Origin of the sequence: Paenibacillus sp. 1001270B_150601_E10, from assembly GCF_015558675.1 — a bacterium.
Taxonomy (GTDB): domain Bacteria; phylum Bacillota; class Bacilli; order Paenibacillales; family Paenibacillaceae; genus Paenibacillus_B.
In genome coordinates this window covers 352,813-410,483 of the sequence record NZ_JADMOL010000003.1, presented here as the reverse complement: position 1 = coordinate 410,483, position 57,671 = coordinate 352,813, and the positions used below count along the sequence as shown (strand labels likewise).

The following is a 57,671-nucleotide window of genomic DNA, read 5'->3' as shown; positions in this document are numbered from 1 at the left end:
GCTGGCGCTGGTCGGGACCTACGTTGGGTACAACAAGCGAGATTTGAAGGTGTAGAGCAGGAGGATGAATTTGCATTCCGTTTATTAAGACGGCAGCTATTCTTTCGCATAGGCTGCATGGGGTTAATAAAGGGTAATGGAGAGATGTGCTGGAGGCAACGCCTTACATGGTAGCGGGCTCGCAAGAGCGATGCAGCGGGTAAGTCGAAGCCTCTTCTTTTATTTGTTCAGGGTAAAAAGAAAGTTATACTTGGATGCGTGCTTCAACTCATCCGTTATAATCTCAAACAACATATCCCGATACTTCCCTTCAGGCAAGCACTGCCAAATGACACGGTATCGTTCAACAGCCTTCAGTTCCCCAAACAGCGCCTGTTGAATGCCTTTGATATAGCTCTCTGGCTTAGTGAAGGTCTCTCCATTGGATGGCTGTAGTTCTTGTCCTGTAAAGTCGCGGTATATCTGGCGAAACATTTGATTATGCTTGCGCTCATCGTCTCGAATCGAAGCGATGATGTCTTTCTGCTCCTGTGTTGGGGCAACGGAGATCAGGTATTGGTAGAACAATTCATCCTCCCGTTCACCTTGTACGGCCTCTGCTGTGTGCTGAATGGCGGTTTGCAAGCATGAACTAGCGGGGTCACGATGGGGGATTGGTACGGGGTGACTTGGAACATAAGGCATGTAGAAAGATGGATATCCATATGGGCAATGCATGCTGCTGCTCCTTTCCATGTGAAAGTCATAATGACAATGTATGATGCTATGGTACAGTAGGTGATTGCCCGGATTGAATGGCTTGGTTAGATATAAAAAAAGTACGCCTGGGCAATATTGCATCAAGCGTACTTTGAGCGATGAATGGTAACAGTGGAGCTTAGCCTTGATTCTTGAAGAAATTAAGCACCCAATGGATGTTGTACTTATCTTGAATCTGACCATGCAGGGCGCCGAAGAAGGTATCCTGCAGCTCAACAACCGTAGTGCCTTCCTTCGCCAGCGCTTCATATACGGCGCGAATCTCTTCTTCCTTCGTAAATTGCACCATGACACGAGTAGAATCCCCTACGGTAACTTGGTGGCCGAAAGGATCGGAGAAGTGGAGCGTTCCACCATTGGTTAAGAACAGTTCAGCGTGCAGAACACGTCCTTCATGGGCGTTGAGAATTTTGGTCTTGCCTCCAAAGACCTCGGTGTAAAAATCAAGGGCTCCTTGTACATCTTCAACAATGACATAAGGATACAATTGGTTCATGAAGAATTCCTCCTGCTTTACTCTAATGAACATCTCTTCTATTCATTATGGAACGAAGAAGATATGTTATACTATAAAGAACAAACGTTCCCTAGTAAAGGAGAAACCTTCAAGTGATGAACGAGCCAACCTCTGTCGTGCAGATTGCGGTCAAAGCCCTGGTGCAGCATGTCTTTCTTAGCGGCAGCATTGATACGGGATTCAGTACCGCGAGTCCTTTGATAGAAGGCACGAGGGCGCATCAGAAGCTGCAGCAGCAATACGGTGAGCAGGATGAGAAGGAAGTCTACGTGAGCTGTGAGATTCCGTATGGGGATCTTGTATATAAAATAGATGGTCGCTGCGACGGCGTATTGGTTCAGGAGGAGGGACTTACCATTGATGAGATTAAGTCCACCTCATTGGACCTTGAGCTTTTGACGAAGGAATCGTATCCGGTGTATTGGGCGCAGGCTAGATGCTATGCCTATATCCTGGCCAAGGAGCGGGAACTTGAACGTATTCGCGTTCAGCTTACTTACATTCACACAATATCGGAAGAGACCCGTGTGTTTCAGGAAGAGCAGACGCTGCGTGAGCTGGAGGCCTTTGTCTACGGGGTGGTCGAACAATATGCTCCGTTTGCAGAAATGCTGGTGCAGCAGCGGAAGGAGCGGGATGATAGCATTCAGGCGCTTTCGTTTCCATTCGAGCGATATCGCCCGGGTCAGCGCAAGCTTGCAGGCGCGGTGTACCGAACGATAGATGAAGGTGTTCGCCTCTTCGCAAAGGCGCCGACAGGCATCGGCAAGACGATATCGACGTTGTTCCCTGCAGTGAAAGCGATGGGGCAGGGGATGCTGAAGCGCATCTACTATTTAACCGCGAAGACGATTACCCGTACAACCGCTGAGGAAGCATTTCTCAGGATGGAAGGACGAGGCTTGAAGCTGCATAGCGTAACGTTAACGGCTAAAGAGAAGGTATGCTTTCAAGACAAGATGAGCTGCCGCAAGGATGACTGCCCTTATGCGAATGGCTATTATGACCGCTTGAATGAAGGGCTGCTTGACCTGCTCACGCATGAGACGAGGATCACTCGTCCCGTTATCGAGGCCTATGCTAGAAAGCATACCCTATGCCCGTTCGAATTTGGCTTGGACGCTTCCTATGCTGCGGATGTAGTCATTTGCGATTATAACTATATCTTCGATCCTCGCATTTCCTTAAAGCGTCTGATGGGGGAAGTGCGAAGCCGGACTGCGCTGCTCGTCGATGAGGCGCATAACTTGGTTGATCGTGCGCGGGAGATGTATTCGAGCACGCTTGTAAAGTCTGAGGCGCTTGAGATTCAGAGAGCCTTCAAAGGCGTAGATGATGGCGTCGTCCAAGCGGCTAAGGCGATCAATCAATATTTTATTGATCTTAGAAAGTCAACGGAAGAGAAGGAGTGGGTGCAGCAGGAAGCGCCTGAGGAGTTGCTGGCGCTTGCTGAAGCCTTCTCGCTTCAGGCAGAGCGTTATCTCATGTCGGCTTCAACAAGCTATGAAGGAGATGAACGGCTGCTGGATGTGTATTACCAGGTCCAGAACTTTATCCGTACAGGCAAGCTGTATGGCGAGCAGCATGTGACTTATGTGGAGCAGAGCAGAAGTGAGGTTCGGCTGAAGCTGTTCTGTCTCGATCCTTCTGACATCCTCAGGCAGATGGGCAAGGGCTTTCGCAGCCATATTTACTTTTCTGCGACGTTATCTCCTTTGTCCTATTACCGAGATATGCTGGGAGCTAACGAGGAGGATTATTCTTTATCCGTTCCGACGCCGTTCTATCAGGAGCAGCTTGATGTGGTTGTGCAGCCGCTGTCGACTCGATACCATGACCGGGAGCGCACGCAGGGAACGCTGATTCGGCACCTTACGCAGCTTGTCGAGAATCGCCAAGGCAATTACTTGTTCTTCTTCCCGTCCTACGCCTATATGCAAATGATACAAGAAGCTTTTTGGTCAGAGGCAGAGACAAGCCAGTATGATATCTTGATTCAAGAGAGCGTGATGGATGAGGAGGCGCGCGAGCAGTTTCTTGCTCGATTCGACGCCGACAACAATCGTACGTTGATTGGATTCGCCGTGCTTGGCGGGATCTTTTCAGAAGGAATCGATCTCGTTGGAGATCGACTAACGGGCGTCGTCGTTGTTGGAGTGGGACTGCCGCAGCTAAGCTTTGAACGCAATATTATTCGAGACTACTTCAATCAAACTGGGCGCAATGGCTTTGACTACGCCTATATCTATCCGGGGATGAATAAGGTCCTTCAGGCAGGAGGCCGGCTTATTCGATCGGAGGAGGATGAAGGCGTTCTTGTGCTCGTAGACGACCGATATCTTAGTCCCCAGTATCAACGGCTGCTGCCAGAGGAGTGGGCACATTACCGGGTAACCAGCAACCATGATTCGATGCTTTAGTTGAATCGATACACGTAAAGCCAGGATGAGCATGAACGGAATTCAAGTGACTTTATTTATTCAGATTCCTCCATGCCGTTCACTCTCGTAAGTTGAATGATGCTTTAGCTTTGACACAGATACAGCAGCAAAGAATGTTTAATTGCTGCTGTATCCTTTACTCACCTCATCATGTTCCACCCCCATGCAAGACACGGCCTTTCCGCTGGCAGTAGACTGTCAATTGCTCGCTTCCCTTTTTTATCTCATGATCCTTTCTTCTGCGCATCCTGTTTACTAGCTAAGGCGGTTTGCCTGTCTTTAGTCACCAAATCTTCAAGGAGCTGCCGTTCTAAGAAGATGCATTCTTTTTCGAATTACGTTACTCTTATAGAAACAGCATGCATATTAAGATTGATTGTGGATCTGATGTGGAGAATCTACTTCTACTGTGATGGGAGCTGGAATGATGGAATTCAGAGTCAAGGATTTGTTTCAAATTGATACCCTGCAGCAGGCTTTTGTCGTGAGCGGCAAGCAGGGGCTCGACAATCCCATTCGAGGAGTCACCATTATAGAGGCGCCTGATATCGCAGAATGGATTAGCGGCGGGGAACTGCTGTTAAGCAGCCTGTATCCGCTGCAATCGTATAATGATCAGGAACAGCGGGCGTTTATGAAGCAGCTGTCCGACAAAAATGTAAGCGCTTTAGTCGTTAAGACGGGTCGCTTCGTTCAAGATATCCCACAAGGCATTATCGAGGCATCTGATGAGCACCATCTGCCTGTCATCCAGATACCAAAGCAGGTTCCTTACCGTGAAATTATGTATCCGGTGATGGAATCTTTATTTAACAACCAGGTCACCAAGCTCAAATATTTTAAAGAAGCGCATGATCGATTTATTGCACTTACCCTTTCCAATAAAGGCTCGGAGCAGATTATTCACTCGCTTGCCAAGCTGATTGGGAATCCCGTAACCTTGTATGATCGTAATTTCTTTCCGATGTCTTCGACCGATGCGCAGCTCAATCAGTTTAAGATTCTACAGAAGGAGATCGACGCTTTGCCTATCGATACGGAATTTCCTTGCTATAAACAGCGTGCGAGTTATCCTGATTGGGGAGGCAAGACTTGCAACCAGTACGTCATTCCGATTGAGACTGTCAATCATATTAAGATTCACCTTGTGATTCATGAAACGTATAAGCTTATCGAGGCGCTCGACTTTATTGCCATAGAGAATGCAGCAACCTCCATGTCGCTGGATCTGGTCAAGCAGTATGCAGTGGCAGAGGTAGAAATGAAATATAAGGATGACCTCATTGACGATCTGCTTCACGCAAAGATCGATTCCTTGCAAAGCGTCTATCAGCGTGCGAATCTGATCGGCTGGGACTTGAACAAAACCTATGTTATCGTGCTATTCCGTCTTCAACATTCCGGAAGCAGTGATGAGAATGACATAGATCTGTACGGCCTGCACCACCCTTATCAGCGTATGCTGTATGAGATGATCCAGCAGCGAATTCCAGAGGGGCCAATTCGGATAAGGAGCGATCAGCTTGTCGTTCTGTGGGGAGTTGAGCATGCTCAGGGGGATAAGACCGCCTGCATTCAGAACATTAAGGAGGCGGCTAAGGATATTCAGCAAGCTTTTTACAAGCGTATTCAGCATCTTGATATTCAGGTTGGCATCGGCAATGCTGCGCACGCGATATCAGAGCTGCCAAGAAGCTATAAGGAGGCACAGGATGCTCTGCAGCTTGGCACGACGATAAAGGGAAGATCAGCAGTAGCAGCCTTCTCCGATCTGGGCATCTATCGTCTGCTTTGTCTGATTGAAGATACAGGATCGCTTACGAATTTCATACCGCCTTCCCTAAAAAAATTGATCGATTACAAACAGCCCAATCGGGATGACCTTATTAAGACGCTGCGCGTGTTTTTGCAGCAGCATCAAAATGCAGCCAAGACCGCTGAGGAATTGTACTGTCACTATAAGACGGTGACGTATCGGATGGAGCGGATTAAGGAGATTACAGGTCTTAATCTGGATGATTCAGATGAAATGCTATCGATCCAAGTTGGGCTCAAGATTGTGACGCTGCTTGGAGATGAACCTGCCGAAGCGGCAGTACAAGCGTAATGTGGTGCAGGAAGTTGGTCCGGCCTTACTCTATCTCATCTCTTATACCGTTCATGAGAATGATGACATTCTCGTGAGCGGTTTTTTTGTTTTCATAGAGTGGATCAATACGCTTCATGATGGAACCAACAATCCATTCTATTTGAAAATGAATATAGCCTCGAGATATCAAATTGTTATGGCAATAACATCAACGACTAAAAATAGCCGCTTATCTGTAGATAGATCTCGTTATCTCGTTATTTATGTTATCCGATATGGATAAAAGTTTAGGCTGTTTTTTATCGAGATGCCTCGATGTTTAATTTTTATAAAGCGCTTACAATCGAGGTGTAAACCATAATCAGCCTCGAGAGAAGAGGCAAAGAGCGTATCTTTCGTTACTTCGCTTAGGCTTAGGTAGGCTGTTGAATGGACTTCAAGCTTGCACACATCTTGCAGAAAGGACAGATACGATGATGGATGCGATTCAAACCGATACAATTCGATTGATTGAATGGTTAAGCCAGTTCGGGAATGACCCCAAGGGGGGCGTTTCACGTTTGTTGTATTCCGAAGAATGGGTTGATGCACAACGCGCATTAGAGCAATACATGCAAGAGGAAGGGTTTGCAACTTATTACGATGAGATCGGCAACTTGTATGGAAGGCTCGAGGGCAGCCAGTATCCGGATGAAACCATCATGAGCGGTTCACATGTGGATACCGTACGCAACGGAGGCAAGTACGACGGCCAGTATGGGATTATTGCCGCGATGATAGCCATGAAGGCGCTTAGGCAAGAGCATGGTCAGCCGCTCCGCACCTTGGAGGTCGTATCATTTGCCGAGGAGGAAGGCAGCCGATTCCCTTATACCTTTTGGGGCAGCAAAAATTTGACCGGCATGGCGAAGAAGGAGGACGTGCAGGCGATTCAGGATTTCAATGGCGTGCCTTTCGTAGACGCCATGAAGCAAGCGGGATTCCGCTTCCGTGATGAATCGACAGCACTGCGAAGCGATATTAAAGCTTTTGTCGAGCTTCACATCGAGCAGGGAAGCGTGCTGGAGCATGAGCAGCTATCCGTAGGGGTCGTTCACAGCATCGTTGGACAACGCCGCTTTACGATCGAGATTCATGGCGAGGCCAACCATGCGGGAACAACGCCGATGGGCTATCGCAAGGACGCCGTGCATGCCGCTGGGCGCATGATTCAGCAAATTCTAGATTTGGCGCAAGCCTATGGCGATCCTCTTGTATCCACAGTTGGAAAGATCGATGTGAAGCCGAATGTGGTCAATGTGGTACCGGGGAATGCCTTGTTTACCTTGGATATTCGCCATACCGACAAAAAAGAGCTGATTCGCTTCACGGACGAGGTAACCGAGCTAATGAAGCGTACGGCGGAGTCGCTTGGTGTCGAGATCGTGATCGACATGTGGATGGATGAAGATCCGGTTCCGATGAATGCCGAGATTATTCAAGTCCTGGAGAAGCAATGCAAGGAGCACCATATTCCGTTTAAGCTGATGCATAGCGGCGCAGGCCACGACTCTCAAATCATGGCGAAATTCGTGCCAACCGCCATGCTGTTTGTACCCAGCCGCAAGGGAATCAGTCACAATCCCGAAGAGTATACAAGTCCTAAGCATCTTGCAGACGGTGTTCGTGCTTTAACTTACGCGCTGTATGAGCTGGCTTACCAAGTATAAGGAATCCAACCTGACACAATAGCGAGCAAACAACCAATTGCGCTGAGGAGAGTGAAATTGTGAAGGACACGAGCCAACAGGGAAAGTGGGAGTATTGGAAAAAGGTCATCGTGATGCTTTGTCTCGGATGGACGGTTATATGGATTTACCGGACCATCCTGAATCCGATTCTTCCTGAAATTCAACGCGACCTTAATGTCACATCAGATGCAAGCATGGGTCTTATCTTCAGTGTCTTTTTCTTTGCTTATACAATGATGCAGATCCCGTCAGGGCTGCTTGCCGATAAGTTTGGCCGTAAGTCGATCATTATACCGGGCTTTATCTTATTTACGATAGGGGCCGTCCTCGTCGGCTTTTCCACCTCGCTCATGTTCATCTTAGTAGCGAGCTTCATTACAGGGCTTGGCCAAGGAACGTATTATGGCCCTGCTTACTCGATATCCTCAGAAACGATACCGAAGGAAAAACGGGGGATATCCACAGCCATCATCAATAGCGGTTCAGCTTTAGGTATGGCGATCGGATTAATCGGCTCCAGCTTTCTTGTGAAAGAGGCAGGCTGGAACTGGCGAGTATTGCTCTTTATTACGGCTGGTCTAGCATTCAGCTTGATGCTGGTCTTCGCGAAGAACATCAAGAAGACAGCGGCGCCAGCTAAAGCTTCGGATGCAGAACAAGGCGATGCTGCTGATGCTCAGGAGAAAGCGACGCTAAAACGACTGCTTGCCAATCCCAAGATGGTCGCTTCCTACGTGCTTTATTTTGCAACATGTTACGGGTACTACATGATTGTCACCTGGCTGCCTTCTTACTTGCAGGAGGAACGCGGGTTCCATGGAACAGCAATCGGATTTGCTGCTGCGCTCGTCGCCTTTAGTGCAGTCCCAGGGGCGCTGTTATTCAGCCGCTTGTCCGACAAGTTTATGAACAAGAAGATAACATTCATTATTGTTCTTGAGCTTCTCGCTGCCGTGATGCTGTATTTGACGGTATCTGTAGGCACCACGACGATGCTGATTGTGTGCTTGATTCTTTACGGCTTCCTCGGGAAGCTTGCGGTTGAGCCGATTCTGATCTCTTATGTTGCAGATATTGCGCCTAAGCAAGGGGTCGGAGCAACGTTTGGCTTCTTCAACTTCTTTGGCATGATGTCGTCCGTCGTAGCGCCATTTGTTACAGGGCTGATCTCTGATGCTACAGGCAGTAAAGTATTAGGCTTCTATCTCGCGACGATCATCATCCTCGTAGGCGCGGCGGTTATGCTGCTCGCCAATATCAAGAAGACGCCGCAGAAGGCTTAGACGGCGACTTGGATTCCAAAGCGAGAATCTGATGATAGTAGAAAGGCTGTGCCCTTAAAGACAGTCGAACAGTTATGAAAGAAGATATAAATCGCCATAAATGAAAACGGATTCAAAGAAAAGGAGAGTATCGATTATGGGATATCCACAAGATTTGTTATCAAGCCGCTCCATTATTAAAAGAGGCAACTTTGCCTTAATTCCGCCAGAAGGTCTCGTTAAAAATGTCGTGCCAGGATTTGAACAATGTGATTTGACGATTCTTGCATCTCCACGGCTTGGCGCTAAATTCGTCGATTATGTGGTGACGATGCATGAGGGCGGCAAAAATGCTCAGGGCTTTGGCGAAGAAGGCGTAGAAACCTTCGTGTACTGCATGGAAGGACAGGTGAGTGCTTCGGCTGATCAGGAGACCTTCTTGCTTGAAGCGGGCGGCTACCTGTATTGCCCGCCAGGAGTAAAGCTTTATCTGGAGAATGCGCAGGCGGCTGATACAAAACTGTTCTTGTATAAGCAAAAGTATACGCCGCTGAATGACAGCAGCCGTAAGCCATGGGTTGTATCCGGCAATGTGCACGACATCGAGGCAGTGGATTACGACAACATGACGAACGTGAAGATTCAAGACCTGCTGCCCATGGATCTCGCATTTGATATGAACTTCCATATTCTATCGTTCGAGCCTGGAGGCTGTCATCCATTTGTAGAGACACATTATCAGGAGCATGGCGCCATTATGCTCTCTGGCGAAGGCGTCTACAATCTGGACAATGAATGGATTCCGATCAAAAAGGGCGACTATCTCTACATGGGACCTTATGTTCCGCAAGCAACCTATGCGGTAGGCAGAGAGCCGTTCGCTTACTTGTATTCCAAAGATTGCAATCGGGATGCAGCCTTGTAATTCTCATTGCGATTATAATCCGATCAACCGTCAGCTGCCTGCATAAGCAAACGCCGGGTGGTGAGTCTAGCACCGTGAGTTCGCAGCGTAAGCCGAGGTCGACAGGCGTAGATACGGCGCCATCGTAAATCGTTATGAATGTGCGAGCCAGGCAGCAGACGGAATACATGCAGAGAGGGAACCGACATGAGAGTAACCAAACAGAAGTTACACCAGCTTATCCGTACCAAGCTATCTCTGGCAGGCTTATCTCCAAGCCATGCAGATGTCGTAGCAGACGTACTCGTTCATGCAGACGTCCGCGGCGTTCATTCCCATGGCGCGATGCGGGTCGAATATTATGCCGAGCGCATTGCGAAGGGCGGTACGAACGTAGATCCGCAATTTGCATTTGAGAAGACGGGGCCGTGCTCCGCTGTCTTTGACGGGGACAATGGCGCGGGTCATGTCGCAGCGAAGCAGGCGATGGAGCATGCGGTGAATATGGCCAAGGAGAACGGCATCGCCATCGTTGGCGTTCGCCGCATCGGTCACAGCGGCTCCTTATCTTATTATGTACAGCAGGCTGCAAGAGAGGGGCTGATCGGAATCTCGGTGTGCCAGTCTGATCCAATGGTGGTGCCATTCGGAGGAGCCGAGGCTTACTACGGAACCAATCCTATAGCCTTTGCCGCCCCTGGAGAGGGAAATGCGTTAATCACCTTCGATATGGCGACAACGGTTCAGGCCTGGGGCAAGATTCTCCATGCACGCTCCAAGCATGAGGCCATTCCCGACACTTGGGCAGTAGATGAGCACGGGGTAAGGACGAATGATCCGTTCAAGGTTCATGCGCTGCTGCCGATCGCAGGCCCAAAGGGCTACGGGCTCATGATGATGGTCGATATTCTGTCAGGCGTGCTGCTCGGCTTGCCATTTGGCAATCGTGTCAGCTCCATGTACCACGACTTAACAGAAGGTCGGAATTTGGGACAGCTGCATATCGTAATGGATCCTTCCTTCTTCACGGATCTCGAGGCCTTCCGCCGCAACATTTCGCAGACGATGCGGGATCTGAACGGCATCAAGCCTGCGCCAGGATTTGAGCAAGTGCTGTACCCGGGCCAGAACTATGATCTGATTGAACAGGAGAATGAGGCAAACGGCATCGAGATTGTCGATGAGATCTACGATTATCTCGCATCTGATGTCATCCATCATAACAAGTACGACCATAAGGACCCGTTTGCAACGTAAAAAGCTGACGCTGCAAGTTTACTTTTTCCTTTTTCTATTACAAGACAATCTGAGGTGAAGCAGGATGCTGCATACGATCATTAAGAAAAATGCCTATCAGGATTCCGTCAATTTGATGCTTTTGACGAATCATGTTTCAGCGCTAGAAGGCGTAAACCAGGCCTCGATCATGATGGGGACGCCGGCGAATAAGGATATTATGCGCAACTCCGGGCTCTATGCGGATGAGCTCGAGCAGGCTGGCGCTAACGATATGTGTATCGTCATTGATGCAGAGGGAGACGGCAAGCTGGATCAGCTCCTCGCTGCCGTGGATGACTTTTTAAGCGACCAATCCGTCAGCAGCAGCCAGTCGTCAACCACGAGCGTACGCTCTTGGGAACGTGCCATTAAAGAAAGCCCGCAGGCCAATCTCGCCATGATTTCGGTGCCTGGTCAATATGCGGCGGCAGAAGCAGAGAAGGCGCTCGATTATGGACTGCATGCGTTTATCTTTAGTGACAATATGCCGCTTGAAGAGGAGTTTAAGCTGAAGCAGAAGGCCCACGAGAAGGGACTCCTTGTAATGGGGCCAGACTGCGGAACAGGCATCCTGTCTGGTGTTCCGCTTGCCTTCGCGAATCGGGTAAAGGCAGGCAATATCGGAGTTGTCGGCGCATCAGGCACCGGAATTCAAGAGGTGACGACGTTAATCGATCGTCTGGGCGGGGGAATCAGCCACGCGATTGGTACCGGGGGCCGCGACCTTTCGGAAGGCATCGGTGCCATAACCATGATGGATGGCATTCGCGGATTGGCGAATAACAGCCAGACAGAGGTCATCGTTGTGATCTCGAAGCCGCCTGCAAAGGAAGTGCGCGATAAGGTGATGCGTCAGCTGCAAGGCCTATTGAAGCCGGTTGTGGCATTGTTCTTGGGAGAGAAGCCGACTTGTCATGAAGGAAATGTGTATCAGGCCTATACCTTGGAGGAAACAGCAAGAATCGCGATTGATCTTGGCAAAGGCGTTCCGGTTCAGTCGACGTACAGCGTGCAAATAGAAGCGCCAAGCGTAGAGCTGAAGCCGGAGCAAGTTTCGATTCAAGGCCTGTATGCAGGAGGGACTTTGGCTGCTGAAGCTGCCATGCTGATCGCGGATGCACTCCAACTGAAGGACGGGTTGATCCATGAGTCTGGCTATGTGCTCCGTTCGAACGGACATTCCGTTGTCGACCTAGGCGATGATATGTACACCCAAGGCAAACCGCACCCGATGATTGATCCAGCTACTCGTATTCAGCATATCGAGAAGGCTGCGGCAGATCCATCCACGGCTGTCATTTTATTCGATGTGGTGCTTGGCTACGGTGGTCACGATGATATGGCAAGCGTGCTCGCTCCTGCAATCGGGAAGGCAGCTGCAAAGGCGAAGGAGGAAGACCGCAATCTGTATTTTGTCGCAGCATTGTGCGGTACGCACCAGGATCCTCAATCCTACGCGGAGCAAAAGCGCAAGTTTGAAGAGGCCGGCGTCCTCGTTAAGGAAAGCAATAACCAAGCGGTGCGCACGGTTCTAGCCATGATGAAGCTTCATGTGGAGGATACGCCGAAGTGTCATCGTCCAGCGGAAGCGGTTGCTGCTGATACGAAGACAGCATCTGAGGCGATCGAAGCACTGCTTAGCTGCAAGCCGTCCATTATTAATGTGGGGCTGTCCAAGTTTACAGAATCGATTACAGAGAGCGGCTCTGCTGTCGTTCAGTACGATTGGCGTCCGGTTGCCGGGGGCAATGCGAAGATGCAGCATATCCTGCACCAACTGAATCAGTATCGCTTTGAGGGATAGAACCTTTCATTTCTACATTCATCTAAGTTAGGGTTTAGCAGCAGCGTTTCGCAGGGCTCCTCTGTCCTTACAGGAGCAACGTTAAGATGCATCGTTAGAATTACGCGATCGTTAGGAGTATGGATACAGTTGATGATAAAACGGCTGGGAGGGAACTCAATATGAAGATGAAGACAATAGATGATGCCAATCAGGCTGTAATAGATAAGATTGCTGGCGGAGCGCCGTTTCTTGTAGATGTTGTACCCGCGCATACGGTTATTCCGGAGCTCGATGCAAAGACATTGCTTCACGCTGGACCGCCAATTGCCTATCAGGACATGACAGGTCCGATGCAAGGGTCATGTGTCGGCGCAGTGCTATTTGAGGGCTGGGCACAGGATGAAGCGGAAGCCAGAAGCATGCTAGAAGGCGGTGAGATCAACTTTATCCCATGCCATCATGTAAAGGCAGTAGGCCCAATGGGAGGCATTACGTCAGGCCATATGCCGGTATTTGTTGTTCAGAACCGTTCGGAAGGCAATGAAGCATACTGCATTATGAATGAGGGGATCGGCAAGGTGCTGCGATTTGGTGCCTATTCCGATGAGGTTATCCATCGATTGACCTGGATGAAGGATGTACTTGGCCCAACGTTATCCCGTGCGCTTCATGCTACCAAGGAAGGCCTCAATCTGAACGTGATGGTAGCGAAGGCGATCACGATGGGGGATGAATTCCACCAGCGCAACATTGCGGCTTCACTCGTCTTTTTAAAGGAAATCAGCCCTTATATCGTCAGCCTGGATATGGACAAGCAGGACATGCAGAGCGTGATCAAGTTCCTGGCGGATACTGACCAGTTCTTCCTGAACATTATGATGGCTGCCTCCAAGGCAGTGATGGATGGAGCGCGCACGATTGAGGCGGGTACGGTCGTCACGGCCATGTGCCGCAACGGCAAAGACTTCGGCATTCGAATCAGCGGTATGGGGGATGAATGGTTTACCGCACCTGTAAATACACCGCATGGCTTGTTCTTCACTGGTTATTCGCAGGAAGATGCGAATCCGGATATCGGAGATAGCGCAATAACGGAAACCTTCGGTGTTGGGGGGATGGCGATGATCGCAGCCCCAGGGGTTACACGCTTCGTTGGAGCAGGCGGCTTCCAGGATGCCTTGGCAACAAGCAATGAAATGGTGGAGATCTCGATTGATCAGAATCCGAACTTCACCGTGCCAACTTGGGACTTCCGCGGCATTTGCCTAGGCATCGATGCGAGGAAGGTTGTGGAGACGGGCATAACGCCAGTCATTAATACCGGTATCGCGCATAAGGAGCCGGGGGTAGGGCAGATCGGGGCCGGAACGGTTCGTCCTCCTGTCGAATGCTTTGAGAAAGCGCTTGAAGCCTATGCGGCTAAGCTCGGATTGGTATAAAGCACCGCTATACACCACTTCCTTTAAGGGAGAGGAGATGCATGCAGAACTGCCAGCGCTGCTCTCCCGGAAGCGGTTCGGCCATGTCCATAGTCTATTTCACAACGGCATCAATATAGCGATGGGCGATGAGCTTATCTTTATCGGCACGATGAAGAATGGCCGGCTCCCATTCGGCATCCATATGGGGCTGGATCATGTGCGGAAGCTGCGCCAATCTGTCAGCATGCATGATATCGTCGTAGCTTCCATGCCGGATTTGCTGTTATTTCGCCACCCACGCTATCCGATTGCACTGGATTTATCGCGTGCGGCAGCGTTTCAGTATGAACTGCAGAAGGGGAATTATCGCAGCTATCGTGACCTTGTTCACCTTGATCTGATGCTTCATCTTTGCCGTCACTGGAGTATTCCTAATGGACTTCATGCAGACCTGATAGCGGAGCAGTCGCAAGGAGATGGCAAAGGGGAATCGTCTGAGGCGACGGAGCATGTGGAGCGCTTGCTAGCCGCTTCTTGGTACGGAAATGAGGAGCAAATTGAGAAGCATGTGCGCTATTTTCTGGGCCGTGGTCAGGGGCTCACGCCATCAGGCGATGATTTGCTTATGGGTGTTCTTGCCGTTCACACTTTAACGGAGGCTTTTCATCCCCTATTGTATGAGGTGATTCACCGAATTCTTGCAGCGGAAGAAATCACGACTGATGTGAGCAAGGCTTATTTACAGCATGCGCTTCATGGTCGCTTTAGTGATAAAGTCGTCACAGTATTGAATGCGATGATTGCAGGAGAGTCTTCTCATTTTCAAGCAGCCCTTATCCGTTTGCTGCAGACCGGACACAGTTCCGGGATGGATACAGCGTTTGGAATCGCGAATGCCGTCATGGCCCTAAGGAGGTATAAGCATGTCAGAACGAGTTGTGATTGCATTGGGAGGTAACGCGATTCTGCGGCCTCATCAAGAAGCAACCTATGAGAATCAGCTTGAAAATGTACGAAAAAGCAGTGAGATCATAGCCGATATCGTACAGAAGGGTTATGAGGTGATTGTGACTCACGGAAACGGACCCCAGGTTGGACTGATCCTGCGGCAAAATGAAGAAGCGAAGGATGTCGTCTCACCGTTTCCACTCGATGTATGCAATGCCAAGTCGCAAGGCATGATCGGCTACATGCTGGATCAATGCTTGAAGAATGAGCTGACCAAGCGCGGATTGACACAGCAGGTCGTAAGCTTACTGACGCAGACACAAGTATTGTCGGACGACGAAGCATTCCAGCATCCTACTAAGCCTATTGGAACGTTCTATACTGAAGAAGAAGCAAAGGTTATGATGCAAGAGAAGGGCTGGGAGATGCAGGAGGATGCTGGGCGCGGCTGGCGCCGCGTCGTTCCTTCACCACAGCCGCAATCCATTATGGAAGCAGAGACAATCATGAGTCTTGTCGCGAGCGGTGTCATTGTCATAGCTTCAGGAGGGGGAGGCATTCCCGTCGTACAGGCGCAGGACGGCACGATTGCAGGCGTTGAAGCGGTGGTAGACAAAGATCGCAGCGGCTTGAAGCTTGCTCAGGAAGCCGATGCCGATATCTTTATGATGGTCACCGACGTGAATCATGTATTTGTTCATTATGGAACACCTGAGCAGCAGGCGCTTGAGCATATTAGCGTAAAGGAAGCAGAGCAGTATATGGGAGAAGGGCAATTCTCTTCTGGCAGCATGGGCCCTAAGATGGAAGCTGCCATTCACTTTGCTGAGCTTGGCAAGCACGCCATTATATGTTCGCTTGATGAAGCGGCTGCTGCGATTCAGGGCACTACAGGCACTCACATCTCATAAAGCATTTCTGCTTCGTGCAAATGCTCAGAGATGCAAGCCAACTACGGCATCATGGCATCACATATTGAACGAAAACCCCTTTTCAGCTTAATGGCAAGAACAGGCTGAAGAGGGGTTTTTATTAATGATTGAAAAGGTAAGTGAGTTCGGGGTTGACGCCATGGTCTTCCATCTATTAAGATTAGCTCGAAGTCTGAAAGGTATTGGAGGGTTGAAGGATATGGCTAGTGCGCGGTTACGTTAATTGAGGCACGGATTCGTTTTAAATCCCAGGACATCGGGGTTTATTTTTCATGCCTTGAATATACCGTACGCGTGTAGTCTGTCATATTCATTCAACAAATACCTAGGACACTTGTTGCAGAGGAAATGATCTTCCCTTCTGCTTCGCTATGCCTTGTCTTTGATGCATGGATCGAACCGAAAGGATCGGGTATCTTTGAATTCCCTTTTATCCTCTTGGTAACCGCGGTAAGTGTAGAGCATGGATAAACCACTTCTTGGGATGAAGCGGCAGTCCGTGCTTTTTTTGTATCTATTGCAGTAAAGTCGGATCTTTGCATGAGGAGAGAAGAGGGGGGTGCCCCTTAGAATCGACTCTCTTCGAAGGATAAGGAGAGAAATGAATGAACGTTCAAGCCAATCATTGGAAAGCTACTTTTTTTACGATTTATGCAGGTCAAGTGTTTTCATTGCTAGGGAGTGCAGTTGCTCAATTCTGTATTATCTGGTGGCTAACCATAAACACCGGTTCCGCATTGGTGCTCACGACTGCCTCGATTGCAGCCTTTCTTCCGCAGGCATTGCTGGGGCCGTTTATCGGAACTCTTGTCGATCGCTATGATCGCAAGAAGATCATGATTGGAGCAGATATGACGGTTGCGGCGACAAGCCTTATCTTGGCTGTTATGTTTATGACTGGAGAACCCGCCATCTGGGTGATTTATGTGATGCTAGGCATGCGGTCGTTAGGCGCTGCCTTTCATATGCCGTCTATGCAAGCCTCCATTCCCTTAATCGCACCGCAGGAGGAGCTTACTCGCGTAGCAGGCTGGAATCAGCTGCTATTCTCAGCCAGTACTTTGGTAGGACCGATGCTTGGTGCGGTGTTTGTCGAGTACTGGACGATGACGGCTGTCATGATGATGGATGTCATCGGAGCGGTGCTCGCTTCATCTGCACTATTATTCGTCCGTATCCCACGACCGAAACGGAATGAAGCACATTTAGAGAATGCCGGGGTGTGGCAGGAAATGAAGCTCGGGCTTAAAGAGCTCATGAAGAACAAGGGCTTGTTTGTCATGACCTTTGTCATCGCGATCACGACCTTTATCTTCGTTCCAGTTGGAGCGTTATTCAACCTGATGACTTTGGATCATTTTGGAGGAGGAGCCTGGCACGCGGGGATTGTAGAGCTTAGCTTCGGCGCTGGCATGCTAATCGGCTCTGTTCTGCTGGGCACTTGGGGAGCGAAGAGGACGCACATCAGTCTTATTCGTATTGCGCTGCTGCTGATGGGAATTGCTCTTATAGGATCAGGGCTGCTGCCATCTTACGGCTATATCGGCTTTGTTCTCCTTTCTGCACTGATTGGGGTTTCTGGGCCATTGTTCGGTGGTCCTTATACGGTCATGATGCAGACGTTGATCGATCCTGCCTTGCTAGGGAGAGTCATGTCCTTTGTCAACAGCATCTCGCTGCTTGCTACGCCGATAGGATTGCTGGCCGCAGGACCATTGGCTGAACAGTGGGGAGTGCCGTTATATTTTCTTGTATCTGGACTTCTTATCGTCATCCTAGCTCTTTTATTTCCATTGCAGCGATCGGTTAGGGAACTTCGAGGCGGAGGACAAGAAGATTCTGCACCTCATACAGCTACATCGTAAGACGCGTATCGATATTCTCGCAAAAAAAGAACAGCTGCCTTTACCGCAGCTGTTCTCTAATCATATAGGGAGAGATGATTTACCATATAGAACCCAAGGTGTTACTTGACGTAGGCGTGACTCACGAGCGCATTTGCAATAGCGTCTGTTGGAATCACAAATTCCACAGAACCCATGCTTCCAGGTGCGACTTCATACTTATTGAAGGAAATGACGAGCTTGCCTTCGTTATTGATATAGAAGTTTTGGTCGGCTTTAATAGAGGTAAAGGCATCTCCATCCACAGCATTTTCTCCGATCCAATATGTTTTGTTTTCATCCTTCTTCATTTGTGCTTCCATTTGCTCTTTAATGTTGCTGCTGATCAGGGAGATGTAGCTGTCATCTTTGAACAAGCTTGGCAGGGTAAGGAGCACTTCATTCTTTTTATCTATAGTATCGAATTGCAGGATTTCTTCTGTTGATCCCATTGTCTTGTTGACGTAACGCTCGATCGAGAGAATGCTGTCATTGTCTGTCTTCACTTCATAGCCGCTGTTCACGCCGAGGTGGCCTCCACCGGCCTTCTGCTGCTGCTCCATCTCTTTCATGAAGGCTTGATAAAGCTCTTTATTCTCTTGTACGTATTTGCTGTTTAACTGTTCTTCAAGCAATTGGTTGTCCATATCTTTAATCGCAGGCACTTTCAAATCTGCGTTATAATTGCCTTCATCCACTTTAAAATCACGGAAGGTTACAACCTTAACGATGGAGCTTAGCACGGGCACATCAGACAAGGCATTAACAACAGCCGGACTCGCATTTACACTTCCTACAAAAATAACCGCTGCAGCAGCTGCAGTACCTACTGCCCATTTTACCGATTTCATGGTTCGAACATCCTTTCTTTTACTGGCTTTCAATGCTTGGTTCACGACATCATCCAATTCAGCAGGAATGGGAATGTCTTGATACCTTTTTTTCAACGGATCCAAATTACGCATGTTGGTGGACCTCCTCCATAGAATCATCCTTTAGCTTGACTCGCAGCAGCCTAAGCGCTTGATAGATGCGGGTCTTGATGGTATTTACATTTTCGCCTAGAATGTCTGCGACTTCTTCAATCTTGAGGTCTTCAAAGTAACGCAGCATGATGACACTTTTATATTTAAAAGGCAGCTCCTCGAGCGCCTGCTCCAAATCCAGATTGTGATAGTGATCTTCGGTCTCTAAGCCGAAGGAGAGCAAGGTTTCTTCATCAACCGGTTGTACCCTCTTTTGCTTTCGAATGAAATCAAGGGCAGTCGTTACGACAATGCGAAAATACCAGCTCTTCATGGATGCAGGCTTATGTAGGGTATCGAGTGAGACGAACGCCTTCTGGATCGCTTCTTGGACGATATCAAGGGCATCCTCTTGATTATGCACATAGCTGTATGCCAGTCGATACGTGCTTTCCTTATACTCGGTAATGCACGCGACCAACTGTTCTTCGAAGCGTCTACGATTCATGGAGTGAGCTCCCTCCTTTCTGTACATGCTCCTTGTCCCGTCTTCTATAAGCAAGACGTTTGAGGCCCAGTAAAAAGTTTGGATGCGAATAAAATTTTTTTGTTTCGATATAAACAGGTGGTAAAGTGTGGTTACCTCTAACCAAAGAAAGGCTTCGCCATATAAAAAAGCAGAGACACCATAAAGGCATCTCTGCTTTGAAACTTCATATAAAGTCGGTCTAGCTTGCTTACATGTAACCCCACAGCATCGTTAACAGGGTACCAAAGATTGTTACAAGACCAACAAATAGCGCATAGATGATGTTGATGTAGAGGGTAGACTTTGTATCCTCTGCTTCCTTGATGTGCATGAACAAGAACAGCTGAATGGAAGCTTGAATGGCCGCACATACAAGCAAGATGGTCATCTTAAGCGTGTAAGACAGATCTGGAATCAGCACGACTAAAGCGACTGCGGATAGGACAAGAGATAACAGATAACCCAGCACGTGCTTGATTGGAAATAGCTGTTTCATCATATCACATCAGTCCTTTCAGATAGACGAAGCTGAAGATGAAGATCCAGACCACGTCCAAGAAGTGCCAGTACAAGGAGAAGATGAACGACTTGTTCGCCGTTTGCTCAGTGAAGCCCCAACGCTTGATCTGAATCATGATCGCGATTCCCCACATTAAACCGAGCGTAACGTGGGCACCGTGGGTACCAAGCAGGATGAACAAGCTGGACAAGAATGCACTTGTCTGAAGTGTCGCACCTTCATGTACATAGGTAAAGAATTCGAAAATCTCGACCCCTAGGAAGCCCGCACCCAATAGGAGGGTGATCAGATAAAACACTAGGGTTGGCTTTTTGAGTCCCAAGCGCATGCTGTGGATGGCTAGGCCAATGGTAAAGCTACTTGTCAAGAGAAGGAAGGTCTCAATGAGAACCGGCTTCATCTCAAATATTTCTGCTGCAGTCGGTCCATTACCAGCCCGCTGCCATAAAGTTAAATACACGGCGAACAGCGTAGCGAAGAGCGCAATTTCTGCCCCAAGGAAGATCCAGAAGCCAAGAATCTTGTTGCTATTCTCTTCCGTACGATATTCTAAAGGCAACGTATGATTTACTTTCATACGGTCTCACCCCGCAATCGTTGTTCCGTCTTTTTGATCTCGCTGACTGGGATGTGATAGCCGTGATCGCGCTCGAAGGAGCGAACGGCAAGCATAACGAGAACACCGAGTCCCCCGACAATCGCTGGAACCCACCAGCTGAATACGAGAGCAAATCCTAAGATGAAGAAGATGACGCCGAGTACGAACGGCTGACCGCTGTTGCTAGGCATATGAATTTCTTCAATTTCGCCTTCGAACAATTTCTCTTTGCCCTTCTTCATGTTCCAGAAGCAATCCAAGCTTTCCACTTTAGGTGTAATCGCAAAGTTGTAATCTGGGATCGGGCTGTGTGTTGCCCATTCCAGTGTGCGTGCATTCCATGGGTCCCCCGTTGTATCGCGCGGCGCATAACGGAAGCTCCAGTAGATGTTATATACGAGCATTGCAAAGCCGATTGCCAAGCCAACCGCACCGATGGTTGCGATCAAGTTCAGCGGACCGAAGCCCGTCTCGGCAGAGTACGTGTACATACGACGTGTCATACCTTTTAGTCCTAAGAAGAACAATGGCAAGAACGTAACGTTAAAGCTGATTGCAATAGTCCAGAATGTGATCTTCCCTTGGCGATCGTTCAAGCGGAAGCCGAACAATTTAGGGAACCAGTAGTACAAGCCTGCGATAACCGCAAATACCGTACCTGGAATCAATACGTAGTGGAAGTGAGCGACCAAGAACATCGTGTTGTGATATTGATAATCGGCACTTGCCATTGCAAGCATAACCCCTGTAACGCCACCAATCGTAAAGATCGGGATAAAGGCAAGGGAGTAAAGCATCGGTGTTGTAAATTCGATCTTCCCTTTCCTTAGCGTAAACAGCCAGTTAAAGATCTTAACCCCGGTCGGTACGGCGATCGCCATTGTCGTAATGGAGAAGATACCATTAACCATTGCTCCGTGACCCATTGTATAGAAGTGGTGAGCCCATACAAGGAAGGACAGGGCAGAGATCGCAACCATACTGACAACCATGGATGTATAACCATATAGGTTCTTTCTAGAGAACGTAGATATAATTTCACTATAAATACCGAATGCAGGCAGGATAACAATGTATACCTCAGGGTGACCCCATACCCAGAACAGGTTCGCCCAGAGCATATCCATACCGCCGTTGGCCATCGTAAAGAATTGGCCGCCAAAGAGACGATCGACAGTCATCAGCGCAAGCGCAACCGTCAAGACAGGGAATGCGAACGTGATGATGACACAAGTGATCAAGACAGACCATGTGAACATCGGCATTTTCATCAATGTCATGCCAGGCGCACGCATTCTAAGGATGGTAACAATAAAGTTGATACCCGTCATCAATGTACCGATACCGGCAATCTGAAGGGCAATCGCGTAATAGTTATTCCCCACCGTAGGACTGAATTCATTGCTTGCGAGTGGGAAGTATGCGGACCAACCAGCATCTGGGGATCCACCGATAACAAAGCTAAGGTTGAACAGCATTGCCCCGAAGAAGAACAGCCAGAAGCTGACAGCGTTCAGTCTTGGGAATGCAACGTCGCGTGCACCAATCTGAAGGGGAATGACGACGTTCATAAGTCCAATGATAAATGGCATCGCCATGAAGAGAATCATGATGACCCCGTGTGTTGTAAAAATCTCGTTGTAGTGCTGTGCGTCAAGCAAGCCATTCTCAGGCTTCGCCAGCTGTCCTCTCATCAAGAGCCCGTCCATACCACCGCGGAAGAGCATGAGCAGGGCGGAAATGATGTACATGACGCCGATGCGTTTATGGTCAACGGTAGTGAGCCATTCTTTCCAGAGATAGCCCCACTTCTTGAAATACGTTAAGCCGGCTACGATTGCGACGGATACCAAGACGATACTGGCCATCGCGCCATAAATCATCGGTTCACCGGTAACGAAGAACTCATCCCATTTCATACCGTGTTGACTCCTTTCTGAGCTGTCTTTTACTCATGATTCGAATGTTCCGATTCCGTATGTTCACTTTGATCCATATCGCCATGGTCCATGTTGCTGTGGTCCATATCGGATTCGGATTCAGAGTCTGAACCGTGATTGTGTCCGGCATGCTCGCCTTCAGGAGCAGGACGGAAGCTTAAGTGTGTACCTGTGTATGATTTACGACCAACATGCGGTGTTGCGAGCAGCTTGTCAAACTCTTCTTCTGTAATCTCAGACTCATTTGACTGAACGTCCTTTATCCATTCGTCAAACTTCGTTGGCGACATCGACAAGACCTCGAACTCCATGTGAGCATAGCCTTCACCGTTGAAGTTGGAGTTTCGTCCAAGCATCGATGCTTCATGATCAGCAACGAAGTGAAGCTTCGTAACCATGTCGCTCATGGCATACTTTTGACCGCCAAGCTGAGGAATCCAGAAGCTCGTAATCGGGCCGAATGAGTACATACGGAATTCAACAGGACGGTTTGTTGGAATGTTTACATAGTTTACGGTTTCGATATTCTCCTCTGGATAGCTGAAATGCCATTTCCAGTTTGAGGAGGAAGCGTAGATGACTAGTGGCTTTTGATTCTCATAGCCAACTGGTACTTTCTCTACAGCGTTGGTTGTCTTCACCGTTACGACGGACAAGACGATAACGATGAGAACCGGAATAACGGTCCAAATAATTTCAAGCCATTTGTTACCCTTTTCATGTGGCGGCTCATAATCGTCCGGCAGCTTAGATGCGCGATACTTTGTTAAGAAGACGACGAATAAGATATAGACCACCAATAACACGAAGGCCATCACAAAGATGGAGAAGATGATGGTATTGGCCTGTGTTTCTGCTTGTGGACCTTTTGGATTCAAGACGAGCAATGGCTCGCAGCCCGTAAGCAGAAGGAGAAGAGTTGACATAAATGCGAGTAACAACCCTTTTCGTTTCATTAAGGCACCCCTTTCTCTAAGAAGAAACAATATATAAATAATGTTGGGATAACGCTGGTCACCGTATATGTTAGTAAGTAAGGATTAGGAAAACAAATTGAATAATAAAACATTAATGGATTATATATCCATAACTTGAAGTGAAATATGTCATTGCAATATAAAGAAAACCTCAAATGTGACCAAAATCACTGAAAAAACGCCGAATTCGTCCATTTTGAATTTCGATCACATATCCATAATTTACATCCCAAGCATTTTTCAATTTTGTCACAATGTTCACCATTCTGTCAGGATTGAGGCGTTTTCAGCATGTCCAGCAGGGGATGCGGTTGTGATGCTGATAACTATATAACCGAATTTGGCTGCCTTGAAATGCATGAAGAGGCAAAATAACCGTTGTAAAAAATAGAAATAGAGGATTTAAATAGGCGTTTTATCGCTTGATTTCACTGTTTTTTTACCCTGCTCGAAAAACCTCATTGCAAACAAATTGAAATTGTGCTTGCAGCAAAAAAGAGACCCTAGAAACAGGTCTCTTTTTTGTATTAATGTCATTGAGAAAGGACTATGGCTTGCCCAAGCCCCCTACTGCAATTATTTCTTCATCACAGGAATCCAAACTTCGCAGCGATAGTCGGCAGCAGCTGGATCTCCTGGAAGATACACTTCAAGCTCAGGTCCACCGGTATGCTCATAGCCCGTTGCAGGCAGCCACTCTTGGAAGACACGCTGCCATGTTTTTTGAACAGCGTCAGGCATCGGTCCGACAGAAGTAAAGATTGCCCATGTTGCAGCAGGAATCTCCTCTGTATCGAACGGCTTAAGTTCATCTGCGCAGGCTGCAGGCGTATCAACAGCGATCATGTAGTCAAAAAATCGTGTATCCATATCCATGTGCATACAGATTCCATACATGCTGGATTCTGGTGACAGCTCGCATAGGCGATCGCTCATGCCATTGCTGTTCATTTCATTCCAGAAGGCAGGAATGGCTTTCAGATTCTCACCATCAATAGAAGTTACACGAAGTTTCTTTCCTAGTACAGAAAATGCCTCTTTTTGCTCAATACGATAGTCCATGTCTTGATCTCCTCTCAAGGAAAAGTGGAAGGAGAGACGGGGGAAGGCCTTGAGCGTAGCACCCGGCTGCCTGGCAGCTGAAGGTGTAATGCCATGGGCCTTGCGGAATGCTTTGGCGAACGATTCCGGTGAATCATAACCGTACTTTAGCGCAATATCGAGTACTCGGGCATCTGTCATGGCAAGCTCCTGAGCGGCTAGCGTCAGCCTGCGCTTGCGAATATACTCCGCCAATGTCATATCTGTCAGCATTAAGAACATACGCTGAAAGTGGAAGGTCGAGGAGCAGGCGATCTTGGCAATATCCTCGCTCTTCAGCTCTCCATCGATATGTTCCTCGATATATTGGATCGCATTCGTCATACGGTTCAACCATTCCATTCCGTGATCTCTCCTTCGATAGTTTCATTATAGAGTTGCGTACTGCCAGTATCCTGTCATTCCGTGCGTTCTTGTGACAGTGTCATCATGGTTGCGCTTATCGATGGTCGTAAAAGGCTTGCAAAGACGAATGAAGATTTAAAAAGGTTCTTTAAGCCCCATTCTGCCTTTTCTCCACCAGATGCCTGCCCATTCCATTACGGTAGCAAGCTGCTGCGTGAGGAGCTGCTCAGCCAGCTCATCTCCAAAGAAGAAGGAGATGTACGAAAAGGCTTCCTCCACATTGGCAAATTGATAATCGGTTCGTACTAGACTCGAAGCGAAGCCATATTGATGCTCTAGTGCGTGGTAGTAAGGCTGCAAGAAGCTTGGCGGGCTAGGCTCAGTTGTTCCGGTACCCATTGTTTCGATGATAATGACCGTTCCATCTGGCCGCAGGATTCGATGGATCTCATTCATGACAAGCTGAAGAGAATGCTCCCAATCGGGGCGATCGGCTGCAGCCAGATAGCAGATGCTCCATCCAGCTGTGACGAGATCCGCACATTGATCCTGAAGCGGCAGCTGCCGATGGTCAGCCAATTGTGTCTTCCAATTGTCTAGGCCAAGCGCTGACAGCCGATGTCGATTAAGTTCAAGCATAGCTTCCGATTGATCAAGTGCGATGATCGAACGTGACAACGGCGCGAGCGAGGCAGTCAATCTTCCTGTCCCGGCACCTAGATCAACAATGTCCTTCCCTTCAACATGCACGATGTCTTGAATAACCTTCCTTAGATCCGGCTGCTTCGCAATCATTTCATGGTACCGCTTGGGATCATGACGATAGATTTCTTCATGATTAGGCATCGCTTTCTCCTCCTCGTTAATCGTATCCAGAAGAGAGATTACAGGTTGACGCTGCGTGAAGGTCAAGAAGGAGCTTATCGATCTAGTCATAACGAGATGGAGACAGCCATGCGGCATGGAGTAGCTTATGTATGTAAGTTCCAACGAAGACTCGAGCAAATGAAGAGACAATGCATCGCTTCAATGAAGCTATTATGATGATAGCAATGATAGGAGGGAATATCTATAACAATCCGTCATACTGATAGGGAAGCAGTATGAAAGTCGGCTCCTTCATGATGAGATGGACCAGGTGTTGCTTGGCAATGCTAGAACATGAGACGTAGTCTATGTTTTAGCGCTTTCATGATGAAACGGAGAAAAAGAAGGGGTATCCTTGTTTTTCCAATGATAACGTATTCGTAAAAGCTTTCATCTTATAGTATAATGCACGTAACACAACTATATTGGGTGATCTGCCCAGTATAGTTACCGATAACAATAACGAGACTGTACTGGTATTGGAGAGGGGATAATCATGACAAAACAATCTCGCATTCTTGCTGGCTATGTCGGCGATCCTACCTTGCATTTGGTGACGGAGGATGACGCGAAAAAGCTGACTCATATAAACATTGCGTTTGGTCACGTGAAGGAAGATCGCATTACCATTGCTCACTTGAAGCAGCTTAAAGAGCTAGACCGTTTGAAATCGATTAATCCAGGCTTGCTTATCCTGTTGTCTGTTGGTGGTTGGAGTGCCGGCGGCTTCTCTGAAGCAGCTTCCACAGCTGAAGGCAGACGCGCATTTGCAGAATCTGCAGTAGAGGTACTGAAGGCTGCGCCATTTGACGGTGTGGATCTCGATTGGGAATACCCGTGCTACTCGGAAGCGGGCATCGCTTCTTCGCCTAGCGACAAAGAGAACTTTACACTTCTGTTAAAAGAAATCCGTGAAGCGCTTGATGCATATGGCAAGGAACAAGGACGTCATTTCATGCTGACGATTGCAGCAGGAGCAGACCAATACTATATCGACGGTACAGAGATGGATAAGGTACAGCAGTACCTTGATTTCGTTCAATTGATGACGTACGACATGCGCGGTGGCTTCCAGGTGCTGACGGGTCACCATACGAACCTCTATACATCTACAGGGGATCTGTTCCGCATCAGCGTGGATCAATCCGTGCGCTTGTTCATGAATGCTGGCGTGCCTGCAGAGAAGATCGTCGTTGGCGCTGCGTTCTATTCCCGCATGTGGAAGGACGTTCCGAATGTAAATAACGGCTTCTTGCAAATGTCCCCTGGCAATGGCGGCTACGGCCCTAGCTATGCGGAGCTTGTGAAGGAATACATTGATAAAAATGGTTTCGCTCGCCACTGGGATGATGAAGCAAAGGCTCCGTTCTTGTTTGACGGCAGCACTTTTATTACGTATGAGGATCCAACTTCTGTCGCTCACAAGTGCGAGTATATTATGGAGCACAACCTGGCTGGAATCATGTTCTGGGAGTACTGCCAAGATGACACGCATACGTTGATTGAGTCCATGAATCAGACATTCAACAAATAATAAGTTAGCGGATCGTAGGTATGCTGGCGTTGCATAACGAGCAGCCTTGGGATTCGTATTCAGGGAGATGGCTTCTGCATGTTTGCAGGAGCCATTTCTTTCGTATAGCGCACAACAAGTGCATCTAAATAGGTAGAAAAAGAGCCGCAATACCAGAGCGGTATTGTGGCTCTATGACGTCATTGCTGCTCTTGCAGCTTGTGGAAGTGCTCGAATAGGTGGTCACAATCCTCGCGAGCTGGGACTTTGACCATGCGAATGACGCTGTCATCCTCGCCCTTCAGATATTTGCGAAGATGCATATCGCTGAAGCCGTGCTTATCAGTATCTTCCGCTGTGCTGCAATAGTAGACCTCCTTGATGCCTGCCCAAATCATAAACGATACGCACATCGGGCATGGCTCGCAGGTAGCGTAAACGGTGCAGCCTTACAGATCCATCGTGCCCAAGGTCTTGCAGGCTTCTCGAACCGCGACTATCTCTGCGTGAGGTCGCTTGATATGAATAATGCCTTGGTCAAAATTGTGCTAGAGGGCGGTGGGATGGAGCAGATCTCGCATGAGCTGTGTGATACGATTCAGAATCCTGTTCTGATTCTGGATCAGGAGAGGAACTGCTCTGTTACTGATAGACAATGCTTGGAGTAGCATAAAGAAGGTAAGAGTAAGCTATATCTCTATAGATAATGAAGCGGAGTAAATGTGATTAAGCGAAAACATAGAAAAAGTCCTCCACAGCAGGACGGAATGGGGGTGAACCCCGATTAGCCGTTACTGGGAGGACTTTTTTATCGTAATCACCGTTAATGGTCAAAATTCGATTCCCTTGATGATGGAACCATGTTTGGTCCATCAAGGGCTAGCTTTCTTCAATGGCATATCGCGTTCGAAGCGTACCCATCATATTGACGATCTCCTCATTCGTAGGCAGCTTCAACCGCGCAGAGGCCGATATCATGCCCGCCTCGGTCTGGCGCTCGCGAACGACGCGCTTGATCGCTTCAATGAAGGTGCCAACAGGACTTTCACCTAGGCCGATCAGCTCCTGCAGGCTTGCTGTGCTGTCGCTCGTTACTTGAGGATAGGATATACGGCTCTCTTGCATAGCTTCCGGTTCCGCTTCGCTGGAGGAAGCCGTCAGGGCCGCCGCTTTACTCGAGTCCTGCTGCGAGGCGATCGCATAGAAGTCATGAACGAACTGTGCGCTTGTCTGACCGCTGCCTTCAATGATAACAAAGGCTTGCACGATGTAGGCATGTGATTGTCTTCGCTGTGCGATACCGCAGAATTTCTTGCCGTTAATGCTCAGGTCGAAATCACCGGGGCAATAGGCCCCCTCAACCTCTCCTGTAGCCACCTTGTAACCCGTCTCCTGAAGCGCGAGCCGAATCAAATGCACCATGCGCTCAAAGTCTTGATGAAAGTGCAGATCGCCCTTGGCGGGCTTCGGCAGAATCAAGGAGATATTGATGACGCCAAGATCAAGCGGCACAGCAGCTCCGCCGGAATTCCGAACCGCTGTAGCATAGCCTTGGGCTTCCAGCCAGTCTTTCGCCTGCTTCGCACTCGGGAGTCGGCTGTCGCGCAGCCCCATGACGAAGGCGCGAGGATGGCGCCATATATGACAGATTGCAGGTCCGCCAGCACCGGTCTCCTTGCACAGCAACTCGTCGAGCGCGAAGGCATATCGAACGTCCTGCGCGCTAATCTCCTGGGTCCGATCCAGCAGAAGCAGCTCATGAAGGCTCGCCTCTACATCCTCTGCTGATGTTAAATATTCTGCTGGCATCATGCCCACCTCTTCTCTTGATCGCTTCATATCCGAAAGATGAGAATCGTGCTTCTATATCCGCTTTGTCCCATGAACCGTATAGCGGTCCGTGGTGTAGCCCTTCTTATGCTGCTCCGGGCGATTGCGGATCTGCTTCGTATCGGGATCATAATCATATCCGTCTTCCAAGAACAGGTTCTTAACCTCAAGATTGAACTTGGCCGCACAATCACGGCATAGATATCCCCGATTAATCTGATGATCGCAGAAATAGCAGCCATAAGTTAGGTTTGGATGTCTGTGAACGTACAGCTTGCCTTCGTTCATATATCGGATGATTTTTTTAACAGGAACCTCTGTAGCTTCACTTAACTCATGAATATTGCTGTCCGGATGGCTCTTCATATACTCATTGCAGCGCGTAAGCTCGGAGCGAATAAAGGCGAAGCATTCCGGGCAAAAGCTGGAGTACGCTTTTTTGTATACCTTTCCGCACCGTTTACAGTTTTCCACCTCTATAGACATGGGTTGCACCTCTTGCTTTCTTGACAGTTCCTATACCTGGATTGTTTATCTAGTATACCTCTTTTATTCCTTAGAGGCACGAACATTGATGAAAGAATAGGAGCTATGCAGCTTATAGAATGATTATCGGCTAAAATTTGAAGGTTGTTAGCTTTCGTGACTCCTATGAGCCGAGAGGTATGGTAATCTTGTAGATGTTCATCATAATCATGATGAGGAGGCAGTCATCCCCATACTTATTTTTTAAGCTTTTGGATAAGAAAAAGGTTAGGAAATGAGCAGTATACATACATAAGATGATCCTATAGGAGGTCAAGGATATGGCAAGCTGGCTATTATATGCACTGCTGTCCGCGGCGATGGCAGCGCTCGTTTCTATTTTCGGAAAGATCGGTTTGCAGCAGGTTGATCCGAACACAGCCACTACAATACGAGCGGCTATCATGATGATTTTTTTGTTCGGGGTTATTGCTGTTCAAGGCAAGCTCGGCCAGATCGGGGAGGTGCTCGCGAACAAGAAGGCGATGCTCTTCATCGTGCTTAGCGGCGTGGCAGGAGCTTTATCCTGGCTGTTTTATTTTATCGCGATTCAAAAAGGCGATGTATCCAAGGTTGCGCCCATCGATAAGCTAAGTGTCGTGCTGGCTGTTGGATTTGCGCTGCTGTTCCTTGGCGAGAAGCTGTCATTCTGGGGGACAATCGGCATTGTATTGATCGCCGTCGGTGTATTTATCACGGCAGTAGCGGCATAACAGGACGAGTTGGACAGGCTCTAGCGAGGAGCTGTCTCATCCTAAAGCGATATATGGTGAATCTCAGTAAGAACGACAAGAAAAACCATCCTTCACGGTGACTACTTCCGTGAAGGATGGTTTTTTAAGTTAGAGAAGGTGAATGGTTTGAAGATGAAGGTTAAGGTTAAGGTATAGCTTCCAATGGGTCACGTTCTATCGCTGCTTACTGCGCGCCAGCTGCAGTAAGCATATCGATCATACGGGTGTACCCGTGCTGCTTCGCATGCTGGAGTGGAGTGATCCCATCGCCATCAGCAAGATTGACATCCGCGCCATGCTGAATGAGCAGCTCCACAATATGTTGATGACGCTCTCCGCCGTCTCCAAGGATGACAGCCTCAAGCAGTGCCGTCCAACCCAGGTTATTGACATGATTGACATTAACATCGGAATGCTCCAGCAATTCCTCCACGATATCGACATGACCGCGGTCCGCAGCGGGAATAAGCGCCGTGCCTCCAAAGCGATTGGTAAGCGTGGTGTCCGCATTCGCCGCAAGGGCTGCCTTCACAATATCAAGCATGCCTTCCGCGCTGGCATATAGAAGCGGGTTGTCGGAACGCTGATCTCGGATGTTAATATCTGCCCCCAGCTCAACCAGCAGGTTGAACACGTTCAACTGCTTATGATGTACCGCTATCATCGCAGGCGTACGGCCGCTGGCGTCAACGGTATTTATATCGGCGCCTTCCTGAATAAGCTGCTTGATCTCTACCTGGTTGCGATTCAATGTGGCTTCAATGAGATCGTCGTTCAGTAGCTTCATGTCTTGACCTCCTTCTATTGCTTGCTGGACTTCCCCAGCCGGAAGATCGGCAGACTGGTCCAGACAGCCTGTAGTCAAGAGAAAAAGGGCGATCATTAGCGCTCTAAGCATCGTCACTCCCCCTCTTCTTGTTTACATCAACAGAGTCATTATTACAACCACTTCATAACGTCAAGACGACAGAAGATCATGTTTAAACACAATGGTTACTTCGATACGAGCGTTACCTCTTCTGCCGTTGCCCATGGTTGTAGGGGCGTTACTTTATAGGTTGTGCCAGGTGCGAGCTTATTGTCATTGGTCAAATTGAACACGCCAGCTGCTCCTTTTCGGCTCGAGTAGACATAGGTAGCGGTTAATTTATCTCCATTTGGAGCTGTCAATACGACGCTTCTTCCCGAGAAAAGTTCATCGCCTGGATCTTTAGACAGCTCGATAGAAAGCGACGATTCGTTAATGGCCTCAGCGCTAGCAATTGTAAGTGGCGCTATTTCCTTGGCTGTAAATGTAGGATTCGCAATCGTTGCCCAATCCGAAGTGACCGTATAGGTTACGCCAGGAGTGAGAACTTGTCCCTCAGGGAGTCTGAATTTCGGCTCTTGGCGTCCATCTGTAGACTGCGTGAATGGAACATACTTCGCTACGATTGGTGCACCGCCTTCCGGCGTGATGGTTACTTCGCGAGCCTGCATTGATGAAATAATATTGTAGGTCACGCCATCAGCTGCAAGGTTCTGATCGACGATAAACGCATTCGCGCCTCTGCCGCCGCTGTAGGCAGAGATAATATAGCCGTAGTCCACAACACCGTTAGCCTTCAACGCTTCAAGCTCAAAGGTATCGTTAGTAACCTGCTCGGCCTTCGTCATGTCAATTCGCTTGGCTTGGCCTTCAAATGAGCCAGCTGCTTTGCCTTTATACGTCAGCGCATAGGACGTTCCAGAAGCCTGCACAGATGTCGGCACAATGTAAGTGGCTTTGGAGCCTGTCATCAGACGCGGCATGTTGGTCAGCGTAAGCCCATTTGTGAATACAAAGTCTGCTTTTGCTTGGTTGAAAGCTTCGTTTGCTGCTGTAAGCGGCTTATCCATCTCTACGATAAGCGTGATCGCGTTTAAGGCTTTTACACTTTTGATCTGAGCATTATCGGATGGAATCGCCGGAAACGCTGCATAGATCAGATAAGCGGCTTCTCCCCGAGAGATGCTTGTATTCGAATCAAGGCTTTGAGCCCAGTAGTCTACAGACTTGATGTCACGTTTCAGGGCCTTCGCAACCATCTGCACCAGCTCATTCTTGGTTACGGTGCCTTGTGGAAGGAAATCACCATCTACAATTCCGAGCTCGGCCATGGCAGCAGCGTATGGCGCATACCAGGCATTAGGCGAGACATGTGCAGGCAGCTTATCCTGTGCTGGAGAAGGATTCAGCTCGAAGGCTTTGACGAGCAGCTTAGACAGCTCAGCCAGAGTAATCGGCTGATCCTCTCGTATCGATTGATCCGGATACCCCTGCATTATTCCCAGCTTGTTAAGCTCCTGGATGGCTTGCTGTATCGTAATGTTAGCGACGCTTGAGACTGCAACTGAACTCTTTGCAGCATGGTTCATAGCCTCCGCATGCCCTGTAGCGAGTGGTACAGCCGTTACACCAAGGGAAGCGGCGATCATGACAGCCGCCCATTTCTTTGTATAGATGTTCATTGTGAAACCCTCCATTCTGTTGAATTAATATCCATAACAGAATGATAAGGGATGAACCTAAACCCTATAGAAACGAAGGATCAATAAAAGATAAACAAAAGATTAAATTTATCTAAACTTCAAACGGTGAAGCGATAGCCCGCGCCCCAAACGGTCTCAATATATTGAGGAGAGGAAGGATCAACCTCCAGCTTCTCGCGCAGCTTGCGAATGTGAACAGTCACGGTAGCAATGTCACCACTGGATTCAAGCCCCCAGATCCGCTCAAACAACTCTTCTTTGCTGAACACACGGTTAGGATGGCTTGCGAGGAAGACGAGAAGGTCGAATTCCTTCGTTGTAAATGTCGTTTCTTCCTCACGAACATAAACGCGGCGTGAAACGCTGTCGATCCGAACCCCTCGAATGACAATTTCATCCTTCTTGTCTTCGAGCTGCTTGCTTATCAGCCGTTCATAACGATTCAGATGGGCTTTCGCCCGCGCCACGAGCTCGCTTGGACTGAACGGCTTCGTGATGTAGTCATCCGCACCGAGATTGAAGGCGCGGATCTTATCGACCTCTTCCTTTTTCGCGGACACGATCAGGATCGGAACTTCCTTGCGCTCTCTAACGTTCCTGCAGAGCTCGAAGCCATCCATGCCAGGCAGCTGAAGATCAATAATGATAAGGTCATAATCTTCATGCAGTGCTTGATTCAAGCCCTCTTGTCCTGTCAAGGCACAGTCCACCGCAAAGTTATGCAATTCAAAATAATCGCGCTGCAGCATCGCTATGGCAGCTTCATCCTCAATGATCAAGATTCGTTTCATTCGAAGTCCTCTCCTTAGGCCTTGCTTTGTTCAGTCGGAAAAATAAGCTTGTCCCTTTGCCTTGCTCGCTTGAAGCCCATATCTCTCCGCCATGCCCATCGATAATTTGTCTAGCGATGGCAAGCCCAAGCCCGCTGCCGCCGCTCGCTGAATTGCGAGAAGGTTCTGCACGATAGAAGCGCTCGAAGATATGGGAGATCGCTTCCTTTGGTATCCCGATTCCGTTGTCCTTGATCTCTACCGTCACCGATTCGTGATCAGAATGGAGGGATAGCTGAATGCTCTTCTCAGACTTGTCCATATACTGTACCGCGTTCATGATGATATTGAGAATGACGCGCTTCATTTTTTCTAGATCAAGCATGACCTCCACTGGCTCATCCTTATTTAGATCCCACTCCAGATGTATTCCTTTGCTCTCAAGGTCATAGGACAGCTCCTCCATGCAATCTTCCAGGAAGCGTCTCATATCGACCTGCTGGAAGTTAAACGGAACCTGCTTCAAATCCAGCTTCGAATACAAAAACAGCTCGTCCACTAATCGATCCAGATCGACGGCCTTTGAATAGATCATATGAACATAGCGCTCCATCTTCTCCGGCGTATCCGCAACGCCGTCGCGAATGCCCTCGACATAGCCCTTGATCGTTGTAATCGGAGTTCTGAGATCGTGAGAGATATTGGAGATCAGTTCCTTGCGATTCTCTTCATAGTGAAACCTTAGGTCCACGGATTCCTGAAGCCTAAGCCTCATGCTTTCGAATGCTTCGTTCAGCTGGCCGATCTCATCTTTTTCACAGAGTTCAAGCTTGAAATTCAGATTGCCGTCCTTAATATGATTGGCGGAATCGCGAAGCAGGTTCAAGCGATTCACGACCGTTTTCGTGATCCAACGATACAATAATAGATTGGCAAGGATCAGAACACCTGCCAGCAAGACAAGCAGAATCGGGAGCAATCTTCTCGTCATCTCTCCAAATGGACTGCGTTCACGAATGACAAACACACTGCCTCTCTGGCCGTCAGAAAAGGAAAAGTCGTATTTCGCGTAGGAATAGAAGCGCTCGTCGACGTTGAAAGTGTTTCGAATCTGATTATTATTCAGATCGTAGTCGGGCAGGGCATGGTCCATATTCGGCTGGTGGAACGTATAGGACTTGAATAGAGTCTCCTTCTCACGACGTACGTATAGAGCTGCCTGCTCGATGCGAAGCTTGAAGTCATACTCTTCGAGCAGATCTTTATCGAGAAGCTGATCCGGATTTTTTTTGGCGATAGACTTTAATTCCAGAAAGATCGATTCTTCTTGTTCGGTCAGGGGATTCAATTGGTAATGCACTTTATAGAAATCTTTTAAACTATGAATATCGCCTGTGATTGCGACGGTGATTAGAATCGCAGTCAAGGCAAACATGACAAGACTGATAACAAGCATGCCTGTGTACGATAACAGCAGCTTGATGCGAATGGACATGTCGTTGTCGCCTCCCCATATAGCGCAAAGGATCTTCTGCAAGTTGAAGATCCTTTCAAATAACTCTAGCTATAGTACCTGGATAAATCTTAACGTTGATGGGTTTGTGGCTGTTCAAATAAATGAAAGCCTTTTACGCTTCCGCGATAGATCATGCCAAAGCTGTTATAGAAGCGATACAGCGCATCGTTGCTTTCGATGCAGTCAAGTCGAACGTTGGATTTGCCTTCAATCTCGATGCCTTGATGAACCCAGGCTAGAATGTTGGCGCCTAAGCCTTGTCCTGCATACTCGCGATTAATCGCGAGGCGATGAACGTAGATCGACTCCTCGTGGCCAGTCTCGCCCCATAGATTCATATCCCATGCGCTAGGCTCTGTCAGAAGAATCACCATTCCCGCAATCTTGTCCCCATCTTTGAAGAGGAAGACATCGCCGCGAGCAATGGCATCGCCCGTGCCATGGACATCATGCCCTTCCAGCAGCGCGCTCCACTGTGAGGAGCCTTGCGCTTGCAGCCATTTAGCGGTCTCAAGGAGCAGATTCAGGATATCCTGAGTGTCCTCACTCGTGGCTTGCTGCACATGGAAAGAAGGCGGCAGCTCTTGTTGGTTGATTCGGAAACGCTTCATAAGGACACTCCTTTTTAACCATATAAGAGATTGAGAATACTCCGAGACGAAATCGTCATCCTTATCGGAGATAAAAACAACAGCTAATGTAGACTATATTATAGCGTGTCCAGCTTACAGTTACACATCATGATTTTGTAATAAAGGATGAAGTCGGCTGAGAAGGCATGAGCAGGCAATAAAGAAAAAGATTACGTTTTTTATTTTTTTCAGTGTGAAAATCAGCACAATCCAGTATAATGCACATGATAAAGCTTTACCGATGAAAGATTAAATATGCAGATGTTTGTCTGATGTAAAGGAGTATGTTTCATGTTGACTCGTTACCTGCAGCTCGTAGAGATCAAGACCAAGACCGCCAGTATGATTCCATTTGCGATTGGAACGCTGTACGCGCTGCTTCGGTTCGATACGTTTCAGGTCTCTCATTTCCTGCTGATGCTAGTATCCTTGCTTTGCTTTGACATGGCGACAACAGCCATTAATAACTATTATGATTATAAAAAAGCAGTGAAGAAGCATGGATACGGTTATGAGGTGCATAATGCGATTGTGAAGTACGGCATGAAAGAGGGAACCGTAGTCTTCATTATCGCCACATTGCTGATTGTTGCGATTTGGACGGGAGTTGTATTATATCTAAACACGGATCTCTTGATCTTGCTGCTGGGCGGCTTATCCTTCCTAGTGGGCTTTCTGTACTCTCTCGGACCGATTCCGATTTCTCGCATGCCATTAGGGGAGATCTTCTCCGGATTGTTCATGGGCTTTGTTATCATCTTTATCTCTGCTTACATTCACGCAGAACCTGGACAGCTGATCGATGTCCTTTATCATCAAGGAGCGCTTGATGTTCATATCAATATTTTGGAGGTCATCCTCGTCTTCTGGATCTCGATTCCTGCCATTATGGGCATCGCGAATATTATGCTGGCAAACAATATCAGCGATATGGAGGATGACATCGAGAATCGCAGATATACGCTGCCTGTGTATATTGGCAAGCATAACGCCCTGCTGCTGTTCCGTTATGCGTATGTCTTTTCATACTTTGATCTTATTGCTTTATACCTGCTCGGTGTTCATCCGATTCTGCTCTTGCTCTTGCTCTTTACCTTCATTCCAGTTCACCGCAATATTAAGGCTTTTGAAGCGCTGCAGACGAAGAAGGATACGTTTATTCTGGCCGTACGGAACTTTGTTATGTTAAATGTCAGCCGGATCGTCGTCCTTGTCTTGACTCTGCTTCTCCAAGTTTGGTTCTCATGAGTTGTCCCTGAATTGGATATCCTAATCTGCGAATAGCCGTTAGAGGAGGATATCGATGGATAACAGCAGCACACATGAGTTTGTAGAAAAGGTTCACAATAACCAGGAAAAAGCGCGAAAGAATCAACAGCGCTTCGGCAAGGGGACGCCTGGGGACAAGCTTCCCGGCAAGCAGCACAGCACCAATAAATAACCTTGTTTTCAACCCTCTCTTGAGCTATTAAAGAGAGGGTTATTCAATATAATGCCATATTTTTTGTAGTAAGAATGATTAATCGAACGTGAACGGCTTTAAATAATGGATATGACATTAATGACATTGGATAATGAGAAGAGGGGAGTGCATGAACATGCCTACAAGAATGACAAAAGGAAAATATGAAGCCATGCAGCGCTTAAGCAATAAGCAGGGGCTTATTGTTGCGACAGCGCTTGACCAACGGGGTTCCTTGCAAAAGATGCTGTCTGAGGCAATGGGATCCACCGCCACTGCTCAGCAGGTAGAGGAGTTTAAAGAGCTAGTCACGGAAGAATTGACGCCTTATTCCACTGCGATTCTCCTAGACCCGGAATATGGCTGGAAGCCAGCCAAAGCAAGAGATCAGCATGCAGGGCTGTTGATGGCTTACGAGAAGACAGGCTATGACGCCGAAATCCCCGGAAGACTTCCGGATTTGCTGCCAGAATGGTCCGTTCAGCGCTATGTCGAGAAAGGGGCGGATGCAATCAAGATATTGATGTATTATGACCCTGACGACACCGCCGAGATCAACGATCAGAAGCATGCCTTCGTAGAACGGGTTGGAGCGGAATGTGTAGCGAACGATATTCCATTCTTCTTTGAGTTTGTCACATACAGCGATCAGATTCCAGATGCGAAGAGCGCTGCATTTGCGGCAGCTAAGCCGGATAAAGTAAAGAAGAGCATGCATGAATTCACGCAGGACAAGTATCATATTGACGTGCTGAAGGTTGAGGTCCCTGTCAATATGACGTATGTATCTGGCACCGAAGCGAATCGTGGACATGAGGCAGAAGCGGTGTACACCCGTGAAGAGGCGCTGCAGCACTTTACGGATACTGCATCGATTGCGACTGTTCCGTTTATTTACTTAAGTGCAGGTGTATCGAATGCTGATTTCATTGAAACGATGCAGCTTGCGGGCGAAGCGGGGACCCCGTTCTCCGGCGTGCTGTGCGGACGGGCAACCTGGAAGGATGGCATTGAGATCTACGGCAAGCAAGGAGCGGAAGGTCTACGCGCATGGCTGCGCGCAGAAGGCGTACATCGGATGAAGCATCTTGCTGAGGTGTTGAATGATGCCGCATTGCCTTGGTGGGACATTTATGGGGGCAAGGACAACTTAGAAATCGTGTAATCAAATAAGCAAATGAGATATAAAAAAAGCATTTCCTCTGCTGGCTGAGCGAGACTAGAATGAAGTCTAGCACTGCTGCATCGGGAAATGCTTTTTTACTGGTTGTCGTTGAACATTTTGGCTATATCGCTGCATGAATAAGTTCCTTCTCCGCGCGGGTTAAACTTTTATATACAAGCTCGTAGGAATGATCTATCAGCGTGCTAATCTCTTGCTCACCGAGCGTTCCCGTGAGCACGACGGTATTCCAATGCTTTTTGTTCAAATGATAGCCAGGCACGACTTCTTCAAACTGCTCGCGAAGGGACTGCGCCCGGAAGGGATCGCACTTTAGGCTTGCGCTTGGCTTGCCTTCATGCTGGCCGAATAAAGCAAACATCTTGCTGCCTACCTTCATCACAGGCGTATGGTGATCAAAAGGATAGGTTAGGGTTGTTCCAGGCTTCGTTAGGCAGTAATCAATCCATTGCTGCATAGATGCTCCTCCTATTGTTCAATAATAACATTATACTGGAGAAACCCTTTATTTGTAAGATGCTGCAAAGCTTTCTTTCCCTAGGCACCACTAATCACGGCTGCTCCCCTTTGAAAAGTCTTCGATAGACGTTCTTCACATCGTCTTGTTCTTTTTGTTTTTAGGATGCTCGGGAGCGGGCTTAAGATTTTTGAGCATATGCTGGATAGCCAGGATTGGATGCTTGTAGGTCATGCGAGGTCCGGCATATCTCATCACCTGCTTGATCTGAGTCTTTCGTTCAGGCTTGTAGCAATGGATGGGGCATTTCTCACAAGTTGACTTTTCCTCTCCAAATACGCAGTAATCAAGTCGTTTGTGTGCATAACGAAGCAGCTCTTCACAAGACTCGCATAGCACTTTACCGTGATGAGCAGCACAATAGATCCTGATCATTTGCTCAACCGTTTGCTTCTCTCTTTGGATGCGTGGGCCGTTGTTCATAACAGCTCATCTCCTCTTTCGTGCAGATTATCCATCTATTATACGGGATGGCGAACTGGACAAGAGTGAGCTTGTTAACAGCAGGACGCTGTTGTTTGAATTAAACGGTTCGGCGCAGCCACTTCTTCATCAGCACAGGCGTATGAACCGGTTGATCGCGCAGCTCCAGCATCAGGGCAAGAGCATCGCCTTTCATCTTGCTTCGTTCCTCTGCTGCACGCTCACTCATCTTCTCTAGAAGCGATGGGTGTTCTGCGAGCTCGGAAAGAATATACGTGAGATGCGCAGCATTGTGAGCACATTGCGCAAGACCATTATGGACCAGGTAGCGAATATTATCCTGCTCCTGTCCTGGCAAAGGCTTATACACGATAAGCGGCAGCTGGAGAGCCATCGCTTCAGCTGTTGTGACACCACCTGACTTTGTAATCATTACATCCGATAACGCCATTAGCTCGTGAATGTCCTGCACATAGCCTTTTACATGAATGGACAGCGAGGTAGTGGCGGACCAAGCGTCCAGTTGATGGCGCAGCTTCTCGTTGCTGCCGCATACGATAATGAATTGGGTCTTCTCTGTCAGCTCGGGAACCGAATACTCCAGGTTCTCAAGCATGGAGGGATCCATTAGACCGCAGCCTCCACCCATAAGCAGAACGGTCATCTTATCTTGGGACAGTCCGTGCTTCTCGCGCAACGCGACCTTGTCGTAGGTCTCGTAGAACGGCGGGCGAACAGGAATGCCAGTCACTTCGATGGATTTAGGATCGATTCCTTGTGCGATCAGCATGCGTCTTGCATTGTCTGATCCAACCATATAGAGATCCGTATAAGGGTACAGCCAGAAGCTGTGATCTGTATGGTCTGTAATGACGGTAATGGAAGGAACCGATACAACGCCCTTCTCCTTAAGCTTCGATACCGCAGCACTAGCCGCCGGGAAGGTGCTGACGATGACGTCAGGCTTCGAATCTTGAATCAGTTTTGTGAGCGGTTTAAGGCTGGTAAACCGAACACGCTTTATCATTTGGGCCAGCATGCGGTCTTTGCGTGTCATTTCAAAAGCCATACCGTACATGCTAGGCAGCATTTTTAAAAATTGAATGAAGCAGTACGAACCCACTCCGTGCAGATGAGGAGCAACTTGCTCCAAATAATCCACGATCTGCACATCCACCTGACGGCCGAATCGACGAGCAGCGGTATCGCGAATCGCGTTCGCTGTCTGAATATGACCGTGTCCAATAGAGCCGGTTAGGACGAGCACCTTAACAGGCTGCTGCTTGGCTGGTGTCTCCATCCGTGAGTACATCTTCAACACTCCTTTTAATCATAGGAACGTGCGCACAGCACGTCATGACCCCGTTATTGTCTATACTTACATCCTACCCGATAGCACTTATTGGATAAACAGTCCGCGGGTTGGTTCTACTCCTAGACCTGCGGCGGGTATAAGCAATAGAAGAGGCCCGCTGACTAGATTAACAGCTTGTGGGTGCAAGAGCAATCTAGAAGCAGGCCTTTACTTCCATTATAGGTGGGTAGATACGGGGTTAATCACTGATTAATAAATTTTTCAAAAACGAAGCCGAAATCTTTAACCTTGTATTTCTTGTGAGATTCCGTAAGCCATGCAAAAGCAAGCTCGTTAATGCTCTTGAACTGCTCAGGGATATTCCCATCGAGCTTATTGACAGAGCTTAAAGTATTTACGGCAACATTCAAGCTTTGATTGGCATATTCGAGATGCTGATCATTCTCGTGGCACAGCTCGGCGATATGTATGAGTGCTTTGTACAGGTCCTTAAGCTCTTCAATATGCTTCTTATGGACATCAATATGGAAGCTCGCGTGTCCGATCGTGAAGCTGATCTCTGCATCCAGGTCGACGGTTCCCGCCGTTTCCAAAAAGACATTGGAGATGCGATGCGTACCATAGGAATAACGATGAAGCACACGCTTTTTGCTTGTAGCGCTCGTTCCGTCCAGATGAATCAAGGCTTTGTTGGTGAAGCAATACTCGTCAGATTTGGATTTGATCAAGAAATAAATCTTCTCCTGATCCTCATGCATCACATAATCATCGGTATCTACCTTATCGTAATTCTCCGGACGTATAACCGATCCTACATCACTGATGCCGAGAATATCGGCGGCTACCTTTCCAAACATGAACATCACTCCTTAAAATTTATAGTAAAAAATGGAATATCACTGTCATTATATCTTAATTGGATCGAAAACGCAGGATAAATTTAGGTAAAAATTCTAGTCGGAAAATGCTGGTTTTGCGTAATCTTCAATGCTTTTTTATAGCTTTATAAAAGGCAATTGTAACAATTGCGTGTCCTTTAACAGAAAGTTCAGGAAGTAACCCTTTTCACGTACTTAATTGTGATTTTTGTCACACTATTCGAGTGATTTTTTTGACACAATAGCGATGATTCTTTATGACAGCCATTTAGTCGCCTTACAAATGAAGCATGAACAGCTTCTAGGTGACCACGAAATATAGACAAAAGTAGCGGTCATTTAGAGCTGATGAACAAAAAGATGAGAAGGGTGGAACACACATGGATACGGTCATGCTATCGCGGCTTCAGTTTGCCTCGACCACGATCTTTCACTTTATTTTTGTCCCGTTGTCGATTGGATTGGCGCTGCTCCTTGCTATCATGCAGACGATGTATGTAGTAAAGGGAGATGAGCGGTACAAGACGATGACAAAGTTTTGGGGAAAGCTATTCCTTATTAACTTTGCAGTCGGTGTTGTTACAGGTATTATTCAAGAATTCCAATTCGGAATGAACTGGTCGGATTATTCGCGCTTTGTTGGTGATGTCTTCGGAGCACCGCTTGCGATTGAGGCACTTGCTGCCTTCTTTATGGAATCGACCTTTATTGGTCTATGGATCTTCGGTTGGGATCGTCTCTCGAAGAAGGTTCACTTGGTTTGTATCTGGCTCGTTGCGTTCGGTACAACATTGTCTGCTTTCTGGATTCTTGCAGCGAACTCCTTTATGCAGCGTCCAGTTGGCTTCGAGGTTGTGAATGGACGTGCGGAGATGAACGATTTCTTCGCGTTGATTACAAATGGGCAGCTCTTGGTAGAGTTCCCGCATACCATCTTCTCCGCGTTTGCAACAGGTGCATTCCTGATCGCAGGTATCAGCGCACTGAAGCTGTTGAAGAAGAAGGATATGGAGTTCTTTAAGAAATCATTCCATATCAGCATCATCGTTGCTTTGGCATCTTCCATTCTTGTAGCGTTGTTCGGTCACCAGCAGGCTCAATATCTGGTGCATACACAGCCAATGAAGATGGCAGCGGCAGAAGGCTTGTGGGAAAATAGTGGTGATCCTGCCGCATGGACGGTATGGGCTTCCATTGATCCTGATAAACAGGAAAGCTCGAAAGAGTTCAAGATTCCTTATGCGCTCAGCTTCTTATCATACAGTAAGTTCTCCGGTGAGGTTGTCGGAATGAAGCAGCTGCAGGCTGAATATGAACAGGCCTACGGCGAAGGCAACTATATTCCACCGGTTCGCACGACGTTCTGGAGCTTCCGCATCATGGTAGCATGCGGTACGATTATGATCTTGCTTGCAGCATACGGCTTGTACCTGTCTTCCCGTAAAAAGCTGGATCAGAAGAATACTTGGTTCTACCGCTTCATGGTAGCGGCGATCTTCATGCCGATTGTCGCGAATACGGCAGGATGGATCATGACAGAGATCGGCCGTCAGCCGTGGACCGTATTCGGATTGCTTCGTACGGAGGATAGTGTGTCTCCGTCGGTCACTTCAGGTGAAGTGCTCTTCTCCTTGATCTCCTTTACTGCGATCTTTACTGCGATTTACACGATCCTTGCTATCTTGCTGGTATACCTGTTCGTGAAGGTGATTAAGAAGGGGCCAAATGCAGCAGTAGAGAAGACGGAGAAGATTACAAGCGATCCATTCGCAAGGGAGGGTCTCCATGTTTGAGTTAAGTGAACTGTGGTTTGTTCTCGTTGGCGTGTTGTTCGTCGGCTTCTTCTTCCTTGAGGGATTTGACTTTGGTGTAGGGATGTCCACGGCGTTCTTGGCTAAGACAGATGGGGAGAAGCGCGTGCTGATCAACTCCATCGGGCCATTCTGGGATGCGAACGAGGTATGGCTTCTCACAGCAGGCGGTGCCATGTTTGCAGCCTTCCCGCATTGGTATGCAACGATGTTCAGCGGCTTCTACCTGCCACTCGTTGTCGTGCTGCTAGCTTTGATTGGACGCGGGGTAGCCTTTGAATTCCGCGGAAAAGGCGAGACCGAAACATGGAAAAAGGCGTGGGATATTGTCATTCTGCTTGGCAGCATGCTGCCTCCATTCCTATTCGGTGTTGTATTTGCGAATCTGATGCAGGGCTTGCCGATCGATCAGCATATGGAGATGCAAGCGGGCATCTTTGATGTTGTTAATCTATATACGGTGCTTGGCGGTGTTGCCGTAACTGTATTGTGCCTTGTCCATGGCCTGATGTTCATCTCGCTTCGTACAGTTGGGGAGCTTCGTGATCGTGCTCGCGCGCAAGCGAAGATGCTTCTCATTCCATTAGCTGTATTGTTTGTTGCTTTTGCAGCCATGACCGTTATCAAAACGGAAATGTTCGATGCAAGAGGCGTTGTATTGAGCGTTATGGCGGTGCTTGGCGTCGTTGCCTTTGTCTTGGCAGGGTATTTTATGTCCAAGAAGAAGGACGGCTGGGCATTCGGCATGACCGGAACCGTCATCGCGCTTGCGATCTCCGGCGTATTTGTGGGCTTGTTCCCGAATATTATGATTAGTACTATTGATGAAGCATTCAATTTGACCGTATATAACGCTGCTTCCGGGGCATACTCCTTGAAGGTTATGACCATTGTGGCGTTGTCGCTCCTTCCATTTGTTCTGGCTTACCAGATTTGGAGCTACTTTGTTTTCCATAAACGGGTTCATGAAAAGGAGCATTTGGAGTACTGATGGGAAAAGGACTTCGCTTTCGCGGGATAAGACAAATTCAAATGATTATTGCAATCTTAACCGTTATTCAGAGCGGGTCGATTCTATATATGGCGATGGGGCTTGCGAAGGTGATTTCGCAGCTCTTCGCCGGATCAAGTCTACAGGAGCAGTCAGGATGGATCTCCATATTCCTGGCTGCTTTTGCTATACGTCAGCTGACGAATGTCCTGATCCAGCGTATTAGCTATCGCTACGCCGAGAAGACGGGAAGAGAGCTTCGCAGAACATTGATGGAGAAGCTGTTCCGATTTGGACCACGGCTTGCCAAGTCAGAAGGAACAGGTAATCTCGTAACCTTGGTGTTGGACGGCTTCTCGCAGTTTCGCACTTTCCTTGAGCTGTTTATTCCCCGCATGATGTCAACGGCGATTACGCCCGTCATCGTGTGGGTGTTTATTCTTGTGCATGATCGTATTGCTGCACTCATCCTTGCTGTCACGATGCCGATTCTCATCGCCTTTATGATCCTGCTTGGATTGGCAGCGAAGCTGCAAATGGATCGGCAGTGGGAAAGCTATCGTGTTCTTTCCAATCACTTTGTCGATTCACTGAGAGGACTCGAGACGCTCAAGATGCTGGGCCTAAGCAAACGCCACAGCGAATCGATTGAGCGCGTGAGCGACAGCTATCGCAGCGCGACGATGAAGACGCTGAGAGTTGCGTTCTTATCCTCCTTCGCGCTCGACTTCTTCACGATGCTGTCCGTAGCATCGGTTGCGGTAAGCTTGGGGCTTCGCCTTATTAACGGCACCATGCTGCTCGAGCCGGCGCTGCTCGTGCTCATTCTGGCGCCAGAGTACTTCCTTCCCGTCCGCATGATGGGAGCAGATTATCATGCGACCTTAAAAGGAAAGGAAGCGGGTAAAGCCATTCAAGACTTGATCGCGGAAGCGTCGAAGCAGGATCTTAGCGGCGAAGGGAAGCTCATCGCCGCGGAAGCGACCGGGTCGGATGATCGGAAGAGAGACCAAAGCACATCAGCACTCTCTCCGTTTAATATGACGGATCATTCCAAAGGGCGAGATGACATCGCATCTGCTGGGAAATGGTCATGGCATGACCATAGTGTGCTGAAGCTATCCAGCATTGGTGTTAAGCATCAAGAAGAGGGGCCAGCCTCGATGGAGGACATCACGGTTGAGATCCGCGGCATGAAGCGCATTGGCGTCATTGGCTCAAGCGGCGCGGGCAAATCGACCTTGATCGATGTGCTTGGCGGCTTCCTTCATCCAACCTCCGGTACGATTGAGTTGGATGGGAAGTCCTTGGCAACGCTTGGTGTTGAGGGCTGGCGGGAGCAAATTACGTATATCCCGCAGCAGCCTTATCTATTTAGCAGCACGTTAAAAGAGAATGTAAGCTTCTATCAGCCGGCGGCTTCTGATCAAGAGATTCAAACAGCCATTCAAAATGCCGGGCTAGCGGAAGTCGCCAAAAACCTGCCGGAAGGATTCAATACGCCAATCGGAGGCGGAGGGCGGCGATTGAGTGGCGGGCAGGAGCAGCGCGTAGCTCTTGCTCGTGCCTTCTTAGGCAATCGACCGATCATGCTGCTTGACGAGCCGACCGCTCACCTGGATGTTGAGACGGAATATGAGCTGAAGGAAACGATGCTGCCTTTATTCCAAGATAAGCTGGTGATTCTCGCGACTCATCGCCTGCACTGGATGCTCGATATGGATCTTATTATCGTCATGAGTCAGGGTCGGGTCGCGGAGATCGGGACACATGAAGAACTGCTCGAAAAGAAAGGTGCATATATGCAGCTGATACGAGCGCAAGAGGAGGGGTGGACATGAAGCGAGAACAATGGTTCAAGCCGTATATTCGAGCTTATTATGGGCGTTTCGCTTTGACGATCCTGCTCGGCGTGCTGACCGTAGGCATGGCGGGAGCGCTCATGTTCACCTCAGGCATGCTGATCTCTAAGTCAGCTCTTCGCCCGGAAAATATCCTCATGGTGTATGTCCCCACGGTATTAGTCCGTACCTTCGGGATTGGGCGTGCCGTATCCCACTATGTGGAGAGGCTCGTGGGTCATGATGCGATTCTTCGTGTTCTATCCGATATGCGGGTGCGATTATATCGCGTGCTGGAGCCGCAGGCCTTGTTCCTTCGCTCTCGCTATCGCACGGGCGACATTCTGGGGACGCTAGCGGATGACATTGAATATTTGCAGAATGTATATATGCGCACCGTGTTTCCTAGCATTATTGCGCTTGTCACGTATGGCATACTCATCGCTGCGCTTGGTTATTTCGATGGAGTGTTCGCGGCGTTGATGGCTTTGTATATGTTTGTGCTCATTGCGATTCTGCCGATCGTATCCCTGATGATCACGCGCGTCAAGCACCGTCAGATGAAACAGCAGCGTAACGGGCTGTATCAGCGGCTTACGGATGCCGTGCTGGGACTTGGCGATTGGGTCATTAGCGGTCGCTCTCAGGCTTTTGTGGACTCTTACGAGGAAGATGAGGCGAGAGTAGCTGCGATTGAACGCTCTATTAACACGTTTAGCCGATGGCGGATGTTTACGGCACAGCTCGTAGTCGGGCTTATGGTCGTCTCCATGATCTACTGGGCAGGAGGGCAATATGCCGATGGCCGCATGCCGGTCTACTTGATTGCCGCCTTCGTACTGGTCGTGATACCGCTCATGGATGCGTTCCTGCCCATCTCGGAAGCGATTGAAAAGATTCCACAGTACCAGGATTCGGTGGAACGGCTTGTACGGATGGAGCAGGAAGCCCCGGCATCAGTGTCGATAGGAGAGTCTAAGCAATCGATCCATGGAGCAACACAAGATCGCTCTACAGACCGAGGCGCGCAGTCTCACATGGATGCTTTAGAGCGCAAGGAATGGGCTCAAGCTGGATCGGGCTCAGCGTATTCGATTACGGAGCAAGGACGAATGACAGTGAGACTTTCGACAAAAGACGGAGTGCCGGCAGTACCTGACGCTTCCACCTACCCCGTATACTTAGAGCAGGTCTCCTTCAGCTATGAAGGGGAAGCCAGTAAGAGTGTAGACGGACTCACGCTTCAGGTAGAGGCAGGCAAGAAGATCGCGATTATTGGCCGCAGCGGCGCGGGCAAGTCAACGCTCCTGAAGCTGATTCAAGGCGCGATTACCCCTTCACAGGGGAGGGTGCTGGTTCAAGGCAAAGACGCCGCATCTTATGGGGACGATATCTCCGCTGTTATTGGTGTGCTGAACCAAAGTCCGCATCTGTTCGATACGACGGTCAGCAACAACATTCGCCTCGGTCGCTTGGAGGCAAGCGATGAGGAGATTCGAGAGGCCTGCGAGCAGGTGAAGCTCGGGGCGCTTATGGATTCCCTGCCTCAAGGGATCGATACCCCAATGCATGAGGCGGGGCAGCGCTTCTCCGGCGGGGAACGGCAGCGCGTCGCGCTAGCGCGCATACTGCTTCAGCATACGCCGATTGTCATCATGGATGAGCCGACCGTAGGGCTTGATCCTATTACAGAGCGCGAGCTGCTTCGCACGGTATTCGACGTGATGAGGGAGAAGACCTTGATCTGGATCACGCATCATCTAGCCTCAGTGGAGCAGATGGATGAGATTATCTTTATGGATGAGGGCCGCATCATCATGCGCGGGTCGCATGCCGAACTGATGGAGCGGGAGCCTCGCTACCGCAGGCTATATGAGCTGGATCGGCCATTTACGCTCGGGGCTTAAGCGAAGCGATTGGATCAACGTGATCGACATATGAAGTATACCTGAATCGGCTATCATGTTGAACGTAAAGCACGGGCCAGCGTGCAGGATTGTTCCATAAAAGGATAAAGAATGACACAGCTAAAGCCGCCTGAGGACTGTAATGGTCGATCAGGCGGCTTTTCTCTTGTCACTTGCATTGGTAAAGGCTTCTTCGCGAACCTTTAAAATTATAAGAAAAATTCATCTAATCCCCTTAGTAGATATGTTAAGATGTACTTATTGTGCACGCCTAGGCAATAGGACACACGGAACATCTTAATAGAGAAAGTTGGGATACACCTATGACGACTGCGACTGAAACGATCGCAACCTCAGCGTCGATATCACGCAAGCAGCGTATCGGGCTTGCCTGCGTGCTCGGTTCGATGACGGCGATAGGGCCGTTATCGATTGATATGTATTTACCGTCACTGCCGATCTTGGCGACGGATTTGAAGACGACAGCTTCCTTTGCACAGCTTACGTTAACGGCGTTTATGCTGGGCATTGCCTTAGGTCAGCTCCTTATGGGACCGCTAAGCGACGCTTATGGCCGTCGCAAGCCATTGATAGCATCGCTGATCGTATATGCCTTATCTTCCTTCCTATGTGCCTTTATCCCATCCATCTGGGGATTGGTGCTGCTGCGCTTTGTCCAAGGGGTGGCTGGAGCAGGCGGTATCGTAATCGCACGCGCGATGGTGAGAGACTTGTATGATGGCCCCGAACTGACGAAGTTCTTCTCGCTCCTGATGCTGATTAATGGTCTGGCTCCAATTATGGCTCCAGTAGCGGGAGGTCAGCTTCTTAAAGTCACAACCTGGCACGGCGTCTTTGTCGTACTTGGCGTGCTTGGCATCTTGCTGATCGCAGGCGCTGTATTTGGTCTAAAAGAAACGCTGCCGAGCTCCATGCGTGCATCAGGCGGTGTGAAGCAGACCGTATCGACCTTCGGCGTTCTATTGAAGGATCGCATGTTTGTCGGCTTCATGCTCTCCATGGGTCTGATCTCTGCATCCATGTTTGCTTATATCTCGGGTTCGCCGTTCGTTCTCCAAGACATTTATGGCGTGTCGCCGCAAGGCTTCAGCTTGTTCTTCGCGATCAATGGCCTTGGGCTGATTATTGCAACGCAGATTACAGGTCGTCTTGCTGGGCGATATACAGAGAAGAGCTTGTTTATGGCAGGACTTATCATCTCTCTCGTCAGCTGTCTTATTCTGCTTGTCACGGTCATTCTTCACGCACCGCTTCCCGCAGTGCTGATTCCGTTGTTTATCGCGATATCCAGTACAGGGGTTGTCAATACCGCCGGCTTCTCGCTTGCGATGGGCAACCAGAAGAAGCGTGCTGGCAGCGCATCGGCCCTTCTTGGTCTACTGCCGTTCATCTCAGGCTCGATCGTAGCGCCGCTAGTTGGGATTGGCGGGGGAACTACGGCAGTGCCGATGGGAATTGTCATTGCAGGCTGCAGCCTGCTGGCATCTTTGTTCTATGTAACACTAGTGCGTGCTGGGGGTAACCATTCGAAGGTGGAAGCGGAGTAAATGATCGATAACGGATCGATGATCGATTTGGTTTAAAAAAAGAGCTTCATTGTTAAATAAGCACAGAGTGATCAAGCAACAGCTATCCTAACAACATCATAGAAACATTTTATCCGATGATAGGAACGCTTATCATTTTGCTGATGAATGTTAGCCGCAGGAAGGCGCTATTGAACATGATCAAGAGTGTCTTGATAGCCCTGATCCTTTCTAAGGCTGCATATCTCTCAAAATGATAGGCGTTTTTTATTTTTTTGAAAAAGAGGCAGGGGTAAGTCCATATGCCTTCGTCTATACATCTGGAAGGAGGGGAGAGCGATCGAAGAGGAAGAGCTGGTCTATCGAATACGTCAAGGCGAGTCTGAGGCCTTTAGACGATTGATGGAGCAATATCGACAGCATGTCTATCAAGTAGCTTATTCGGTTGTGCGACATCAGGCCGATGCGGAAGATATCGTACAAGAAGCCTTTATCCAGATTCATCGTGCTCTCCCCCAGTACGAGATGAAAGGTTTAAAGGCATGGATATCCCGAATTACTGTTAATAAGGCGATCGATTATAAACGCAAAAAAGCAAGACAGCTGGAAGCTGCCATACAGCCATGGCCGTATGCGGATATAGAAGAAGGAAGTGCTCAGCGTGCTTGTGCTGCGGAACAGCCTCTTATCCAACCCTCTTATGATGTGCTGACAGAGGTGCTGGATCATGAGCGAAAGCAGCAGCTGCAGGATGAGCTTGAACGCATTCCGCCGCTGCATCGCGCGATGGTCCAAGCTTTTTACTTGGAAGAGAAGAGCTATGATCAGATTGCCGCGGAGCAGCACATTACGCTAAAAACGGTGGAATCAAGGCTGTATCGGGCAAGGCAATGGCTTCGAAGTCACTGGAAGGAGGAGGATTGGCAGTGATCTCATATACACAGGAAGATTGGGCGGCATATATTGCAGGCTTGGTGTCGGAAGAGCAGCGACAGCAGATGGAAGCTGAGCTTGAGCAATCGGATGAAGCATTGGCTCTCTATCTGCTTGCGATGGAGGAATCCGCGTCTATGCTCCCTCCTATTGAGATAGAAGCAGCGCAGTCCATCACGGACTCGCTTATGGATACGCTGTATCCCCCTTCCACAGTCGGAGCTAATGTTGCCGCCCTGCACCATCAGCAGAAGGCTGTGCAATCGGAACAGCTAAAGCAAGAGCAGCAAGCGGATATACCGAGTCACGAGTCATTAGACTCTTCGACTCCCCGCACTCGCCATCGGAAGTGGAATGAGCATCCTTTATTTCATTATACGATTGCTGCCGCAATCACCATCATTTTCATGGCGAGCGGCTTCTTCGAGGCTCTATCGATTGAGCCGAAGACGCTGATTGAACGGCCTAGCGGTTCGATTACGCATGGAATGGTGGAGACTTTTACAAAATGGTTTGGCGCGAAGCCTTAAGCATGCAGCAATCTTATGAATTGTCAACGAAGGAGTGGATTCACATTGTCTATGTATCGAAGCAAAGGACTAGCCTTTTTTCTTAATTTAATCCCGGGGCTTGGCCATTATTATGCAGGAAAAAAGGGGAAGGGCATTGTTTATGGCCTGCTGTTTTTTGGCCTGCTGGGGCTTGGTTTTATGGCGGGCATTGTCGCTCATGATGAAGGGCCTTTTATCTTATTAGGGTTCATCGCGATGCTGGTTGGGTTCATCAGCATGGTGGATATGCTCGTGTATCTCATTAATACTCCTCACATCCTAAGCGCTTATGGCTTGCAGATGATGCAGTGGGAAGGCATGAATGGGGCAGGCCCAATGTCGATGGGGATGATGCCGGAGTCTCGAAATGAACGATTCTTTACCATCCTGTTATCCTTCATTCCGGGGCTTGGTCATTTCTATCTGGGGCTGATGCAGCGAGGTTTGTCCTTCTTGATGGCGTTCTTTGGACTCTCAACCGTATTGATTTTTACAGCTGCTATAACAAGACAAGAGGGCGTATTTATCTTCCTAGGTCTGCTGCCGATCATCTGGCTGTACTGTATGTTTGACGCCGTGCAGTCTGTACATCGGAAGCGCCGTGGGGAGATCTTGGAGGATCGCACTTTATTTGATGATTATGATGCGTTCCGTGAAGTGGGCCGCAGAAGCAAGATGCTGGCAATGGTGCTGTCTGTTCTCCCAGGAGCCGGCCATATGTACCTTGGCCTGCAGAAACGAGGCTTGCAGCTCATGGTCGCTTTCTTTGGCGCGATCTATGTGTTTGATTTCCTGCGCTTATCCTTTTTCTTCTTTGTCATTCCACTGATCTGGTGCTTTAGCTTCTTCGACGCCTTGCAGCAGATTAGCCGTTCAGGCCGTGAGATGTTGTTCGATGTTCCTATCGTTAAGTCAACAGGAACTCACAAACGCCTGCTTGGTTCGGTTCTTGTAGGGCTCGGAGGCTATTATTTGCTTGTTCGCTTGGTGCTGCCGGTGCTTGAATATCAATTTGCGATCTCTGTGCATCTGCGCTATCAGATCGAGGAATATTTACAGACGATTATCATTGCCATTGTGTTGATCGGCGGCGGATTGCGGCTATTGTTCCGCTCTTCTCCGCGAGACTCTTCACCAGGCTTGTCCTTGGATGAGCGTCCCTACCCTACGGTAGATTCCTTCGTCCATCCAAGTCCGATGTCGGCTGCACAGCCCGTACCAGCTTATGATCGTCATGAATCGAAGAAGCAAAGCCATACATCCATGGTGCAGTCATCGGCTTCTATTGAGGAAGAAGCTTCAATAACGGAAGCGACCAGTAAAGCGGCTTCGGAGTCCAGTCCAAAGCCAAAGACGAAAGGAAAATCGTCTTCGGAAGGTCACTCTTCATCTGCAGAAGAGATTAAGCCCGACTATCAGGGATAGAGTGTCCATGATAGCCAAGTGAAGACTGAATGGATTAGACCGGATGCAACGATTCATTCATCGGAGTTTGAAGCTAACGAAAAATAATCAAACGATAAAAGACGATGGTCACAATCATATAAACGAAACATGATTTTTATAAAGAACTTCTGGTGCTACGGAGCAAAAGAGCAAACAGCACATTGTACACTAGCTATAATCGCTAGAAACTTGCTGTGCTTTTGTTCATAAGGGGAAGGGTCATCCATTCATATGATCCTACCTCAGCTTCGTGGCTTCAGGAGTTCTTTTTACATTTCTACTGACAGTTTGAGATTGTTCAAGAAAACTTCGGAATGCAAGCATGAGGGTCAAAATATGTATTTTTTGCAATATCCTCATTTTGACGAACCTAAGGTCTAATGGTTAGATAAATAGTGACGATTGATTGAACGAGAACGTGAGCGAAAGGCATGCAGAACAATAAAAAATGAACGATGATATCAACAAGGAGGACGAATGAAGAAAGTACTCTCATATTTGAAACCGTATTATCTTCCGATGACGATCGCTCTTGTGCTGATGCTTGTTGAGCTGGTCGTCGAGCTGATGCAGCCTCTTTTTATCGCAAAAGTCATTAATGAGGGCATTATGGTGAAGGACATGCAGGCTGTCATGCTATGGGGCGGCATTATGCTTGGACTTGCGCTGCTCGGCTTTGCCAGCGGTGTAATTAACTCGTTCTTTGCCTCTTATGTCAGTCAGCACTATGGCTTTGATCTGCGAAAAAGCTTGTTCGCGAAGATCCAATCCTTCTCTTTTGCGAACTTCAGTCAATTCCCTACTGCGACGCTGATCACCCGTGTGACGAGCGACGTTACAACGATGCAGAACTTGATGTTTATGGGAATGCGAATCATGCTGAGAGCCCCGCTTATGCTGGTGGGCGGCTTGATCATGTCTTTATTCGTTAACATGAAGCTGGCTTTCATCCTTGTGGTCGTTTCGCCGATCCTCTTTTTCTTCCTGGTTTGGCTGATGCGCACAGGCTTCAGTCATTTTCATGCAGTTCAAGAACGATTGGACCATGCCAATAGCGTGCTGCGAGAGAACTTGCTTGGCATGCGGCTGATTAAGTCATTTGTACGCGACAAGCACGAGGAGCAGCGCTTCCTTGACTCCAACGAACAGCTCATGGATCGCACAGTGAAGGCGCTTCGTCTTGTAGAAACAGCAGTCCCAACACTCACGCTTGTCATGAATGCAAGCATCCTGCTTATCCTATGGTTCGGTCATGAGCAGATTATGGCTCAGGCAGGCACCAATGTCGGGGATGTCGTAGCGATCGTTAACTACACGGCTCGCATGACAGGGGCTTTGTCGATGATCTCGATGATCGTGACCAATATCTCTCGGGCTAGAGCGTCCGCCCTTCGGATCGAGCAGGTGCTGGATGCAGAGGCTGATATTGTGGAAAAGGATAATCTCGACCCTAAGCAAGCCATTGGGGCAGGAAAGGTTAACTTTGACAAAGTATCCTTCCATTATCCCGATCATGCTATTCCCGTGCTTGAGGATATCACCCTTGAGGTCAATCCAGGTGAGCTGGTTGCTTTTCTTGGGGCAACAGGCTCTGGCAAGACGACAATGTTCCAGCTCATACCACGCTTATATGATGTTACCGAGGGAAGCGTGTTGGTAGACGGACAGGATGTCCGCGATCTTTCCTTGGATCTCTTGAGGGGAGCCATTGGCTATGTACCGCAGGAGGCCCTGCTGTTCTCCGGGACCATAGCAGATAATATCCGCTGGGGGCGGACACACGCGAGCGATGAGGAGATCATCGATGCCGCGCAGCGGGCACAGATTCACGATACGATTATGAAGCTGCCGAAGAAGTACGAGACGGTCATCGGTCAAAAGGGCGTGAACCTGTCCGGCGGACAAAAGCAGCGCTTATCGATTGCGAGAGCGCTTGTGCGAAGACCGAAGGTGCTGCTGCTGGATGACAGCACGAGCGCACTGGATGTGAAGACTGAAGGTCGCCTGCTGAAGTCGCTGCCGACCGATTCCTGCACGACGCTGCTGATTACGCAGAAGATCAGCACTGCGATGCGTGCCGATCGCGTCGTCTTGCTGGATGACGGCAAGCTGCTTGCAATGGGAACGCATGATGAGCTGATGAGCCAATCAGAGCTATATCGCCGTATAGCAGAATCACAGTTCGGAGAGGAGGCGGTTTCCCTTGTCTAAACCACAGCAATCCATCCAGCCGGGTGCCGCTTCGGTATCGGCGACTGGAAAAGGCCATCCAGGCGGACACCCGCACGGCAAAAAGAAGCAGAAGCCAAAAGACATGTTCGGCACCTTATTCAAGGTATGGTGCTACTTGTCGGAATATAAACGGTCGTTGGCGCTTATTTTGCTCATGGTCATTATGAGCTCTGGACTTGGATTATTAGGTCCATATCTGCTTGGCTACACCATTGACCGTATCCATCTTCCAGGCAATTATTCCTTGCTGTTTCTCCTTGCCCTGCTGGCAATCGTCTATGTGCTGGGCTCTATCACGCAGTGGCTGCAAAATATTTGGATGATAAGCATTGCGCAGAAGGCGGTCTATCGCATGCGCAATGATCTGTTCAACAGCCTTCATCGGCTGCCGGTGGCTTATTTCTCCAAGCGTCAGCATGGAGAGTTGATGAGCCGATTGACCAATGATATCGACAATGTAAGCCAGACGTTGAACAGCTCATTCATTCAGCTGTCCTCCAGTATTCTCACGTTTACGGGAATGCTTGGACTGATGCTGTGGCTGAGTCCGCTGCTCACGCTTATCACACTAACCATCGTTCCCGCGATGTTCCTTGGGATGCGCTGGATTACGAATCGTACAGGAAAGTATTTTAAAGAGCAGCAGCGGAATCTAGGAGAATTAAACGGATTTATCGAAGAGACCTTTTCAGGCCAAAAGATGGTTAAGGCATTCTCTCAGGAACGACAAGTTACAGAACAGTTTGAAGAAAAGGGTGCGAGACTTCGAGAAACGGGGTATTGGGCGCAAACCTATTCAGGCTTTATTCCAAAGCTCATGAATATGCTGAACAATGCGAGCTTTGCTATTATTGCAGGTGCAGGCGGGGTGATGGCCGTTAATGGCATCATCACAGTAGGGGTGATTGTCACCTTTGCAGAATATGCCCGCCAATTTACTCGACCGCTTAATGACCTTGCCAACCAGTTCAACACATTCCTGTCCGCTGTGGCAGGGGCGGAGCGGGTGTTTGAGATTATTGAAGAGGAGCCGGAAGCGAAGGATGAGGGCAGGGCGAGAGACATAACCGAGGTGAAGGGCGAGATCGAATTCCGGAATGTATCCTTTGCCTATGAAAAGGATGTCCAGACCGTATCCGATGTCAGCTTCTACCTGAAGCCAGGCCAGACAGCGGCGCTGGTGGGACCTACTGGAGCAGGCAAGTCTACCATTATCAATCTGCTGTCGCGATTCTATGATCCTCAAAACGGAGCCATTCTACTTGACGGCGTGGATGTACGCAGCTTAACGCGATCTAGTCTTCGCAAACAGATGGCCTTTGTTCAGCAGGATACGTTTTTGTTCCAGACGACGATACGGGAAAATATCCGCTATGGGCGTCTTAATGCCAGCGATGAGGAAGTGGAGCGGGCGGCTGAGCTTGCAAACGCCCATAACTTCATTCGCAAGCTGCCGAATGGCTACGAAACGGTGCTTGATCAAGATGGCAGCGGCATCAGCCAAGGGCAGAAGCAGCTATTGACGATCGCAAGGGCCATCCTAGCAGATCCGGCGATCCTGATCCTGGACGAAGCGACAAGCAGCATCGATACGGTGACTGAGCTTCGCATTCAGGATGCCCTTTATCGCTTGATGGAAGGCAGAACCAATATCGTGATTGCCCATCGTCTCAATACCGTTCGCAAAGCAGACGTGATCATGGTGCTCGTTGAGGGTCAAATCCTTGAGAGCGGCTCCCATGAAGAACTGATGCGGCAAGAGGGCTACTATTATGAGCTTGTGCAAAGCCAGTTTGATCGTATGTCTGGCTAGCTGCTAGGCTGGCAAAGGAAGGGTGCTCCCCAAGCTGGAAAGCTGAGGTGAGCACCCTGTTTGTTTTTACGCTACTTTACATATTTCTCACGATATTCGTCTTCCAACATGCTCATGATAATCGAATTATAGTAGCGATGGTTGTAGAAGAGGGCATCTCGTTGAATGCCTTCCTGCTTGAACCCAATCTTCTGATAGACATGAATCGCACGCTCATTATACGCGTACACATTTAGCTCCACACGATGCAGATTGCAGATGCCAAAGGCATAATCCAGCATCAATCTGATCGCTTCACTGCCAAAGCCTTTTCCTTGATGACTGCCGCCATTGATTGCAATTCTTAGCCCCGCGCTTCGATTCATGCCATCAATCTCTTGAAGCTCAATGTCGCCAATTGGCTCGTTGGTATCCTTGCGAATAATCCAGAGCAGCACGCTGGACGAATCGAGCCCCTTCGCTTCCAAATGCCGAACAACCTGATGCTTGGAAAAGGAAGCCTTCGTGCCTGTTAAATAACGAACATCCTCATCATAAAGTGTTGCATAGTATTGATCCGCATCCTCTACTTCAACAGGTCTTAAATACACGTTATCACCTTGAAGCCAGCTATATGATTCAGCCGTCATGTTTTGTTCCTCCTCATACGAGCATGATTTTTCCTCATTCTTGGGGTCAATATCAAAAATGTTAGCATGATTTTCAGTCGTTCTCTATATTCGTGTATAAGAAAGAATGATTATAAAGCTTTATTACTGTAAGGCAAACTGCATGTGGTTTGGGTCAAATCAAGGATTGCCCAAAAGGCAGGAATGGCGAAGGAGGATCTTGATGAAGAACAAAGGTTGGTTCTATGTGCTTACCGTAATACTTTTATTCTCATTTGTACCGCAGGCATGGGCAGCGAATGCAGACAATGTCTATCTTGGACCTGTAGGAGCAACAGATTCCACGCTTGTGATGAGCGATTGGTCTCCTACGCAAACGACCCCTTATAC

49 protein-coding genes and 1 pseudogene (1 of these 50 running past the window's edge) are annotated in these 57,671 nt (G+C 48.6%); 27 read left to right on the top strand and 23 right to left on the bottom strand.

Going from position 1 to position 57,671, the window contains the following annotated elements:
• On the top strand, positions 1–55 hold the final stretch of the coding sequence (locus I2H74_RS10420; protein WP_195573881.1) for an ABC transporter permease subunit. The gene continues 749 nt to the left of window position 1, outside the view; only the last 55 of its 804 coding nucleotides appear in the window; its start codon lies off the left edge, out of view; its stop codon occupies positions 53–55.
• A 164-nt stretch (positions 56–219) separates the two neighbouring features.
• On the opposite strand, the gene I2H74_RS10415 is transcribed toward I2H74_RS10420, so the two are convergent.
• Positions 220–717 carry a ferritin-like domain-containing protein gene (locus I2H74_RS10415; protein ID WP_195573880.1) on the bottom strand — a complete coding sequence of 166 codons (498 nt, stop codon included), beginning with the start codon at positions 715–717 and terminating at the stop codon, positions 220–222.
• 160 nt (positions 718–877) lie between these two features.
• Positions 878–1,255 carry a VOC family protein gene (locus I2H74_RS10410; protein WP_195573879.1) on the bottom strand — a complete coding sequence of 126 codons (378 nt, stop codon included), beginning with the start codon at positions 1,253–1,255 and terminating at the stop codon, positions 878–880.
• Positions 1,256–1,371: 116 nt separating this feature from the next.
• On the opposite strand from I2H74_RS10410, the gene I2H74_RS10405 reads away from it, so the two are divergent.
• The 11 genes from I2H74_RS10405 (at position 1,372) to I2H74_RS10355 (ending at position 17,932) form a co-directional block, all read left to right on the top strand.
• On the top strand, positions 1,372–3,696 hold the full coding sequence (locus I2H74_RS10405) for a helicase C-terminal domain-containing protein (protein ID WP_195574073.1): 2,325 nt from the start codon (positions 1,372–1,374) through the stop codon (positions 3,694–3,696).
• 445 nt (positions 3,697–4,141) lie between these two features.
• Positions 4,142–5,824, top strand: a complete 1,683-nt coding sequence (locus tag I2H74_RS10400) for a PucR family transcriptional regulator (protein ID WP_229106546.1) — start codon at positions 4,142–4,144, stop codon at positions 5,822–5,824.
• Between the two features lie 458 nt (positions 5,825–6,282).
• Positions 6,283–7,515 (top strand): allantoate deiminase, encoded by a 1,233-nt coding sequence (allC, locus tag I2H74_RS10395; RefSeq protein ID WP_195574071.1) that lies wholly within the window; start codon positions 6,283–6,285, stop codon positions 7,513–7,515.
• A 59-nt stretch (positions 7,516–7,574) separates the two neighbouring features.
• Positions 7,575–8,819, top strand: a complete 1,245-nt coding sequence (locus I2H74_RS10390) for an MFS transporter (protein WP_195573878.1) — start codon at positions 7,575–7,577, stop codon at positions 8,817–8,819.
• A gap of 136 nt (positions 8,820–8,955) precedes the next feature.
• Positions 8,956–9,723: a (S)-ureidoglycine aminohydrolase gene (allE, locus tag I2H74_RS10385; RefSeq protein ID WP_195573877.1), complete on the top strand. Its 768-nt coding sequence runs from the start codon at positions 8,956–8,958 to the stop codon at positions 9,721–9,723.
• Positions 9,724–9,909: 186 nt separating this feature from the next.
• Positions 9,910–10,959 (top strand): ureidoglycolate dehydrogenase, encoded by a 1,050-nt coding sequence (allD, locus tag I2H74_RS10380; protein ID WP_195573876.1) that lies wholly within the window; start codon positions 9,910–9,912, stop codon positions 10,957–10,959.
• Between the two features lie 64 nt (positions 10,960–11,023).
• Positions 11,024–12,784: an acyl-CoA synthetase FdrA gene (gene fdrA / locus I2H74_RS10375; RefSeq protein WP_195573875.1), complete on the top strand. Its 1,761-nt coding sequence runs from the start codon at positions 11,024–11,026 to the stop codon at positions 12,782–12,784.
• A 161-nt stretch (positions 12,785–12,945) separates the two neighbouring features.
• Positions 12,946–14,205: a DUF1116 domain-containing protein gene (locus I2H74_RS10370; protein ID WP_195573874.1), complete on the top strand. Its 1,260-nt coding sequence runs from the start codon at positions 12,946–12,948 to the stop codon at positions 14,203–14,205.
• Between the two features lie 37 nt (positions 14,206–14,242).
• Entirely contained in the window at positions 14,243–15,145 is a 903-nt protein-coding gene (locus tag I2H74_RS10365; protein ID WP_229106545.1) for a DUF2877 domain-containing protein, read from the top strand.
• Positions 15,111–16,046 carry a carbamate kinase gene (gene arcC / locus I2H74_RS10360; RefSeq protein ID WP_195573873.1) on the top strand — a complete coding sequence of 312 codons (936 nt, stop codon included), beginning with the start codon at positions 15,111–15,113 and terminating at the stop codon, positions 16,044–16,046. The genes I2H74_RS10365 and arcC overlap by 35 nt, the downstream gene beginning before the upstream one ends.
• Before the next feature lie 626 nt (positions 16,047–16,672).
• On the top strand, positions 16,673–17,932 hold the full coding sequence (locus tag I2H74_RS10355; protein ID WP_195573872.1) for an MFS transporter: 1,260 nt from the start codon (positions 16,673–16,675) through the stop codon (positions 17,930–17,932).
• Between the two features lie 101 nt (positions 17,933–18,033).
• On the opposite strand, the gene I2H74_RS10350 is transcribed toward I2H74_RS10355, so the two are convergent.
• The 8 genes from I2H74_RS10350 to I2H74_RS10315 form a co-directional block, all read right to left on the bottom strand.
• Positions 18,034–18,915 carry a DUF3298 and DUF4163 domain-containing protein gene (locus tag I2H74_RS10350; RefSeq protein ID WP_195573871.1) on the bottom strand — a complete coding sequence of 294 codons (882 nt, stop codon included), beginning with the start codon at positions 18,913–18,915 and terminating at the stop codon, positions 18,034–18,036.
• A complete protein-coding gene (locus tag I2H74_RS10345) occupies positions 18,908–19,423 on the bottom strand; it encodes an RNA polymerase sigma factor (RefSeq protein WP_195573870.1) in 516 nt (171 codons plus the stop codon). Before I2H74_RS10345 ends, I2H74_RS10350 begins: the two co-directional genes overlap by 8 nt.
• Before the next feature lie 229 nt (positions 19,424–19,652).
• Positions 19,653–19,940: a cytochrome aa3 quinol oxidase subunit IV gene (gene qoxD, locus I2H74_RS10340; protein WP_195574069.1), complete on the bottom strand. Its 288-nt coding sequence runs from the start codon at positions 19,938–19,940 to the stop codon at positions 19,653–19,655.
• A 4-nt stretch (positions 19,941–19,944) separates the two neighbouring features.
• The gene (qoxC, locus tag I2H74_RS10335; protein WP_195573869.1) at positions 19,945–20,541 is read right to left on the bottom strand and encodes a cytochrome aa3 quinol oxidase subunit III; all 597 of its coding nucleotides are present in this window, start codon (positions 20,539–20,541) and stop codon (positions 19,945–19,947) included.
• Positions 20,538–22,481 (bottom strand): cytochrome aa3 quinol oxidase subunit I, encoded by a 1,944-nt coding sequence (gene qoxB / locus I2H74_RS10330; RefSeq protein WP_195573868.1) that lies wholly within the window; start codon positions 22,479–22,481, stop codon positions 20,538–20,540. Before qoxB ends, qoxC begins: the two co-directional genes overlap by 4 nt.
• Before the next feature lie 29 nt (positions 22,482–22,510).
• A complete protein-coding gene (qoxA, locus tag I2H74_RS10325; RefSeq protein ID WP_195573867.1) occupies positions 22,511–23,458 on the bottom strand; it encodes a cytochrome aa3 quinol oxidase subunit II in 948 nt (315 codons plus the stop codon).
• A gap of 597 nt (positions 23,459–24,055) precedes the next feature.
• Positions 24,056–24,922, bottom strand: a complete 867-nt coding sequence (locus I2H74_RS10320; protein ID WP_195573866.1) for an AraC family transcriptional regulator — start codon at positions 24,920–24,922, stop codon at positions 24,056–24,058.
• Positions 24,923–25,060: 138 nt separating this feature from the next.
• On the bottom strand, positions 25,061–25,771 hold the full coding sequence (locus tag I2H74_RS10315; RefSeq protein WP_195574068.1) for a class I SAM-dependent methyltransferase: 711 nt from the start codon (positions 25,769–25,771) through the stop codon (positions 25,061–25,063).
• Between the two features lie 517 nt (positions 25,772–26,288).
• Between I2H74_RS10315 and I2H74_RS10310 the strand changes: the two genes are divergently transcribed.
• Entirely contained in the window at positions 26,289–27,326 is a 1,038-nt protein-coding gene (locus I2H74_RS10310; protein WP_195573865.1) for a glycoside hydrolase family 18 protein, read from the top strand.
• A gap of 179 nt (positions 27,327–27,505) precedes the next feature.
• On the opposite strand, the pseudogene I2H74_RS10305 reads toward I2H74_RS10310, so the two are convergent.
• The 3 genes and pseudogenes from I2H74_RS10305 to I2H74_RS10295 all read right to left on the bottom strand — a co-directional run.
• Positions 27,506–27,814: pseudogene (locus I2H74_RS10305) on the bottom strand (nucleoside deaminase); the annotation flags it as partial.
• A gap of 370 nt (positions 27,815–28,184) precedes the next feature.
• The gene (locus I2H74_RS10300; protein WP_195574067.1) at positions 28,185–29,117 is read right to left on the bottom strand and encodes a lipoate--protein ligase family protein; all 933 of its coding nucleotides are present in this window, start codon (positions 29,115–29,117) and stop codon (positions 28,185–28,187) included.
• A 51-nt stretch (positions 29,118–29,168) separates the two neighbouring features.
• Positions 29,169–29,621, bottom strand: coding sequence for a flagellar protein (locus I2H74_RS10295; protein ID WP_195573864.1), 453 nt, complete (start codon positions 29,619–29,621; stop codon positions 29,169–29,171).
• Between the two features lie 320 nt (positions 29,622–29,941).
• Here I2H74_RS10295 and I2H74_RS10290 point away from each other — a divergent pair, with 320 nt between their 5' ends.
• A complete protein-coding gene (locus tag I2H74_RS10290; RefSeq protein ID WP_195573863.1) occupies positions 29,942–30,373 on the top strand; it encodes an EamA family transporter in 432 nt (143 codons plus the stop codon).
• Positions 30,374–30,578: 205 nt separating this feature from the next.
• Here the strand turns inward: I2H74_RS10290 and I2H74_RS10285 are convergent, their stop codons facing one another.
• From I2H74_RS10285 to I2H74_RS10265, 5 genes are all read right to left on the bottom strand, one after another.
• Positions 30,579–31,292 carry an ankyrin repeat domain-containing protein gene (locus tag I2H74_RS10285; protein ID WP_195573862.1) on the bottom strand — a complete coding sequence of 238 codons (714 nt, stop codon included), beginning with the start codon at positions 31,290–31,292 and terminating at the stop codon, positions 30,579–30,581.
• Positions 31,293–31,387: 95 nt separating this feature from the next.
• Positions 31,388–32,884: an S-layer homology domain-containing protein gene (locus I2H74_RS10280; RefSeq protein ID WP_195573861.1), complete on the bottom strand. Its 1,497-nt coding sequence runs from the start codon at positions 32,882–32,884 to the stop codon at positions 31,388–31,390.
• A 119-nt stretch (positions 32,885–33,003) separates the two neighbouring features.
• Positions 33,004–33,696: a response regulator transcription factor gene (locus I2H74_RS10275; RefSeq protein ID WP_195573860.1), complete on the bottom strand. Its 693-nt coding sequence runs from the start codon at positions 33,694–33,696 to the stop codon at positions 33,004–33,006.
• Positions 33,674–35,170 carry a sensor histidine kinase gene (locus I2H74_RS10270; protein WP_195573859.1) on the bottom strand — a complete coding sequence of 499 codons (1,497 nt, stop codon included), beginning with the start codon at positions 35,168–35,170 and terminating at the stop codon, positions 33,674–33,676. Before I2H74_RS10270 ends, I2H74_RS10275 begins: the two co-directional genes overlap by 23 nt.
• 89 nt (positions 35,171–35,259) lie before the next feature.
• Positions 35,260–35,802 carry a GNAT family N-acetyltransferase gene (locus I2H74_RS10265; protein ID WP_195573858.1) on the bottom strand — a complete coding sequence of 181 codons (543 nt, stop codon included), beginning with the start codon at positions 35,800–35,802 and terminating at the stop codon, positions 35,260–35,262.
• Positions 35,803–36,114: 312 nt separating this feature from the next.
• On the opposite strand from I2H74_RS10265, the gene I2H74_RS10260 reads away from it, so the two are divergent.
• The 3 genes from I2H74_RS10260 to I2H74_RS10250 all read left to right on the top strand — a co-directional run bounded on the left by I2H74_RS10260 (position 36,115) and on the right by I2H74_RS10250 (position 38,450).
• A complete protein-coding gene (locus I2H74_RS10260; protein WP_195573857.1) occupies positions 36,115–37,071 on the top strand; it encodes a 1,4-dihydroxy-2-naphthoate polyprenyltransferase in 957 nt (318 codons plus the stop codon).
• 55 nt (positions 37,072–37,126) lie between these two features.
• Positions 37,127–37,264 carry a DUF4023 domain-containing protein gene (locus tag I2H74_RS10255; RefSeq protein ID WP_195573856.1) on the top strand — a complete coding sequence of 46 codons (138 nt, stop codon included), beginning with the start codon at positions 37,127–37,129 and terminating at the stop codon, positions 37,262–37,264.
• Positions 37,265–37,421: 157 nt separating this feature from the next.
• Positions 37,422–38,450, top strand: a complete 1,029-nt coding sequence (locus tag I2H74_RS10250; RefSeq protein ID WP_195574066.1) for a tagatose 1,6-diphosphate aldolase — start codon at positions 37,422–37,424, stop codon at positions 38,448–38,450.
• Positions 38,451–38,571: 121 nt separating this feature from the next.
• On the opposite strand, the gene I2H74_RS10245 is transcribed toward I2H74_RS10250, so the two are convergent.
• The 4 genes from I2H74_RS10245 to I2H74_RS10230 all read right to left on the bottom strand — a co-directional run bounded on the left by I2H74_RS10245 (position 38,572) and on the right by I2H74_RS10230 (position 41,580).
• Positions 38,572–38,925 carry an MmcQ/YjbR family DNA-binding protein gene (locus tag I2H74_RS10245; protein WP_195573855.1) on the bottom strand — a complete coding sequence of 118 codons (354 nt, stop codon included), beginning with the start codon at positions 38,923–38,925 and terminating at the stop codon, positions 38,572–38,574.
• A gap of 135 nt (positions 38,926–39,060) precedes the next feature.
• A complete protein-coding gene (locus I2H74_RS10240; RefSeq protein WP_195573854.1) occupies positions 39,061–39,408 on the bottom strand; it encodes a nitrous oxide-stimulated promoter family protein in 348 nt (115 codons plus the stop codon).
• A 100-nt stretch (positions 39,409–39,508) separates the two neighbouring features.
• Entirely contained in the window at positions 39,509–40,720 is a 1,212-nt protein-coding gene (locus tag I2H74_RS10235; RefSeq protein WP_195573853.1) for an MGDG synthase family glycosyltransferase, read from the bottom strand.
• A 245-nt stretch (positions 40,721–40,965) separates the two neighbouring features.
• Positions 40,966–41,580: a PH domain-containing protein gene (locus I2H74_RS10230; RefSeq protein ID WP_195573852.1), complete on the bottom strand. Its 615-nt coding sequence runs from the start codon at positions 41,578–41,580 to the stop codon at positions 40,966–40,968.
• 401 nt (positions 41,581–41,981) lie between these two features.
• Between I2H74_RS10230 and I2H74_RS10225 the strand changes: the two genes are divergently transcribed.
• From I2H74_RS10225 to I2H74_RS10180, 10 genes are all read left to right on the top strand, one after another.
• The gene (locus tag I2H74_RS10225) at positions 41,982–43,394 is read left to right on the top strand and encodes a cytochrome ubiquinol oxidase subunit I (protein ID WP_195573851.1); all 1,413 of its coding nucleotides are present in this window, start codon (positions 41,982–41,984) and stop codon (positions 43,392–43,394) included.
• Entirely contained in the window at positions 43,387–44,403 is a 1,017-nt protein-coding gene (gene cydB, locus I2H74_RS10220; protein WP_195573850.1) for a cytochrome d ubiquinol oxidase subunit II, read from the top strand. The genes I2H74_RS10225 and cydB overlap by 8 nt, the downstream gene beginning before the upstream one ends.
• Positions 44,403–46,244, top strand: coding sequence for a thiol reductant ABC exporter subunit CydD (cydD, locus tag I2H74_RS10215; RefSeq protein WP_195573849.1), 1,842 nt, complete (start codon positions 44,403–44,405; stop codon positions 46,242–46,244). Before cydB ends, cydD begins: the two co-directional genes overlap by 1 nt.
• Entirely contained in the window at positions 46,241–48,151 is a 1,911-nt protein-coding gene (locus I2H74_RS10210) for an amino acid ABC transporter ATP-binding/permease protein (RefSeq protein ID WP_195573848.1), read from the top strand. Before cydD ends, I2H74_RS10210 begins: the two co-directional genes overlap by 4 nt.
• Before the next feature lie 323 nt (positions 48,152–48,474).
• Positions 48,475–49,719 (top strand): multidrug effflux MFS transporter, encoded by a 1,245-nt coding sequence (locus tag I2H74_RS10205; protein ID WP_195573847.1) that lies wholly within the window; start codon positions 48,475–48,477, stop codon positions 49,717–49,719.
• Positions 49,720–50,100: 381 nt separating this feature from the next.
• Positions 50,101–50,628, top strand: coding sequence for a sigma-70 family RNA polymerase sigma factor (locus tag I2H74_RS10200; protein WP_229106544.1), 528 nt, complete (start codon positions 50,101–50,103; stop codon positions 50,626–50,628).
• Positions 50,625–51,161 carry a hypothetical protein gene (locus I2H74_RS10195; protein ID WP_195573846.1) on the top strand — a complete coding sequence of 179 codons (537 nt, stop codon included), beginning with the start codon at positions 50,625–50,627 and terminating at the stop codon, positions 51,159–51,161. Before I2H74_RS10200 ends, I2H74_RS10195 begins: the two co-directional genes overlap by 4 nt.
• 45 nt (positions 51,162–51,206) lie before the next feature.
• Positions 51,207–52,607: a hypothetical protein gene (locus tag I2H74_RS10190; RefSeq protein WP_324254044.1), complete on the top strand. Its 1,401-nt coding sequence runs from the start codon at positions 51,207–51,209 to the stop codon at positions 52,605–52,607.
• A gap of 498 nt (positions 52,608–53,105) precedes the next feature.
• Positions 53,106–54,839: an ABC transporter ATP-binding protein gene (locus I2H74_RS10185; RefSeq protein WP_195573845.1), complete on the top strand. Its 1,734-nt coding sequence runs from the start codon at positions 53,106–53,108 to the stop codon at positions 54,837–54,839.
• Positions 54,840–54,942: 103 nt separating this feature from the next.
• Positions 54,943–56,673 carry an ABC transporter ATP-binding protein gene (locus I2H74_RS10180; protein WP_195574064.1) on the top strand — a complete coding sequence of 577 codons (1,731 nt, stop codon included), beginning with the start codon at positions 54,943–54,945 and terminating at the stop codon, positions 56,671–56,673.
• 71 nt (positions 56,674–56,744) lie between these two features.
• On the opposite strand, the gene I2H74_RS10175 is transcribed toward I2H74_RS10180, so the two are convergent.
• Complete coding sequence (locus I2H74_RS10175) at positions 56,745–57,302, bottom strand: GNAT family N-acetyltransferase (protein WP_195573844.1); 558 nt, start codon at positions 57,300–57,302, stop codon at positions 56,745–56,747.
• Positions 57,303–57,671 lie beyond the last annotated feature (369 nt).

What these genes read in the sequence shown, in the direction of transcription:
- I2H74_RS10415 (WP_195573880.1), bottom strand. Translation starts at nt 717, where the DNA reads ATGCATTGCCCATATGGATATCCATCTTTCTACATGCCTTATGTTCCA.
- I2H74_RS10410 (WP_195573879.1), bottom strand. Translation starts at nt 1,255, where the DNA reads ATGAACCAATTGTATCCTTATGTCATTGTTGAAGATGTACAAGGAGCC.
- I2H74_RS10405 (WP_195574073.1), top strand. Translation starts at nt 1,372, where the DNA reads ATGAACGAGCCAACCTCTGTCGTGCAGATTGCGGTCAAAGCCCTGGTG.
- I2H74_RS10400 (WP_229106546.1), top strand. Translation starts at nt 4,142, where the DNA reads ATGATGGAATTCAGAGTCAAGGATTTGTTTCAAATTGATACCCTGCAG.
- allC (WP_195574071.1), top strand. Translation starts at nt 6,283, where the DNA reads ATGGATGCGATTCAAACCGATACAATTCGATTGATTGAATGGTTAAGC.
- allE (WP_195573877.1), top strand. Translation starts at nt 8,956, where the DNA reads ATGGGATATCCACAAGATTTGTTATCAAGCCGCTCCATTATTAAAAGA.
- allD (WP_195573876.1), top strand. Translation starts at nt 9,910, where the DNA reads ATGAGAGTAACCAAACAGAAGTTACACCAGCTTATCCGTACCAAGCTA.
- fdrA (WP_195573875.1), top strand. Translation starts at nt 11,024, where the DNA reads ATGCTGCATACGATCATTAAGAAAAATGCCTATCAGGATTCCGTCAAT.
- I2H74_RS10370 (WP_195573874.1), top strand. Translation starts at nt 12,946, where the DNA reads ATGAAGATGAAGACAATAGATGATGCCAATCAGGCTGTAATAGATAAG.
- I2H74_RS10365 (WP_229106545.1), top strand. Translation starts at nt 14,243, where the DNA reads ATGCATGCAGAACTGCCAGCGCTGCTCTCCCGGAAGCGGTTCGGCCAT.
- arcC (WP_195573873.1), top strand. Translation starts at nt 15,111, where the DNA reads ATGTCAGAACGAGTTGTGATTGCATTGGGAGGTAACGCGATTCTGCGG.
- I2H74_RS10355 (WP_195573872.1), top strand. Translation starts at nt 16,673, where the DNA reads ATGAACGTTCAAGCCAATCATTGGAAAGCTACTTTTTTTACGATTTAT.
- I2H74_RS10350 (WP_195573871.1), bottom strand. Translation starts at nt 18,915, where the DNA reads ATGCGTAATTTGGATCCGTTGAAAAAAAGGTATCAAGACATTCCCATT.
- I2H74_RS10345 (WP_195573870.1), bottom strand. Translation starts at nt 19,423, where the DNA reads ATGAATCGTAGACGCTTCGAAGAACAGTTGGTCGCGTGCATTACCGAG.
- qoxD (WP_195574069.1), bottom strand. Translation starts at nt 19,940, where the DNA reads ATGAAACAGCTATTTCCAATCAAGCACGTGCTGGGTTATCTGTTATCT.
- qoxC (WP_195573869.1), bottom strand. Translation starts at nt 20,541, where the DNA reads ATGAAAGTAAATCATACGTTGCCTTTAGAATATCGTACGGAAGAGAAT.
- qoxB (WP_195573868.1), bottom strand. Translation starts at nt 22,481, where the DNA reads ATGAAATGGGATGAGTTCTTCGTTACCGGTGAACCGATGATTTATGGC.
- qoxA (WP_195573867.1), bottom strand. Translation starts at nt 23,458, where the DNA reads ATGAAACGAAAAGGGTTGTTACTCGCATTTATGTCAACTCTTCTCCTT.
- I2H74_RS10320 (WP_195573866.1), bottom strand. Translation starts at nt 24,922, where the DNA reads ATGGAATGGTTGAACCGTATGACGAATGCGATCCAATATATCGAGGAA.
- I2H74_RS10315 (WP_195574068.1), bottom strand. Translation starts at nt 25,771, where the DNA reads ATGCCTAATCATGAAGAAATCTATCGTCATGATCCCAAGCGGTACCAT.
- I2H74_RS10310 (WP_195573865.1), top strand. Translation starts at nt 26,289, where the DNA reads ATGACAAAACAATCTCGCATTCTTGCTGGCTATGTCGGCGATCCTACC.
- I2H74_RS10300 (WP_195574067.1), bottom strand. Translation starts at nt 29,117, where the DNA reads ATGATGCCAGCAGAATATTTAACATCAGCAGAGGATGTAGAGGCGAGC.
- I2H74_RS10295 (WP_195573864.1), bottom strand. Translation starts at nt 29,621, where the DNA reads ATGTCTATAGAGGTGGAAAACTGTAAACGGTGCGGAAAGGTATACAAA.
- I2H74_RS10290 (WP_195573863.1), top strand. Translation starts at nt 29,942, where the DNA reads ATGGCAAGCTGGCTATTATATGCACTGCTGTCCGCGGCGATGGCAGCG.
- I2H74_RS10285 (WP_195573862.1), bottom strand. Translation starts at nt 31,292, where the DNA reads ATGCTTAGAGCGCTAATGATCGCCCTTTTTCTCTTGACTACAGGCTGT.
- I2H74_RS10280 (WP_195573861.1), bottom strand. Translation starts at nt 32,884, where the DNA reads ATGAACATCTATACAAAGAAATGGGCGGCTGTCATGATCGCCGCTTCC.
- I2H74_RS10275 (WP_195573860.1), bottom strand. Translation starts at nt 33,696, where the DNA reads ATGAAACGAATCTTGATCATTGAGGATGAAGCTGCCATAGCGATGCTG.
- I2H74_RS10270 (WP_195573859.1), bottom strand. Translation starts at nt 35,170, where the DNA reads ATGTCCATTCGCATCAAGCTGCTGTTATCGTACACAGGCATGCTTGTT.
- I2H74_RS10265 (WP_195573858.1), bottom strand. Translation starts at nt 35,802, where the DNA reads ATGAAGCGTTTCCGAATCAACCAACAAGAGCTGCCGCCTTCTTTCCAT.
- I2H74_RS10260 (WP_195573857.1), top strand. Translation starts at nt 36,115, where the DNA reads ATGTTGACTCGTTACCTGCAGCTCGTAGAGATCAAGACCAAGACCGCC.
- I2H74_RS10255 (WP_195573856.1), top strand. Translation starts at nt 37,127, where the DNA reads ATGGATAACAGCAGCACACATGAGTTTGTAGAAAAGGTTCACAATAAC.
- I2H74_RS10250 (WP_195574066.1), top strand. Translation starts at nt 37,422, where the DNA reads ATGCCTACAAGAATGACAAAAGGAAAATATGAAGCCATGCAGCGCTTA.
- I2H74_RS10245 (WP_195573855.1), bottom strand. Translation starts at nt 38,925, where the DNA reads ATGCAGCAATGGATTGATTACTGCCTAACGAAGCCTGGAACAACCCTA.
- I2H74_RS10240 (WP_195573854.1), bottom strand. Translation starts at nt 39,408, where the DNA reads ATGAACAACGGCCCACGCATCCAAAGAGAGAAGCAAACGGTTGAGCAA.
- I2H74_RS10235 (WP_195573853.1), bottom strand. Translation starts at nt 40,720, where the DNA reads ATGTACTCACGGATGGAGACACCAGCCAAGCAGCAGCCTGTTAAGGTG.
- I2H74_RS10230 (WP_195573852.1), bottom strand. Translation starts at nt 41,580, where the DNA reads ATGTTTGGAAAGGTAGCCGCCGATATTCTCGGCATCAGTGATGTAGGA.
- I2H74_RS10225 (WP_195573851.1), top strand. Translation starts at nt 41,982, where the DNA reads ATGGATACGGTCATGCTATCGCGGCTTCAGTTTGCCTCGACCACGATC.
- cydB (WP_195573850.1), top strand. Translation starts at nt 43,387, where the DNA reads ATGTTTGAGTTAAGTGAACTGTGGTTTGTTCTCGTTGGCGTGTTGTTC.
- cydD (WP_195573849.1), top strand. Translation starts at nt 44,403, where the DNA reads ATGGGAAAAGGACTTCGCTTTCGCGGGATAAGACAAATTCAAATGATT.
- I2H74_RS10210 (WP_195573848.1), top strand. Translation starts at nt 46,241, where the DNA reads ATGAAGCGAGAACAATGGTTCAAGCCGTATATTCGAGCTTATTATGGG.
- I2H74_RS10205 (WP_195573847.1), top strand. Translation starts at nt 48,475, where the DNA reads ATGACGACTGCGACTGAAACGATCGCAACCTCAGCGTCGATATCACGC.
- I2H74_RS10200 (WP_229106544.1), top strand. Translation starts at nt 50,101, where the DNA reads ATGGAGCAATATCGACAGCATGTCTATCAAGTAGCTTATTCGGTTGTG.
- I2H74_RS10185 (WP_195573845.1), top strand. Translation starts at nt 53,106, where the DNA reads ATGAAGAAAGTACTCTCATATTTGAAACCGTATTATCTTCCGATGACG.
- I2H74_RS10180 (WP_195574064.1), top strand. Translation starts at nt 54,943, where the DNA reads ATGTTCGGCACCTTATTCAAGGTATGGTGCTACTTGTCGGAATATAAA.
- I2H74_RS10175 (WP_195573844.1), bottom strand. Translation starts at nt 57,302, where the DNA reads ATGACGGCTGAATCATATAGCTGGCTTCAAGGTGATAACGTGTATTTA.